A 55,902-nucleotide genomic window follows, 5' to 3' on the forward strand; every position below is an offset into this window, starting at 1 on the left:
GCGGCCGAACCGGCCGCCACGCCGCCGCCCGGAGTGGACCGCCTGGTGCCCAAGCCCGTCGCCGCGCGGGCCACCGGGGGCACTCCGTTCACCCTCGGCGCCGCGAGCCGGATCGTGGCACCCGGCGCGGCCCGGCCGGTCGGCGACTACCTGGCCGGGCTGCTGCGCCGCTCGACCGGCTACCGGCTCCCGGTGACCTCCGGCACCCCGCAGAGCGGTGACATCGTGCTGGAGGTGGCAGCGGGCGGCGCACCGGCCGGGCACGCCGACGAGGGGTACACCCTTGTCACCGGTGGCGAGACCGCGACGGTGCGTGCCGACCGCCCGGCCGGCCTCTTCCACGGCGTCCAGACGCTGCGTCAGCTGCTGCCCGCCTGGGTGGAGAGCCGGAGACCGGTGGACGGGCCGTGGACCGCGCAGGCGGCGGTGGTCTCCGACTACCCGCGCTTCGGCTACCGAGGGGTGATGCTCGATGTGGCCCGCAGCTTTCTGACGGTCGACGAGGTCAAGCACTATCTGGACGGGATCGCCCAGTTCAAGGTCAACACCCTGCATCTGCACCTCACCGACGACCAGGCGTGGCGCCTCGCCGTGGACACCCCGGCGGAGAACCCCTCCGGCCTCGACTACACCGCACTGACCTCGGTCGGGTCCAAGGGTGGGGCCGACGTCCGGAGCACCGACGGCAAGCCGCTGGGCACCGAGCCGGGCCGCCGGGGCTTCTACACCCAGGACGACTACCGGGACATCGTCTCCTACGCCGGATCGCGCTTCATCACGGTCGTCCCGGAGATCGACGGGCCCAGCCACACCAACGCCGCCCTGGCGTCGATCCCGCAGCTCAACCCCGACGGCGTCGCCAAGCCGATGAACGACACCGGCGAGGTCGGCTACTCCACCCTGGACACCCGCTCGCCGACCACCTATGAGTTCCTGCGGACGGTCCTCACCCAGCTCGCCGCCCTCACCCCCGGCCGCTATCTGCACATCGGCGGCGACGAGGCCCATGTCACCAGCCATGACGACTACCTCGACTACCTCCGCCGGACCCTGCCGATCGTGGGCGGCCTGGGCAAGACCGCCATCGGCTGGAACGAGTACGCCGCAGCGGACCTCCCGGCCGGCTCCCTCATCCAGTACTGGAAGGGCCCGATGGCACCGGTGCTCACCCAGGTGGCCCGGGGCGCCAAGGTCATCATGTCCCCGGCGGCCATCACCTACCTGGACCAGAAGTACACCGCCGACACCCCCATCGGGCTCTCCTGGGCATGCAGCGGCGGCTGCGACTACGACCACTCCTACGACTGGAACCCGGTCCGGGACGGCCTCCGGGAGGCGGATGTGGCCGGCGTGGAGGCGGCGCTCTGGTCCGAGACGGTGCGCGGCATCGACCAGGCCGACTGGCTCGGTTATCCGCGTCTGGTGTCGGTCGCCGAGGTCGGCTGGACCCCGCAGGACCGGCGGGACGTCCGGGACTTCACGGCTCGGCTGGCACCGCTCGGTACCCGGCTGACCCTGCAAGGCGTCGACTTCCGGCCCTCCCCCGGGGTGCGGTGGACCACCGACGTCAGGGCCGGGGACTCGGCGCTCCCCGGGCCGGGCGCCCTCTCCGGCGGGATCGCCTGGTTCACCGCCCCGGGCGCCGCCCAGGACCGGGTCGCGGCCTTGATCGACTTCGGTGACGGCTCCGCCCCCGTGGCCGGAGCCGTCACCCAGGAATGGCCGGCCGGCGCCCTGTCGGCCGGCGGCGTCTTCACCGTCACCGCCCCCGGCCACCGGTACACCCGCCCGGGGACGTTCAGCGGCAGGGTGACCGTCACCACCCCGCTCGGCCGGCGGTCGGCCCCGTTCACCGTCACCGTCGGCCCGCCGCGCTGACGGAGGCGCGGGCACAGCGAACGGGGAGGGCCCGGGGGACCGGGCCCTCCCCTTGGTCGGTGCGACCGGGAAGCGCTGACGGATCAGCGACAGACCCGGGTCGCAGCGCGCCAGCTTCTGGTCCAGTGGGCGGCGTGGCGGTGGCCCTTGCTGTCGCGGTACGCCTTGTGCCAGGTCCTCGACCAGTGGCCGGGGCGTGCCACACACGTGCGGTGGTGTGGCGAGGTACGGGTGCTCACGGTGGGGGACGCCGGTGCCGCCGACGCCGCAGTCGCCGAGGTGAACGCGATCCCGCCCGCCAGCACGCTGGAGGCGGCACCGACGGCGAGAAGCCGGACAAGCCTGTTGGTGCGCATCATGTGACCTTCTTTCCTGCTCGTGGGACGAGCACGAACCCCGGCTTATCACCCCATATGTCCGCCCGGTCACCCGACTGTGGCGACCGAGTGAACGCCACGCCCGGCACTACGGCGAACGGGTGGTGCCGCACCCCGCCGGGCAGCGGCCGCCCCCGCTGCGGCCCGCCCAGGGCCCCCGAGTTGCCGATTCATCCCGCTCTGTGACGATGGCGGAGGTGTGCGTCACCGTGCCCGCCCCGCACCGTCGTGGACAGGAGACCCCCATGGCCGAGCCGCCGCCGCCTCCGCAGGGCCCCGTCCTGGAGCCCGCCGCCAGGGAGTTGGCGGATGCCACCGCCCCGCACCCGCGCAGCTACGAGGTGGAGCCCGAGCAGGGCCGCGACCTCCTCGCCGACCTCCAGCGGGGCGCCGACGTGGCCAAGCCCCAGGCCGACGAGCAGTGGGTGACCGTCCAGGGCGGGCCCACCGGCTCGGTACGCACCCGGATCGTCCGGCCCCCGGGCACCTCCGGGCAGCTGCCGGTGGTGCTCTACCTCCATGGCGCGGGCTGGGTCTTCGGCGACGAGACCACCCATGACCGGCTGGTGCGCGAACTGGCCGTCGGCGCCGAGGCGGCGGTCGTCTTCCCGCTCTACGACCGCGCGCCGGAGGCCAGATACCCCACCCAGATCGAGCAGAACTGGGCGGTGGGGCAGTGGATCGTCGCCGAGGGGGCCGGGCACGGTCTCGACGCCTCCCGCCTCGCGGTGTGCGGTGACTCGGTCGGCGGCAATATGTCCGCCGTCTTCGCGCTGATGGCCAAGGAGCGCGGCGGCGTCCCGCTGCGGGCGCAGGTGCTGCTGTACCCGGTCACCGACGCCGACTTCGGGACCTCCTCGTACCGGCAGTTCGCCGACGGCTACGTCCTCACCCGGGACGGGATGATGTGGTTCTGGAACCAGTACACGGACGACCCGGCGCAGCGTGCCGAGGTCTATGCCTCACCGCTGCGGGCCTCCCTTGACCAGCTGAGCGGACTGCCCCCGGCGCTGGTGATCACCGGCGAGGCCGATGTGCTCCGGGACGAGGGCGAGGCGTACGCCGCCAGGCTCCGCGAGGCCGGGGTCGAGGTCACCGCCGTCCGGGTGCTGGGCATGGTGCACGACTTCCTGATGCTCGACAGTCTGCGCGACTCCCGGGCGGCCGGCGTCGCCCGGCGACTCACCGTGGACGCCCTGCGGCGGGCCCTGCACGGCTGACGGCCCTGCGCGGCTGACGGCGCTGCATAGCTGACGGCGCAGCACTGCTGACGGCGCAGCACCGCGTGCACCCGCCGGGCGTCCCCGGCGGGTGCACGCGGTACCGGTCCTACGGCGCCGCCCTCGCCGCGTCACTGCGCGGCGGCGGCCGTCCCCGAGGGCACCGCCCGGGTCGCGGCCCGGGACGCCTTGGGCTCCAGTGCCCGCTGGGCGAGTTCGCCGAAGAGCAGGCCGAACGCGGTCCACAGGGTGAGCTGGATGGCGAGCGCCGCGATGCGGAACTGCCACAGCAGGGTGGCCGAGAAGTCCGCCGGCACCTCGTTGACGGCCGGCAGCAGGGCGTACGCCAGGCCGACGACCACCGCGAACGCGGCGCCGGCCGCGACGGTGGCGTACCAGTTGCCCCACCGGGGCGCCAGGTAGCGGCCGAGGAGCACGGCGGCGACCGCCAGCAGCACGCTGAGCAGCATCATCAGGAAGTACAGCGCGGTCCGCTTGCCGATGGTGTCGGGTTCGCCGACGGACGGCGGGTTGGCCGGGTACTTCAGGAACGGCACCAGGTAGACGGCGACCAGCGCCGCGAACGACAGCAGCGCCGCAGTCGCCCGGGGGCTGAAGCGGCCGACCCTGCCCAGGGCGAAGCAGAAGGCCAGGGCGGCGATGCCGCCCATGGCGACGCCGAAGATCAGGACGCCGGTGGCCAGCCCGGCGGTCGACTGGAGCGTGCGGCTGACGAGTTCGACCTCATGCTCGTGCTCGTGCGCGTGGGACTCCTCGAAGGCGATGGCGGCGTCGACCCGGGACTCCCCGAGCAGGTACGCCGCGACAAAGGCGAGCACGCCGGCCGCGAGGCCGGCCAGCATGCCGCGGATGAGCAGGGTTCTGGCGAGGGCGGAGTTCATGTGCTCGGCTCCGGTCAGTGGCAGGGGAAGCCGAGGAGATGGCGGCCGTCGTGCACCCACTCGTGCACGGTCTCGCCGGAGATCAGGGAGGTGGCGCCCTGCTCGGCGCCGACGAAGTAGAGCAGCACCAGCATCAGGACGCCGAAGAACACGGCCCACGGCAGGATCGCTCGCACCGGAATCGGGGCGATGCCGGGCTGGGCGGGGGAAACGGCAGGGGGAACAACGGACTCTGCCATGGCAGCCTCCTCTGGGAACACGCGTCCCACTCGTTGGAGCACGACGACGGTGCCGGGTCTGACTCACCGGAGGCCGCCGCCCTCCCCGGGGTGGAGGAGAGCGGTGCCTGCTCGGCATACAGTGGCGCGACCGTGCCGGCCTCTCACCGGACTTCCGTCACACCGTCGTCACATCGACGCGACGGTACCGCGAACCGGCAGACCGGCCAAGAGCGCGCGGACGGGCGCCCGCACCTCGCCCCGTCCCGGACCGCATGGCCGAATCGGCCTGGCGGCAGGCGAGTTGGAGGGTTTGGTGCACCTGTGGGCGAGTGGGAGGGCAGTCCGATGACCGTCAGGGTGATCTTCATCTCAGCGGCGGGCAGCGCCGCGCTGCGGGAGGCGCGGTTCGACGACGGCGGCCCGCTGGACGCGGCCGGGCTGCGCCGGGCGCGGACGGCGGCCGGCACCCTGCCCCCGGCCCGCCGGAGCTACGCCTCCCCGACGGCGCGCTGCCGGGAGACCGCCGAGGCCCTGGGGTTGGCGGCCGAACCCGTGCCCGCGCTGGGCGGCTGCGCGATGGGCCGCTGGCGGGGGCGCCGCCTGGACGAGGTGATGGCCGCCGAGCCGGAGGCGGTCGCCGGGTGGCTCTCGGACCCCTCCTGCGCACCGCACGGCGGCGAGTCCCTGCTGGAGCTGCACACCAGGGTCGCCGGCTGGCTGGACGCGCTGCCCGGCTCAGGGCTGGCGGGCTCTGGGCAGGCGGACTCCGGGCAGGCGGGCTCCGGGCGGGTGGTGGTCGTCGCCGAGCCCGATGTGGTGCGCGCCGCGCTGGTCCATGCCCTCGGGGCGCCGCCGCAGGTCTTCTGGCGGCTGGACGTACCCCCGCTCACCGCCACCGAACTCAGCGGGCGCGACGGCCGGTGGAACCTGCGCTGCGGCACCCCGCTCGGCAGCTGAACCAGCCCCCTCCGCCGACGGACATCTGCACGGCTGTGCAGCCTTGCAGGCGCTCCGTCGCGGCCCATAGGGTGGGCCCGCCGTGGTGCTCGGGAAGCCGGTGCGATACCGGAGCGGCCCTCGCCACTGTGATCGGGAAGTCCGTACTCCACCGTCCCCCGCCCGCCGGGGGAGGAGGCCACGGGAGGCCGTGAGGCGTCCGGGAAGGCCGGTGCACGGACGTCGGACCCGTCAGCCAGGAGACCGGCCACGGCACCGTACGACGTCCATCCACGAGGTGCTGGAGAGACCGCCGCAGATGAGCCTGCCTGCCTGTGCCGCCCGTCCCGCCTGTGCCGCCCCTGCCGCAGGGCCCGCGCCCGAGCGCGCGTCGAACGGAGCCGAGCGGTGAGCAGGCGCCCCGAACCGCCCCGGATCACCTTCGGCGGGAAGCCGGCCGTGGTCCTCAGCCCCGAGGACTACCAGTCCCTGGCCGCCGCACGACGGCAGGTGGGCGGCCAGGCCACCCGGATCAAGGTCCTCAGGCGCGAGCTGGCCGACGCCGTCGCCCTGCTGGCCGAGGCCGAGGCGCAGTTGGCGGACCACCACCGCCACCCGGCCGACGCACCGGCCGACGGACCGGCCGATGCGGCGGCCCCGTGCGCCGGCTGCGGGCTGCTGGAGTCGGTCCGGGAGTGGATGCGGGCGCCGCAGCGCAGCGGCGCCCCCGGCCACTCGGCCGCCGAGCCCGGCGCCGGCTGAACGGGTCAGGCGGCGTACTGCTTGAGCCGGGACTCGAAGTCGCGCAGGGCGCGCTGCGCCCAGCGGTAGCTGCACACGTCGTTCCAGCTGATCGGGTAGGCGTGCCCGGCCCGTACGGTGGGGAGCGCGGTCAGGGCCAGCCCGCCGGCGCCGGCCAGCAGCCCGCGCCGGGTGAGCTGGTTCACGATCTCGGCGAAGCGGGCCTCCAACTCGGGGCCGGCGGGGATGCGGGGGGCGGTGGTGTGCACGGGGGTGGTGCCTTTCTCGGCGGCTTGGGGGCTCGGCGGCTCGGGTTGGGGCGGGGTCAGGCGGTCTGCGCGGCTTCCTGCCGGATGTGGTGGCGGCCGATCGGCAGCACCAGCGGGGTCCGGGAGACCTCGTCGGTGACGATCCGGCAGTCCATGCCGAAGATCTCGCGGACGGTGGCCTCGGTGACCACCTCGGACGGGGTGCCCTCTGCGGCGACCCTGCCGTCCTTCATGGCGATGAGGTGGTCTCCGTAGCGGCAGGCCAGGTTGAGGTCGTGCAGGACCGCGACCACGGTGGTGCCGCGCTGCCGGTTGAGGTCGGTCAGCAGGTCCAGCACCTCCACCTGGTGCGGCAGGTCCAGATAGGTGGTGGGTTCGTCCAGCAGCAGCAGGTCGGTGTGCTGGGCGAGGGCGACGGCGATCCAGACCCGCTGCCGCTGGCCGCCGGAGAGTTCGTCCACCGAGCGCTCGGCCAGTTCCAGGGTGTCGGTGGCGGCCAGTGCCCCCGCGACGGCGTCGTCATCCTGCTCGGTCCAGCGGCGGAACCAGCCCTGGTGCGGGTAGCGGCCGCGCCCGACCAGGTCGGCGACGCGGATGCCGTCGGGGGCCACCGGGGTCTGCGGGAGGATGCCGAGCTTGGCCGCGACCTCCTTGGTGGGGACGGTGTGGATATTGCGGCCGTCCAGCAGCACCTCGCCGGAGCTGGGTGCGAGCAGCCTGGCGAGGCCGCGCAGCAGGGTGGACTTCCCGCAGGCGTTGGGGCCGACGATCATGGTGACCCGGCCGGGCGGGATGTCGGCGGTGATGCCGCTGACCACCTCCTGCCGGTCGTAGCCCAGGTGCAGCCGTTGGGCGCTCAGAGTGTGCCGGGCCGAACCCGGTCGGGCCGAACCCGGTCGGGCCGGGGCGTGCTCGGCCGTGCCGGGCTGGGCCGGGGCGTGCTGTGCCGTCGTCATCGGCTTTTCCTCATCCTCCACGGCCGACCCGGTTGGACCGGGCCAGGAGCCAGAGCAGACAGGGGGCTCCCAGAGCCCCGGTGATCACCCCGACCGGGAACTCGGTCGGGCCCAGCAGATGCTGTCCGGCGAAGTCGCAGCCCAGCATGGTCAGCGCCCCGACCTGCGCGGACAGGGCCAGCGCCGGACCCCGGCCGTGGATCAGCCGGCGGGCGATCGGCCCGGACAGGAAGGCGACAAAGGCCACCGGGCCGGTGGCGGCGGTGGCCACCGCCGCCAGGCAGACGCCCACCAGCACCAGGCCGAGCCGCCCCCGTTCGACCCGTACGCCGAGTCCCCGGGCGGTGTCGTCGCCGAGCGAGAGGGCGGGCAGCGAGCGGGCGGCGATGACGGCGGCGGGCAGCAGCGGGACCAGGCAGAGCAGCAGGGTGCGGGCGCGCTGCCAGTCGCTTGCGCCCAGGCTGCCGGTGAGCCAGACCATGGCCTGCTGGGCGGTGTAGACCTCGGCCCGGGTCATCAGGAAGGAGACCATGCCGGAGAGCGCGGCGGAGACGCCGATGCCGACCAGGACCAGCCGGTAGCCGGTGACTCCGCGCCGCCAGGCCAGCAGGTAGATCGCCACGGCGGTGGCCAGCGCCCCGACCAGGGCGCTCAGCGAGACGGCCGCTCCGCCCAGCCCGAAGAGGACGATCGCGACCACGGCGGCGGCGCTGGCGCCCGAGGTGATGCCGATGACATCGGGGCTGGCCAGCGGGTTGCGTACCAGGTTCTGGAAGATCGCCCCGGAGAGGCCGAAGGCGGCGCCGGAGGCGACGGCGGTCAGCGCCCGGGGCAGCCGGACGTCGAGGACGATGAAGTCGGTGCCCGGGGTGCCGTGGCCGAGCAGCGACCGGAGGACGTCCGGCAGCGGGATGGGGAAGCTGCCGACGGTGAGGGAGTAGCAGAACACGGCGAAGGTGACCGCGCCGAGGACCGAGGCGGCGGTCAGGGTGCCGAGCCGGCCCCGGCGGCGGGCGGCGACCAGGGCGCGGCGGGCGGCGGCGGGTACGGGGCGCGGCGCGGCGGGTGCGGCGGGCGCGGTGGCCAGGTGCTGGGTCGTCATCTACAGGCCCGCCAGCTTCTGCCGGCGGACCAGGGCGACGAAGACCGGGGCGCCGAGGACGGCGGTCACAATGCCCACCTGGATCTCCCCGGGTCGGGCGACGACCCGGCCCACGACGTCCGAGACCAGCAGCAGGGTCGGGGCCAGCAGCATCGCGCAGGGCAGGATCCAGCGGTGGTCGGGGCCGGTGAAGAGCCGCACCGCATGCGGCACGGTGAGGCCGACGAAGCCGATCGGTCCGGCGATGGCCGTGGCGGTGCCGCAGAGCAGGACGGCGGTCACGGCGCAGAAGGCGCGGGCGGCGGTGACGTTCTGGCCCAGCCCCCGGGCGGTGTCGTCGCCGAGGCTCAGGGTGTTGAGCAGCCGTCCGGAGCAGAGCGCGAGCAGCGAGCCGACCACGACAAACGGTCCGGCCTGCCAGGCGACGGACAGGTCCCGCCCGGCCAGTGCGCCGACCTCCCAGAACCGGAACTGGTCGAAGGTACGGGTGTCGGTGAGCAGCAGGGCGCTGGTGAACGAGGTGAGCGCGGCGCTGACCGCCGCCCCGGCCAGGGCCAGCTTGACCGGGGTGGCGCCCTCCCGGCCGAGTGAGCCGACCGTGTACACGACCAGCGCGGCGCAGGCGGCGCCGAGGAAGGCGAACCACACATAGCCGGTGAAGGAGGTGATGCCGAAGACGCTGATCGCGGTCACCACTGAGAGCGCGGCGCCGGAGTTCACCCCCAGCAGCCCGGGGTCGGCCAGCGGGTTGCGGGCCAGTCCCTGCATCACCGTGCCGGCCAGGCCGAGGGCTGCGCCGGCCAGCAGGCCGATCACGGTGCGCGGCAGGCGGAGCGAGGTGACGATCAGTTGGTCGCCGTCGTCGGGGTCGTGGTGCAGCACGGTGTCCAGGACGGTGGAGAGCGGTACGGACTTGGCTCCCACGGCGAGGCTGGCGCCGACCGCCAGGACCAGGGCCACCGCGAGTACCGTCAGGCCCAGTGCCGGTGTCGCCCGGCGGCGCGCTGGCAATGGGCCGGGCGCGGGCAACTGGCCGGGTGCGGGCGCGGGCCTCGCGGGCGCGCGCCGGAGCGCGGGCGAGGGCCACGCGGGCTCGGGGTGGGACGGATCAAGCCTGCCCTGGCGGGGCACGGCGGCGTCCGTGCGGGGGTGTGTGACGTCCACGTGTTCTCCTCGGCGGACCCCTGGTCGGGGATAAGGGAAGGCTAACCTCACCGGCCGTTGGGTTCTGCGCGCGGGCCGGTCTTCGGGGCCTTCGGGGGCCCGGTACGCGGAGTCCGGCAGGACGAGTCATATCGCCGGACGGACAGCCCGGCGGCGGTCTCGGCCCGGTCCGGCGAGCGTCGGATTCCGCGTCCGGAGGCGCAGCATCCCTGCGGAGAGCGGCAGTTGGCGACCCCGGTCGGGGGTGGCGGGCGGCGGTGGGTGGCCGGGTGGCGCGGCGGGATCGCGCTATGCGGTGTCCGGGCGGGGAAATCTGCCTCGAAAGTGCCGCTTAGGGTTGCCAAAGTTAGGTGAACCTAAGTCGCCTCGTCGGCGCTGCTGCCGCCGACCTGAGGCCGCGCCTGGACTCCACCGTGCCCACCCTGGAGGAACCCCCGTGTCCGTGCACCACCAGCCCTCACCGCTCCGCCCCGACGGGATGCCGACCCGGCGCCGCCTGCTCGGCTCGGCTGCGGGCGCCGCCGCCCTGCTGGGCCTTGCCGCCTGCGGCTCGGGCGGCTCCGGCTCCAAGGGTGCCGCTGGGGCGTCCGTCGGGGCGTCCGCCGGGGCGTCGGCCGCCTCGACCCGGGTGGTCGACACCGCCAAGGGGAAGGTCACGGTACCGGCCCGGCCCCAGCGGGTGGTGATCCTCAATGACTTCCCGATGGCCGCGATGTTCGACCTCGGGCAGCTGCCGGTGGGCCTCTTCAACGCCGGCGAGGAGTATGTCGCGCAGCCGTACCTGGAGCGGTGGCGCTCCATCCCCAAGGTCTCCAACGGCGTCGGCGGCACCGTGGAGGTCGAGAAGGTGGCCGCCCTCCAGCCGGACCTGATCATCGGCATCGACGCCCAACCCAACCTGCCGTATGAGCAGCTCAGCCGACTGGCGCCGACCGTACTGCTGCCCTTCAGCAAGTCCAAGACCCCCTGGCGGGACATGGCGGAGCAGACCGCCGTGGTCCTCGGCCTGCCGGACGCCCTCGCCAAGCTCAAGCAGCGCTACGCCGACCGGGCGGCGCAGATCAGGAAGGAGCGCGCGGCGGTGCTGGCGCGCTACCGCTGGGCCCTGCTCCAGGGCGGCTTCGACGAGGGTCAGTGGTGGCTCTACGGACCCGAATCCAACATCGGCGGCATCCTCGCCGCCGCCGGGGCCCGCTTCTCCAGCGGCTCCGTGCGGGTGAAGGAGCAGGCGTCGGTCTCCTATGAGCTGGTGACCTCCCGGCTCTCCGACGCGGACGCGATCTTCTACTACACGACCAACGACGGGAAGCCGGCCAACCTCGGCCCCAAGCTCTTCGCCCAGCAGTCCTTCCAGAAGCTGCCCGCCGTGCGGGCCGGCCACCTCTACGGCAGCATCGCCTTCCTGCCCGCCGGCTACACCGAGGCGCTGATGGCGCTGGACGACTTCGACAGCGCGCTGCGGAAGCTGTGACGCCCGTACGCCCCGCCCCGTCAGCCCCGGGCGGAGCGGGGCGGATCGGCGAAGTAGGCGCCGGGGGTGCGCCCGGTCTCCAGCCGGAACGCGGCCACGAACGCGCTGGGCGTGGAGTAGCCGACCCGGCGGGCCACCGACGCCAGCGGCCGGTTGGCCGCCAGGTGCCCGAGGGCGGCCCGCAGCCGCACCCGGGTCCGCCAGCGGCCGAACGGCATGCCGGTCTCGGCGGCGAAGAGCCGCGCCAGCGTACGGCCGCTGGCGCCCACCTCGCGGCCCCAGCCGTCCAGCGTCCGCTCGTCCGAGGGATGGGCGATCAGCGCCTCGGCGACCCGGCGGGCCCGGGTGTCCAGCGGCATGGGCACATCGATGGTGGTCACGCCCACCGGCCGCAGCAGGTCGAAGAGGACGGCCTCGGCCCGGGACCGCGCGCCCGGACCGAGGTCCGGGGCGGCCAGATGGGTGATCAGCTCGCGCAGCAGCGGGCCCACCCCGACCACCGTCGGGTCGTGCCACCCGGCCGGGCAGTGCGCGGGCGGCAGATAGACGCTCCGCATCAGCGCGGGACGGGTGGCCCCGGTCGCATGGGGGACCCCGGCCGGTATCCAGAGCGCCATGGTCGGCGGCAGCACCCAGGAGCGGTCGCCGATGTCCACGGTCAGTACACCGCTCGGGCTCCAGGCCAGTTGGTGGGTCTCATGGTCGTGCAGGTCGAAGCGCTGGCCCGGCTGCATGTCGAAGGTCCGCACGCAGATCGCGGCCGGGTCCGGCGCCTCCGCGCGGGGTTGTCCGTTCGGCGACATGGAACGGCACCCTATCTCCTGTACGACAATCCGTCCGGCTGCCTAGGGTCGACCAGGGCACCACACGACGACCCCGCCCCCGGCCGGGACGAGCCGGACCGGCCCCGCAGACCAGACCGGCCCCGCAGACCAGACCAGCCCCGCAGAGAGGATCCACCGCACATGTCCGTCGCCTCCGGCACCGCCGAGGACCAGGGCACGGACGGCGGACCCGCTGGCGCCGCCGCCCCGCAGCGCGGCCCGGACGCGCTGCTGGCCGCCACCGCGCGCGGACAGGCCGCCCAGCTCACCACGGCAACGCTGCTCATCGTCGGCCACCAGAGCTGCGAGGCCCTGGTCCCGGTGCTGGTGGGCGTGGTCGTGGACCGCGCGGTGGACGGCGGCACCGGCCGCTCGCTGCTGCTCTGGCTCACCCTGCTGGGCTTGGACTTCATCGCCCTCTCGCTCTGCTTCCGCTTCGGCTCCCGGGCCTCCACCCGCGCCACCGAGGGCGCCGCCCACACCCTGCGGGTCGCGCTCGCCGGACGGCTGCTGGCCCCCCACGGCGGCGCCGACCGCGACCGGCTGCCGGGCGACCTGCTGACCGTCGTCACCTCCGACGCCCAGCAGGTCGGCCGGTTCAACTCCACCCTCACCACCGCCGCCGGAGCGGTCGCCGCCCTCACCCTGGGCGCCGTCCTGCTGCTGCGGATGTCCGTCCTGCTCGGCCTGGTCGTCCTGCTCGGCACCCCGCTGGTCCTCGCCGTGATGCACCGGCTGGGGCAGCCCCTGGAACGGCGCAGCGCCGCCGAGCAGGCCGCCGCCGCCCGCGCCGCCGGGACCGCCGTGGACCTGGTCGGCGGCCTACGGGTGCTCAAGGGCCTGCGGGCCGAGCGCCCGGCCTTCGACCGGTACCGGGAGACCAGCCGGACCAGCCTGCGCGCCACCGTCGCGGCGGCCCGCGCCGAAGCCCTGCTGGACGGGGGCGCGGTGCTGCTCGCCGGAATCCTGGTCACCGCCGTCGCCCTGGTCGCCGGGCGCCTCGCGGTGCAGGGCCGGATCGGCCTCGGCGACCTGATCGCCTGCGCCGGACTCTGCCAGTTCCTCATCGGCCCCACCCAGTCCCTGATGTCCGTCGGACCCGCCCTGGCCCGCGCCCGGGCCTCCGCCCGCCGGGCGGTGGCCCTGCTCGACGCCCCACCCGCCGTCTCCGGCGGGACGCACACCCCGGCCGCACCGGTGACCGGCGCCCTGAGCGTCCACGGCCTGACCCACGGACGGCTGCACGGCCTGACCCTGGACATCGCCCCGGGAGAACACCTCGGCCTGGTCGCCCCCGACCCCGCCGAGGCGGCCGACCTGCTGGGCTGCCTCTCCGGCGACACGACCCCCACCACCGGCTCCATCCACCTCGACGGGACACCACTGGCCGACCTCACCCTCGAAGCAGCCCGCGCCGCAATCCTGGTGGCACCTCACCAGCCATACCTCTTCGACGGCACCCTCCTGGCCAACCTCCACGACGGCCACCCCCACCCCCACCCCTTGCCCCAACCCTGCCGACCCCCGCCCCGACCCCACCGACCCCTGCCCCAACCCCACCGACCCGTGCTTCAACCGCGCCGACCCCTGCCCCGAGCCCGTCGGCCTCCGCCCCAACCCGGCCGACCCGTGCTTCAACCGCGCCGACCCCTGCCCCGAGCCCGTCGTTCTCCGCCTCAACCCCGCCGACCCCTGCCTCGATCTCGTCGGCCTCCGCCTCAACCCCGCAGGCCCCTGCCCCGACCCCACCGACCTCCGCCTCAACCGCGCCGACCTCCGCCTCAACCGCGCCGACCTCTGCCCCGACCCCACCGACCTCCGCCCCGACCCCACCGACCTCCGCCTCAACCGCGCCGACCTCCGCCTCAACCGCGCCGACCTCCGCCCCAACCCCACCGACCCCTGCCCCAACCCCGCCGCCCTCCGCCTCAACCCCGCCGACCTCCACGCCACCCGGAGCCGTTCCGGCCGACCTGGTCGGGGTCGCCGACCGGCGGGCGCTGGCCGCCGCCGCAGCCGACGAACTGGCCCAGAGCCTTCCCGACGGCCTGCACACCCGGCTCGGGGAGCAGGGCGCCTTCCTCTCCGGCGGTCAGCGCCAGCGGGTCGCCCTGGCCCGAGCCCTGCGGGCGGAGCCCCCGGTGCTGGTCCTCCATGAACCCACCAGCGCCATCGACACCGTGACGGAGGCCCGGATCGCCGACGGCATACGGGCGCTGCGCGCCGGCCGCACCACCGTCGTGGTGACCTCCTCGCCGACGCTGCTGGCCGCCTGCGACCGCGTGGTGCTCCTCGACGGCGGGGCCGTGGCCGCCGCCGGCCCGCACCACCGGCTCGCCGCCCAGGACTCGCGGTACCAGGCGGCGGTGCTCCGGTGACCGGCGACGAGTACGTCCTGCTCCCCACGGCCACGCCGTCCCGCACCCGGCGGCTGGCCGCCGAACTGGTCCGCCCGCAGCGCCGACTCGCCCTGCTGGCCGCCCTGGTCTTCGCGGCCGAGGCCGCCGCCGGTCTGGTCGGGCCGCTGGCGCTGGGGTGGATCGTCGACACCGTGCAGCGGCGCGGCGGTACGGGAGAGGTGGCCATGGCCGCCGCCGTACTGCTGACCGCCGCAGCGGTGCAGGCGGCGCTGGCCGCCGCCGGACGCGCCCTGGTGGCCCAGGTCGGCGAGACCGCCCTCGCCCGGCTGCGCGAACGCGTGGTCGCCCGCGTCCTGGCGCTGCCCGCCCGCCGCATCGAGGAGGCCGGTACCGGAGATCTGGCGGCGCGGGTCGGCGACGACGCCTCGCTGGTCGCCGCCGCCGTCCGCAGCGTGCTCCCGGACCTGGCGGGCTCGGCGCTGACCATCGGCTTCACGGTGCTCGGACTCGCCGCCCTGGACTGGCGGTTCGCGCTGGCCGGGCTGTGTGCGCTGCCCGTCCAGGCCGCCGCGCTGCGCTGGTATCTGCGCCACTCCGGTCCGCTGTACGCGGCCGAGCGGGTCGCCGGGGGAGAGCGGACCCGGCAGATCCTGGAGTCGGTGGGCGGGGTCGAGACGGTCCGGGCGTTCCGGCTGGGCGGCGACCACACCCGCCGGGTCGCCGAGCGGTCCGGCACCGCCCTGGGCTTCGCGGTACGGGCGACCGCGATGCGGTCGAAGTTCTTCGGCCGGCTCAATGTCGCCGAGTTCATCGGGCTGGGACTGATCCTGGTGGCCGGGTTCCACCTGGTCCGCTCCGGCCAGGCCCGGGTGGGCGAGGCGACTGCGGCGGCGCTGCTCTTCACCCGCCTCTTCGACCCGGTGAACCTGCTGCTGGCCCTGGTCGCCCGGGCCCAGGAGGCGGGCGCCGGACTGGCCCGCCTGGTGGGCGTGGCCGACCTCGTCCCGGCCGACGACCTCACCGTCCCGGACCCCTCGGGCACCCCGGCCGTCCGCCGCTCCCAGGACCCGCCCCCGGTACGGGTGTCCGGGGTGCACCACGCGTACCGGCCCGGCCATCCGGTACTGCACGGCATCGACCTGCGGCTGGCACCCGGGGAACTGGTCACGCTCGTCGGTACCAGCGGGGCGGGCAAGAGCACCCTGGCCCGGATCGTCGCCGGGGTACACCCGCCCACCGCCGGGGAGGTCGTCATCGGCTCCGACCGGCCCTCGGTGCTGCTGCTGGACCAGGACACCCATGTGTTCGCCGGGACCCTCGCCGACAACCTGCTGCCCGCCCGCCCGGACGCCGCCGAGCCGGACCTGCTCGCGGCACTCGACCAGGCCGGAGCCCTGCCGTGGGTGCAGGCCCTGCCGCAGGGACTGCGGACCGTGGTCGGCGCGGGCGGCACCCGGCTGACGCCCGTCCAGGCCCAGCAACTCGCCCTGGCCAGGCTGGCGTTGGCCGACCCGCCGGTCGCCGTCCTGGACGAGGCGGCGGCTGAAGCCGGCAGCGACGGCGCCCGTACGCTGGAGGCCGCCGCCCGCGAGATCCTGCGCGGCCGCACCGCCCTGGTGGTCGCCCACCGCCTCGCCCAGGCGGTCACCGCCGACCGCGTGGTCGTCCTCGACGCGGGACGCATCGTCGAGCAGGGCCCCCACCACCAACTGGCCGCCGCCGGCGGCCGCTACGCCGCCCTCTGGGCCGCCTGGCCCGGCCACACCGCCGACGAACCGACCCCCCTCACCCCATAGCCCCGCCGCTCCCGCCACGGCCGACGCCCTGCGCTGGGGGTCAAGCGGCGCCGACAGGCTGATGCTGTCGGCGGATCCAGGCATACGTCCCATGCGAGGATCCGTGGGACGCTCACGGCAAGTACGTGAAGTGACCTGTGGACGGTGCTCTCTGGGTTAGACCGTCTGCTCGATCTGTTCGAAGATGTCGGCGTCCGTCTCCTGCTGCCACTTCGGCAGTTCGTCCCAGTCTGCGACGTAGCCGGGCTTGGGGTCCTCGATGTGCTTGTGGATCTGTGCGGTCCAGCACAGGGCGACGAATCGGCCCTTCTGCTCGCGTGAGAGCTTCGCGGTGTTGCCGGCGGACACCTGGACGAAGTCGCGGACCTGCCCGTAGACGGCGGCGGCGCACGCGCGCTCCCAGTCGGGCGTCTCCTCCCACGGCGCGATGTAGCCGGGCTTGGGCTCGCCGGGGTAGTGCCTGGTCACGCCCGCGATCCATGCCTCGCGGAAGTAGCGGCCGTCGTTGGTCATGCTGTTACTCCTGCTGTCAGGCGGCGCTGCCCAGCGCCGAGATCCGGTGGTGCAGTTCCGAGACTCGCCCATCGCTCATGAGCGGGGCAAGACGGTCCTGCAGTGCTTTCGGGACCGGAGGTGCGGCCAGCCGTCCGTACTGGCGGGTGGCTGGGCTGCCGACCCCTGTCACTCGGTGCCCCGCCGCCCGATGCGGATGAGGAACTCGTTGTCCTCCGGGAACGCGTCCTCGGTGCTGTGCTGGGCGAGGGCGCTCTCCACCGCCGCCCCGAACTCGCCGAGGCGGCCTACGAAGAGGTGCGGTGCGGCGAAACTGGTGGAGTAGAGGTAGCCGAGGATGCTGTCGGTGCTCCATGTCCGGTGGACCGGCACCCGGATCTCCTCGACCCGGTTGAAGGGTGACTCCTCCATGATTTCGCTGTAGGGCCGGTCGTGGTGCTTGAAGGTGCTGTCGCCAGCGCGCCGTTCCTCGCCGAGGAAGCTCTGGACGACCGCGCGCACGGACTGCTTCCAGGGGCTGTCGGCGGCCCAGAAGCTGTTGTCGCCGAGGATGGCGACGGCACCGCCGGGGGCGACCTGGTCGTCGAGGCGGGCGAGCACGGTGGCCTGGTCGAGCCAGTGGAAGGCCCGGCAGATCGTCACGAGGTCGGCGCGCCAGCCGACCGGGGGCCTGAAGTTCTCGGCCGTCGACTCGATGAGCGACAGACTGGCCCCGTCGGGGAGTTGGGGCCGGAGAGCCGCCTCGGCGCCCTTGAGCATGTCGGGGTCGTTGTCGATGGCGATGATGTCGTCGAACCGGCCGAGCAGGGCTTCGGCGACCAGTCCGGTGCCGGTGCCGATGTCCAGCAGCCGGCGGGGCTCGGTGGGTGCGACGGCCTGGTCGAGGACGGATGCGACCTCCTCGGGGATGCCCGGGCGGTACTGGCGGTAGTAGTCGGCGGTGCCGCTGAACAGGCTCATGGGTTCCTCGGATCGAGTAGCCGGGGGGACGTGCCGGACTGCGTCGGTGAGTTCGTGGGCGACGAGCAGGCTGTGTTCAACGAGGACGTGTTCGTCGGGGACCGTACGGCCATGGGACGTGCGGCTGCCCGACGCCGCAGCAGGCCGACGGATCACCGCGCCCGTTGCCGGCGCCCTGCACACCCGCCTGGACGCCCTGCGCCGCCTGGACGACCAACTCGGCTCCGGACAGCTCCGGCCCCTTGCCGAGGCCGAGCTGCAACTGATCACCGATCTTCTGACCGCCGGCTCCTACAGCCAGGCCACCATGAACAGCCTCTTCTCCGCCGCCTCCGAGGCATCCCGGATCTGCGGCTGGCTCGCCTACGACACCGGACACCACACCACGGCACGCAGGCACTACCTCACCGCCCTGCGCACAGCCGCCGGCGCCGGCGACGACATTGCCGGCGCCCATGCCCTGAGCTACGCGGCCATCCAGGCGTACTCCACCGACCGCCCCCGCGATGCCGTGAAGATGCTCGACGCCGCACACTCCCGTACCCGTGCCGTCGCCACACCGCGGATGCAGGCCATGCTCCACGCCCGTCAGGCCCGCGCCTTCTCCAAGACCGGTGGAGACCGCGCGGCGTGCATCCGTGCCATCAACGCTGCCTTCGACGCATACGCCCAAGGCCCGCACGACGATGACCCGGCCTTCACCTACTGGGTCAGCGAGGCCGAGCTGCTGAGCATCGCAGGCTCCTCGGCTCTGTCGCAGGGCGACCACCGTCAGGCGATCAGCTACTTCCGCCGCGCCACGGACGCCGCCGCGTACGACGCGACGGATACCCGCGGGCGGCGGCCATCTACTACGTCCGAGCGGCGGAGGCGCACCTGGGTCTGGGTGAGATGGAGGACGCCTGTTCTGCCGCGTCACGTGCCGTGCGCTGCCTGGGTCGGGTGAACTCGTCCCGGGGGAGCGGCACGCTGGCGGACCTGCGGACGCACCTCGGCCGTTTCGACTCCGTTCCGATTGTCCGGGACGTTCTCGACGAGATTGCCTGACTGCGGGCCGGCCCGCAGCGGACAGGCCCGACAGGGCGGAGCGCCGATGCCCGGATCGGTCGGCGGCCAGGGCGGTGGTATCGCCGGTGCGCCGGTGGGCAGTTGGCGCGGGAACGGTGGGTCCGCTGCCCGACGACATCACCGTCCACCCGGACGCCGGCTACGACTCCGACCAGACCCGCACCCTGCTCAACGAACGCGGCCTTCACGGCCGTATCGCGCACAGAGGCGAGAAGGCGCCCATCCAGGCCAGTCAGCGCCGGCACGTCGAACGCACCCACGCCTGGCAGAACGCCTTCCACCCGCTCGCCCGCTGCTACGAGCGCCCGAACCGCCGACCATGACCGCACCCCTGTCCGCGCCGGCTTTAGGAGGTGTACAGCGACTGCAACCTGGTCACCCGGCCCTTCCCGTCGAAGCTGAGGTCGTACCCCAGCCCCGAGCGGGAGGAGCTCGGCTCGGACATCAGCCGGTTGACGAACTCGGCCTGGGAGTAGGGGGAGGGGGCGGAGTTGTCGCCCAGCGGGACCGACAGCAGCACCCGGGCGTCTGTGGCCATGAGCACCGTGGTGTAGGGCCCTTCGCCGGGGATGATCAACCACGCCTCGTGCGGGCCCGTGGCGGCCACCTTCCGGGCCGTCCGCACTGACAGGTAGGTCCGTCCGCCGCTGATCCAGCCCTCGCGTATCTGCATGAACTGCTTGGTACCGGCCCAGCGCGTCGTGCCGGCCGGGGCGGTGCCCTCGCCGGGCGCGGCGGGCGCGGTCGTCGCGGTGGGCGGGGTCGGCACGGCGGCCTGGCCGGACGCCGACGCTGAAGCCGTCACCGGTGTTGCCGAGGCAACGGCGTCCGCCTGCCCTTCGCCGCCCTTGCCGGTGCATGCGGTCAGGGCAAGAGCGGTCAGGGCAAGAGCGGTCAAGGCGAGAGCGGTCAGAGGAAGGGCGCCGGTTCGGCGGCGAGAAGTGAGCACGGCAAGGTCCCATCGGATCGGATGCGGTCGGGATACATGAGCTCTACGCCCTGGCCCGCCGCTGGGTTGCACCTCGATGCCGTGAATGCGGCGGCGGCCTCAGTCGGTCTCCCGCAAGGACTCCACCCGGCCCTCGCTGTCATAGTCGATCGCGAACATCCACCGCGGCCCGGCAGCCAGCCGGCTCACCAACTGGTCCAGCCGCATATCCGCAGGGGACGCGCCGGAGAGCCGCCGTGCTTCCACCAGCGTCCACCGCGGCAGGGTCAGCGTGTGCACCACACCCGTGGGCACCGCGGTCCCCCGGACGGTACGGAGCTGCTCGACGGTGACCCGCACCAGGTCGCCCTGCGCCACCGCGCCGTACACGTAGCCCAGTTCACTGGCGTACTGCTCGCCCGGTGCAGGCGACGGCGGTACGAAGCCTGAAACGGTCGGCGCTGGCACGATCGCGGCCGGCTCCGGCACCCGGGCGGCTCGGAACAGCGACAGACCGCCCACCAGCACAGCGACCGCCAGCAGCGCGCCGCCGAACGCCACAGCCGCCCGTCGGCGGCGCATGCGCTGCTCACCACGGGCCCGCACCCGGTGCGCGGCAAGCGGCATCACCTGCTGCCGGCCCGACTCGGCGAGCCCGGCCAGGTTCCGCTCCAGACGCCGCTCCAGTTCTGTCCTGTCAGCCATGCCGCACCTCCGGCAGCCGGGTCGTCCGCAGATCGAGCTCCGTATCGGCCAGCAGGCGTGCCAGCGCCGCCCGTCCGCGGCTCAGGTGCGCCTTGACCGTGCCGACGGGGCAACCGGTCTCGGCAGCCACCTGCTCCACCGGCAGATCACACAGATGATGCAGCACCACGGCCCGCCGCTGCGCCTCGGGGATCCGCCGCAGTGCCTGGACCAGCAGCACGTGGTGCGGTTCCGGCGGCGGTACGGCGGCGGGCGGACCCTGCCGCCGGGCGAAGGCCAGCGCGGTGCGCGCCCGCCGCCACCGACTGACCGCCAGCCGCCAGGCCACCGTGCGCACCCACGCTTCGGGGGCACCGTTCAGGTCCAACTCGGCCCAGCGTTCCCAGGCCCGGGCGAACGCCTCCTGCACCACGTCCTGAGACTCAGCCAGGTCACCTGTCATCGCGTACAACTGGCCGACGAGCCGGCCGACGCTCGCGGTGTAGAAGGCGTCAAAATCACGCTCGTCCACACCGCGGCCCGGCGGATTCTGTGGTGGTGGTCGCATACCCCTTCTCACGCTGAAAGGTGGCTGCGCGGCTCCAGTGGAGCTCCCCGCCCCCTGTCTGAGGCACTTCCAAGAGAGCCAAGAGGCGACAGAGCCTCTTCTCTCCCGAAGGACCGCCCGTGCTCATGCACCCCCTGCCCCACGCTCACAACCTTCTGCAGACCGCCGCCGTCGCCGTCGCCGTCGCCGTCGCCGTGACCGCCGGGCAGATCCTCTCCGCAGTAACGGCCGGCCTCAGCATGAGCCTGCACACCGTCCGGTTCCTGCGCCCAGGTAGAGGCCGCCACCGCCGCCGGTAGCGCCAGGACTGCCGAGGGCCGGAAGCACCTCGCTCCGGCCCTCACTGCTGCCCACCGGCCGGATAGTCGGGTGACCGCTGCCGCAAATCACCGCAGCATCGCCCACAGCCGCACCACCCAGTGCACCAGCGACGCACCCACCACACCGGACAGCACGTGCGCCATACACCGCCGGCCGCCCGTCACCACCAGATGGACTCCGCCGGCACGCATCTCCAAAACCGGCTGCTCGGTCCTCGCCCTGCGCGGTCCTGCCGTGCCGGTCGCTCGCTTCCCTCGCTGCTGTGCGTCGGCCGGGACGTTGGCGGCCTCGAAGTCCTCAAGGGAGTCGTACGCCCACTGGCCGGTCGGATGCCGCCCCTCCTCCCGCTCTCCCGCGTCGCTCCCGCCCGGCGGATCCGCCGAGCCCCCACACCCTGGCGACCAGGCGATTCAAGGTTTACGCAATGTCTGCCCAAGCCTGGTTCGGCAGCGTGCTCTCCGTCCCACCCATCCACCTGAAACGGAGTGACCACAATGAAGCGCACTCTCGCCAGCGCATTCGCCACCGCCGCCCTGGCCGTCGGCGGCCTCACCGTGGTGGCCGCGCCCCCCGCCAGCGCCGCCACCTGCACGACGTGGCAGGACGAGAACACCTTCGGCGTGTCCTGCAACAGCGCCAACCCCTACTACGCCAAGGTCCGGTGCTCCAACGGCCAGGACGCACGGGGCGTCACCACGAACAGCGGACGCTGGTCCTACGCCTACTGCACCGCCTTCGGCACCAACGTCCGCATCGCCGGCGGCGCGCAGGGCGGCGTCATCTGGGCCTAGGACCACCACGGTCGTCTGACCAACCACCGAGGGCCAGAGCGGGGGAGCTCTGGCCCTCACCTACCTCCGCTGAAACGTCATGAACATGGGGGCAGCCCGACGGCCGGTCGCAGCCCGCCTCGCGCGCGGGTAGCTGCCTGCCGCCGGCACCGGGTGCTGATACTGGTGGGCTCGCGTATGCAACCGTCGCGAGTTGACCCACCTGACTCCGGCACTGCTACTGAGCGTGACAGCCTTGGGGAAGAGTCTGGGTGTCAGGGGCATCCGGTTGGATGAGCACGTGACTGTCTACGACGTAGCTCGCCGGTTCCCTTCCAACGCCGACCTGTGGAACCTGTGCCGCTGGCGATGCTCGACGCGATCCTGAGCCCGGACTGGGAAGGTCGGTACTACTCCTTCAATGCCGGCTGGGCCGACGGTGAGGAGCTGGCGTCGATGCGCAACGGGTCAGGGGACGAGTACTCCATCGTGTTCTCGGCGACCGGTGCCTATGTCCGCGGCTTCGACCACGAAGCACCGATGAGCCCGTACGGCAACGATGGCGAGCCCTGGCCGGGAGTGATCGACGAGGTTCCGGAGGTCTTCAGGCCCTTCGTCGAAGAGCCGGCGTTCACCGACGAGGACGACGTTCCCCGCCGCTCTCTCCGAGGAGGCGGCTGGTGGTCTTGTCGTGGTAGCCGAGGGCGTCCGCGACGACGGGGGCGGGAAGTCCGAGGAGTTGTTGCCGGATGGCGGCGCCGCGGGCGGCAGCGACAGGGATCGTCTGGCCCGGCTGGGCCGGCTAGTGCGGCAGGGCGGGGGGTCGCCGGGCGTACACGCGGGAGCCGCGGGTCGGGTCGAGGGCGCGTGCCCACTCCTGCGGTGCCCGCTCGGCCGGTACTTCCCGGAAGCCGCAGCGCAGAAAGAGTTCCGCGCCGCCGGTGGTGGCCGTGAAGACCTCGGCCGCCGACCGGGCGGCGGCCTCCAGCAGTGCGGCCGTCAGCAGCCGGGAGCCGACACCGGTCCCCTGGCAGTCCGCCAGCACGCAGAAGTTGTAGAGCACCGCATCGGTGCGCCGCACCCCCTCCCGGTATGTCCGCAGCGCGACACACCCCACCGGCGCCCCGCCCTCCGGGCCGTCCACCACCAGGAACTCGCCCGCCCGGGCCGCATACAGCTCCGGCGGACGGCGCCGCAGCGCACCGGATCGCACGAACCGCTCGGAGAGCCGGTGCAGCGCCGCCGCGTCCGAGGCAGCCGCCCGCCGTACCCCCTCGGGACCGCCGGGCACCCCGGGGCCCGGTCCGGCGGGCAGCCGCAGCGGACCGAGCGTCACACCGTCCCCCGGGCCCGCCGGCGGGCCGCCGGGATCACCAGCGGGGTGCCGCTCTCCGGGTCCTCGATGATCCGGCAGGGCAGGTCGAAGACCTCCTCCACCAGCTCCGCCGTCACGATGTCGCCCGGGGCGCCCTGCGCCACCACCCGCCCGTCGCGCATCGCGATCAGATGGGTGGCATAGCGGGCGGCCTGGTTGAGGTCGTGCAGTACGGCCACCAGGGTCCGCTCCTGCTCCTCGTGCAGCCGGGCGCAGAGGTCCAGTACCTCGACCTGATGGGCGATGTCCAGATAGGTCGTCGGCTCGTCCAGCAGCAGCAGCGGGGTCTCCTGGGCCAGCGCCATCGCCAGCCAGACCCGCTGCCGCTGGCCGCCGGAGAGCTCGTCCACGCTGCGCTCGGCCAGCTCGGCGACGCCGGTGGCGGCCATGGACTCGGCCACCACCCGCTCGTCCTGCGGAGACCACTGCCGTAGCAGCCCCTGGTGCGGGTAGCGGCCCCGGGCCACCAGGTCCTCCACGGTGATGCCCTCGGGCGCGGTGGAGGACTGCGGAAGCAGCCCGATGCGCCGGGCCAGCTGCTTGGTGGGCAGCGCGGTGATGGCCCGGCCGTCCAGCATGACCGCTCCGGCGGTCGGCTTGAGCAGCCGCGCGAAGGCCCGCAGGAGGGTGGACTTGCCGCAGGCGTTGGGGCCGATGACGACGGTGAAGGAGCGGTCGGGGACCCGTACCGAGAGCCCTTCGGCGATCACGCGGTGGTCGTACCGCAGCGTGACGTCCTCGGCCGCCAGCGGTGCTGACGCCCGCTCGGGGTCCCGGGAGTCGACGGGGTCGCGAGTCGCCGTGGTCACGTTGGTCCTCTCTCTGCTACGGCGCCGGCGCACCGCCGAGACCAGTATAGGGAAGGCTAACCTAAGTTAAGACGATAGTGCTGGGGTCCGAGGTCCCGACGCCCCTGACCCCGAGCAACCGATCGGACGTGTCCATGGCGTTTATGCGTCAACAGGGCGGCGCAGTATCACTCTTGAGCGGTACGGTGCGGCGACCGAGTTGACTGACCTGGGCTGTCCTGGGGGACCCGATGACCGCCGTTGTGCCCGCGCTCCGCCGCCTGCTGCCGTCCAGGAGCCGACCGGCGGTGCCGGACGGGGACGACACCGCGCGCCAAGGCCCGGCCCGCTGGGCGTGGTGGCCGCATGCGGCCCTCGGCGCCGGGTTCATGGCCGTCTTCTGCGTGATAGCCCTCGCCCGCTACCAGCGGTTCGACGACCAGTCCTGGGACCTGGGCATCTTTGTGCAGGTCGCCCGGGGTTGGGCGGCCCGGCAGATCCCCGTGGTGACCATCAAGGGCGACGGGTACGCCATCCTCGGCGACCACTGGTCCCCGATCCTCGCCGTCCTCGGACCGCTGTGGCGGGTGTGGCCCTCCCCGGTGATGCTGCTGGTGCTCCAGGCAGGGCTGTTCTCCTGGTCCATCGGGATCGTCTCGGAGACCGCCGCCCGGCTCCTCGGCCTCACCCGGGGTCTGCTCGTCGGTGGCGCCTTCGGCCTCTCCTGGGGCCTGCAGAGGGCGGTGGACTTCCAGTTCCACGAGATCGCCTTCGGCGTCCCGCTGATCGCGGTGGTCGCCCGGCAGCTGCTGCTCCGCAACTGGGAGGAGGCCGCCTGGTGGTGCCTGCCGCTGCTGCTGGTCAAGGAGGACATGGGGCTGACCGTGGCGGCGGTCGGCGCGGTGCTGCTGATCAACCGCCGATGGCGGCTGGGGCCGCTGCTGGTCGTCCTGGGCCTGGCCTGGTCCGCGTGCGCCCTGTGGTGGTGGATCCCCCACTTCAACACGGCGGGCAGCTTCGACTACTGGACCAAGCTCCCCGGCACCGGCGGCCAGTCCCTCGACTGGTGGGACCTCGCCCGCTCCATGGTGACCCGGCACACCGTGTGGACGACGGTCGGCTGGCTCGTCGGCGCGACGGCCTTCCTCTGCCTGCGCTCCCCGCTCACCATCCTGGTGCTGCCCACCCTGGCCTGGCGGTTCGCCTCCGACAACGCCACCTACTGGGGCCGGGACTGGCACTACTCCGCCGTGCTGATGCCGGTGCTCTTCCTCGCCGCCGTGGACGGCCTCAACCGCTGCGACCTCTCCCCCCGCCGCTGGATGCGCTCTTGGGCCCGCAACGGGGTGACCGCCATGGTGGCGATAGCCGCGACCTGTACCGTCGCCGCACCGCTGCCCCTCTCGGACCTCGTGGAACCCGCCACCTACCAGGGCGGTGAGCAGGCCGCGGAGCTGCGCGCCGCCGTACGGGTCATCCCCGACGGGGCCACCGTGGAGGCCGCCAACCGCCCGCTGGCCCATCTGGCCGCCCGCTGCCGGGTCTACTGGCCCGGCGGGTCCGTCGCGGTGCCACCGCAGTACATCCTCATCGAATCCGACGACCTCGCCCTCGACGGGCCCGCCTATGGACGGGCGTACCACCCGCAGGCCACCTACCAGACCGTCTTCCACCAGGGCCGGGTCACCGTCGTCCAGCGCATCGGCTAACAGGCACCCGACCCGACCCGACCCGACCCGGCCCGACCCGGCCCGGACCCGATCCGACCCCGCCCGGTCAGCGGGCGAGGCGGCCCAGCAGGGCGGAGGCGGAGGTGATGCCGACGGCGGCGGCGAGGACCAGGACACCGAAGTCGAGGGCCAGATGGGCGTGGATGCCGAGGAGCAGCCCGCGCAGGGCGTCCACCTGGTAGCTCAGCGGGTTGGCCTTGCTGACGGCCTGGAGCCAGCCGGGCATCAGGGCCACCGGGTAGAGGGCGTTGGAGCCGAAGAAGAGCGGCATGGTGATGGCCTGGCCGATGCCCATCAGGCGGTCGCGGGTGAGGACGATCCCGGCGATGGTCATGGAGAGGCAGGAGAAGAAGGCGGAGCCGAGCAGCACCACGGCGACCACGCCGAGCAGCCGCACCGGGTTCCAGGTCAGCGCGACGCCCAGCAGCGCGGCGATGGCGATCACCACCACCGCCTGGACGATCGACTTGACCCCGGCAGCGAACGCCTTGCCGGCCACCAGCGCCGCCCGGGGTGTCGGGGTGACCAGCAGCTTGGTGAGGACGCCGGAGTCCCGCTCCCAAATGATCATGATGCCGTAGAAGATGGCGATGAACATCGCCGACTGGGCGATGATCCCCGGCGCCAGGTAGTCCAGATAGGGGATGCCGCCGGTCGGGATGGCCCTGATCCTGGTGAAGGTCTCGCCGAAGATCAGCAGCCAGAGGGCCGGCTGCACCGCGCGGGTGTACAGCTCGGTCCGGTCGTGGCGCAGCTTCTGCAACTCCACCACGCACATGGCGCCGACCCGGGCCAGGACCAGCCGCCAGGCGGGGCGGGCCCGTGGCGGGACGAAGAGCAGCCGGGGTGCGGCCGAGGTGGACTCAGCCGACGCGCGAGGCGGTGCGGCGGGTGCGTCGGACATCGCGGAAGTCCTCTCCTCCGAGGTTGTCGAGGCCGCTGTCGGCGAAGTGGCGGAAGACGTCCTCCAGGGTGGGCTGCCGGTCGCTGCCCTCGGCCCGGCCCAGCTCCGCCTTGAGCTGCTCCGGGGTGCCCAGGGCCCGTATCCGGCCCAGGTGCATCAGCGCGACCCGGTCGCAGTACTGGTCGGCCTCGTCCATGTAGTGGGTGGTGACCAGTACGGTCATCCCGGTGGCGGCGCGGACCTCGGTGATCCGCTCCCAGACGCTGGTCCGGGCGATCGGGTCCAGGCCGATCGTGGGCTCGTCGAGGATCAGCAGCCGGGGCGCGCTGACCAGCGCCTGGGCCAGTTCGAGGCGGCGGACCATGCCGCCGGAGTAGGTGGCCGCCATCCGGTCGGCGACCTCGGTCAGCCCGACCGCCTCCAGCGCCTCGGCGACGCGCTCGGCCCGCTCGCGGCGGGGTATGTCGAAGACCCGGGCGAAGAGCGAGACATTCTCCCGCCCGGTCAGCGCGGAGTCGGCGGAGAGCTGCTGCGGTACGTAGCCGAGCAGCCGCCGCACCGCCATCTTCTGCCGGGCGGCGTCGCGGCCGAAGACCCTGACCATCCCGGCGGGGACCGGCAGCAGGGTGGTGATGACGCGGATAGCGGTGGTCTTGCCCGCGCCGTTGGGGCCGAGCAGGCCGAAGACCTCTCCCTCGGTGACCGACAGGTCCACCCCGTCGACGGCTCTGGTACCGCCGAAGGAGTATTCCAGACCGGTGCAGCTGACCGCGTCCGTCCCGGCGGGCGGGTCGGCGGTGGATCCGGACGGTGTGCTCATGGCGCCTCCACCTCTTCGTGGAGCCCCGCGGCGAGCCGCCGCAGGGCCGGCAGTGCGGCAGTCAGCGCGGCCCGGTCCTGCTCGGGCAGCCGGGCCACCTGCCTGCTGATCAGGGCGGTCCGCCGGTCCTCCCAGGCACGCAGCCTGGCGACGGCCTCCGGGGCCGGCCGCAGCAGGGCCGCCCTGCGGTCCGCCGGGTCGGTCTCGCGTACCAGCAGCCCGGCCGCCACCAGCTGGTTGACCAGGGTGGAGACCGAGTTGTCCGCCAATCGGAGCTCCCTGGCCGCAGCGGACACCCGCAGTCCGGGGTTGGCCTCCACCAGGCGCAGCAGCTCCACCTGGGCACCCCGCAGCGGCGGTCCGGTCAGCCCGTGCCGCAGTCGGCGCCGCAGCAGCCGCTGGATACCGGAGAGGAGACCCGACAGCTCGGTGGGAAGGTCCACGGAGGCCACTCCGCCATTTTAGCTCTCAATGAGAGGCAATCGGGAGGGCCGGGCGCGTTCGATGATGCGAAGAGCGGCGGTCCGGGTTTCGATGGGTCCATGCCGTACACGCACCCCGGGCCGCCCGCACCGGCCGGCCGCCTGCCCTGCTCCGGGGGTGCCCGGACCGGCGGGGGAGCGGCCGTCGGATGAGTCTGACCGGGGGTGCCTTCTTCGCCACGCTGATCGTCCTCTGCATCCTGGCGGTGGCGGCCACGGCCGTGGTCGCTCCGCGCATCCCGGGGCCGCGCGCGGTGGCCGTGCTCGGCCGGCTGCTGATGGTGGCGCTCTGCCAGCTGATCGCGGTCGCCGTGGTGGCGGTGTGGATCAACAACAGCTTCGGTCTCTACACCTCCTGGTCGGATCTGTTCGGCACCAACAGCGGGGCCTCGCTCACCACCGGTCCGATGGCCGGTCCGCCGATCCGCTCGGCCACCTTCACCCGGGGCCCGCGCGGGGTGCTGCACACCTATGTGCACGGCTCCGCCTCCAAGCTCGCCGGGCAGGTCCTGGTGTGGACGCCGCCCCAGTACGACCAGCCCGCGTACCGGAACACCCGGTTCCCGGTGGTGACGCTGCTGCACGGCATCCCCGGCTCCCCGGAGTCCTGGATCGACGCCGGAGGCATGCCCCGGGCGGTGCAGAACCTGCTGGCCGAGGGCCGCGTCCGCCCGTTCATCCTGGCGATCCCGACCATCGACCCGGGCCGGGTCAACACGGACTGCAGCGACGTGGGCGCGATCAGGACCGCGACCTGGCTGGCGAAGGACGTCCCGGCCCTGATGGACCAGCGCTTCCGCACCCTGCCGACCGCCCGTGGCCGGGCGCTGCTGGGCCTCTCCACCGGAGGCTTCTGCGCCGTCAAACTCCCCTTGCAATACCCGCACATCTTCGCCACCGGGGCTGCGATGTCCCCGGATCCCCTGGACGGAGACCCCGATGCGCTGCCCGACCCCGCGCTGCGCGCCCTCAACAGCCCCCAGCAGATCATCCGCCACAGCCACCCCGCCGTGTCGCTCTTCCTGGCCACCACCCTCCAGGACCACTACAGCAAGCCCGCCGACATCGAGCGGTTCCATCGGTCGGCCCGCCTTCCGACCAAGGTCAGCACGCTGCTGCTGGCCAGCGGCGGCCACAACTTCGGTACCTGGCAGCGAATGTACGCCACCGTGCTGCCCTGGATCAGCGCCCGCCTGGCCGCAGCCTCGCCGCCGCCGAGGTGAACGACGCCACCGCACCCGGCGGACGGCCTCCGGGGGAGCCGCGCGGACGGAACCACCCTCGAAGGTCTGTACGCTGAAGATCGCCGCGGCACCCCGCCGCGCCCTGGTGGCCGTCTTCGGGGTCAACAGGCCCGCGGCTGTCGAGCCGGCGGAAGTGGAGTCAGGAGGCATCCGGGTGCTGGTGGCAGATCGGTACCGGCTGGACGTGGCCATCGGCCGCGGCGGGATGGGCGAGGTCTGGCGGGCGCACGACGAGGTCCTGGGCCGCCCGGTGGCCGTCAAGCTGATGCTTGCCGGCGACTCCGACGAGGAGGCCGCGGCCCGTTTCCGCCTGGAGGCGCAGACGGCCGCCCGGCTGCACCACCCGCAGGTGGTGACGGTGTTCGACTTCGGTGCCTGGCACGACCGCTTCTACCTGGTGATGGAGCTGGTCGAGGGCATCAGCCTGGCCCAGGAGCTGGAGGCGCACGGCCCGCTCGCGCTGGACCGGGTCGCCGATGTCGCCGCGCAGGGGGCCGCCGGGCTGGCCGCCGCCCACCGCCAGGGGGTGATCCACCGCGACATCAAGCCCGGCAACCTGATGCGGAGCACTGACGGGACCGTCAAGATCGCCGACTTCGGCATCGCCCGGTTCGCCGACGACGCCTCGGCGGCGCTCACCGGCGTCGGCCAGATCGTGGGCACCAGCCTGTACCTGGCCCCCGAGCGGGCGCTCGGGCGGCCCGCCGGGCCCGGCTCCGATGTGTATGCGCTCGGCTGCGTCCTCTATCAACTGCTGGTCGGCGAGCCCCCGTTCCAGGCGGACACCGCCGCCGGGGTGCTCCATCTCCATGTGGGCACCGAGCCGGCGCCGCCGTCCTGGCGGTGCCCGCAACTGCCCGGCGCCTTCGAGGGCTATCTGCTGCGGATGCTGGCCAAGCAGCCCGAGCAGCGGCCCGCCGCCCAGGAGGTGGCCGACTGGTTCTCCACCCCGGCCTGGCGCGGCGGTGCGCAGCAGGCGGCGGCGCCCGCCGGAGCCGGGGCGGCGACGGTGTACGCACTGCCGAGGAGCGGTCGCCAGGCCCCGGCCGCCCGCCAGGCGCCGGCCTCCGGCACCCGCCGGGCCGCCCCGCGCGGGCGGCGGAGCAGCCCCGCGCGGCGGCAGCAGTCGGCGGAGTCGCTGCATCTGCGGTTGCGGGCGCAGATGCGGCGGCACAAGGCGCTGACCATCGGGATCGCGGGAGCCGTGGCCATGGCGGTCTCGGCGCTGCTCAGCATGGCCTGGTTCACCCCCTGACCTGACGCGCGGCGGAAGGCCGCACCCCGGGAGACCGGGGTGCGGCCTTCGGCATGTCCGGCTGCGATCGGTCGGCCGCAAGCGGAAGTGACCGGAAGTGGCCGGAAGTGACCGGGAACACATGGGAACGCTTCCCTCCTGATCGTTGCCTCGGGCAACCACTGGTATGGTTGCCTCAGGCAACCAAAGTGGGAGTTGTTCGATGACGAGGAAGCGAGTCCTGGCCGAGCTCTCGGAGGAGCTCAAGGCCATCACCCTGCTCCGCCGCCAACTGGACCGCCCGGTCTCGCCGGGTACCAAAGCCGGCGTGGCCATGCTCGGCGTACTGAACCGACACGGGGAGATGCGCGTGGTCGAACTCGCCGAACACCTCTGCCTCGACATGTCGGTGGTCAGCCGTCAGCTGGCCCACATCGAGCAGCTGGGCCTGGCCGTCCGCCGACCCAACCCCACCGACGGGCGCTCCTGCCTGGTCAGCCCGACCGACGCCGGACGCGAGGTCGTCGCGGAGGTCAGCCGGACCCATGTCCGGCAGCTGGCCGACGCCACGGCGACCTGGGACCGGGCCGACCTGGACGCGCTGGCCGCTCTGCTCGGCCGGCTGCGCCAGGAGCTGGCGCACGCCCCGCTCCGCCCGACGGCGGCCCTGCGCGGGGAGGTCGAGGGCGCAGACGCGCTCCCGCAGACCGCGCCCCGCTGACCGCACCGCCCGCCCCGGCCCACCCCGGCCGCACCGCCCCGACCGACCATCACCGCACACCCGCCGACCCCGGCGGGACGAAGGGAATCCCAACGTGGCCCAGCAACCCGCCACAGCACCGTCGGAGACGGAGGCCCCCGACTCGGCGGCGCCCATGACACACCGGCAGATCATGGAGGCCCTCTCCGGTCTCCTGCTCGGCCTGTTCGTGGCGATCCTGTCGAGCACCGTGGTCTCCAACGCGCTGCCGCGCATCGTGACCGACCTGCACGGCAGCCAGTCCGCCTACACCTGGGTGGTCACCGCCACCCTGCTGGCCACCACCGTCTCCACCCCCATCTGGGGCAAGCTCGCCGACCTGACCAGCAAGAAGCTGCTGATCCAGCTCTCCCTGGCGGTCTTCATCGCGGGCTCCGCGCTGGCCGGACTCTCCCACAACACCGGCATGCTGATCAGCTGCCGGGTGGTGCAGGGCCTGGGCGCCGGTGGACTGACCGCGCTGGCCCAGGTCATCCTGGCGACGATGATCCCGCCCCGCGAGCGCGGCAAGTACAACGGCTACCTCGGCGCGGTCATGGCCATCGGCACCATCGGCGGCCCGCTGCTCGGCGGCGTCATCGTGGACACCTCCTGGCTCGGCTGGCGCTGGTGCTTCTACGTCGGCGTGCCGTTCGCCGTCGCCGCCCTGATCGTGCTCCAGCGCACCCTCAAGCTCCCGGTGGTCCGGCGCGAGGTCACGGTCGACTACCTCGGCTCGGTGCTGGTCAGCGCGGCGGTCAGCCTGCTGCTGATCTGGGTCTCGCTGGCCGGCAGCAGCTTCGCCTGGGGCTCCTGGCAGACCGCCGCCATGGTCGGCGGCGCGGTGCTGCTGGCGGTGCTCTTCGTCCTGGTGGAACTGCGCGCCGCCGAGCCGATCATCCCGATGCACCTCTTCCGCGAGCGCACTGTCACCCTGTCGGTGGTGGCCAGCCTCGCGGTCGGTACGGCGATGTTCGGCGCCACCGTCTTCCTCAGCCAGTACTACCAGATCAGCCGGGGCAAGTCGCCGACGATCTCCGGTGTGATGACGCTGCCGATGATCGCCGGACTCTTCCTCTCCTCGACCGTCGTCGGCCGCCTGATCACCGCCACCGGGCGCTGGAAGCGCTATCTGCTGATCGGCGGCGCGCTGCTCACCGTGGGCTTCGCCCTGATGGGCACCGTCCGGGCGGACACCTCGCTGGTCCTGCTGGGCGTCTATATGTTCCTGGTCGGCACCGGCGTCGGCATGACGATGCAGAACCTGGTGCTCGCCGTGCAGAACACCGTGCCCATGCACGAACTGGGCGCCGCCAGCTCCGTGGTCGCCTTCTTCCGCACCATGGGCGGCGCCATCGGGGTCTCGGCACTCGGCGCGGTCCTCGGTGCCCACGTCAAGACCTACACCGCCGACGGCCTGACCGCCCTGGGCGTCACGACCGGCGGCGGCAGCGGCTCGCTGCCCGATGTGCACACCCTGCCCGCCCCCATCGCCCGTGTGGTCGAGTCCGCGTACGGGCACGCCTCCGGTGACATCTTCCTGATCGCCGCGCCCATCGCGCTGCTCTCCCTGGTCGCCATGGCGTTCATCAAGGAGGTCCCGCTGCGTACGGCCCAGAGCCCGGAGCAGCCCACCGAGGAGAAGGCCGCCGCCGCCTCCACGGCCGCCCAGGGCTGACCAAGCCCCCGCCCGACTCGGCGGCCCAGCGGCCAGGGGACAGGCCGGGCCGCCGACGGCGCACCCAGGGCATCGGTGCGCCGTCCCCGGGGCCGGGCCGGACGGTGTCGACACCGTCCGGCCCGGCCCCCTCCGGATGCCGCGCTAGCGAGGGAGGGGGTGCCCAGCAGGACGATCGCCGCCCCGATCAGCGGAGACGGGCGAGGGCCCCGCGACCCAGCGCACGATCGTGACCACGGCGAAGAGCAGCACAAACGCCAGCAGGAACTCCAGCGCGCTGTTCCGGACGATCACCGCCGGATCAGCGGGCGGTCTGGTCGAACATCGCGTGGGCGTAGACCACTCCCAGCCCATAGGCCCCGGCATGGGCCTCGACGACCTCCATGACGGCGTCATAGGTCTCGGTGCGGCCCCAGTCGCGCTGCCACTCCAGCAGGGTGGTCAGCCAGGTCACCGGCACGATGCCGTGCTGCACCATCCGCTTGACCGCGTTCTGGTGCGCCTCGACCGACACCCCGCCGCAGGCGTCGGTGGAGACGTACACCGCATAGCCCTGATCCACGGCGGAGAGCGAGGCGAGCGCGACGCACACCTCGGTCCACAGTCCGGCCAGCACGATCCTGGAGCGGCCGGTCGCCTTGACGGCCTCCACCACCCTGGGGTCCTCCCAGCAGTTCATGGTGGTGCGGTCGATGGGCTGGGTGTCGGGGAAGAGCTCCGCCAGCGGCGGGAGCAGCGGACCGGAGAAGGTCTTGGAGGCCACCGTGGTCAGCACGACCGGTACGCCGAAGACCCGGGCCGCCTTGGCGAGGCCCACGGTGGCGTTGATGATGTCGGCCCGGTCGGCGCTGGTGGTGCCGAAGAACATCTGGGGCTGGTGGTCGACCAGCAGCACCACACTGTCGTCGGGACTGAGCAGCGTCTTGGCGGGGTCGGCCCGCACGCTTGCGATGTTCACCATGAGGTCTCGCCTTCCGTTCGGTCGGGGTGGTGGGAGAGATGCGGCGCGGGGGTCACAGGACGAAGCAGGAGTCGAAGAGTTCGGCGGCGGGGGAGCCGTCCCCGGCGAAGCCCCGTGCCACCCGCCACTGGCGGTGCTCCTCGGATTCGGCCGCGGCCTCGACCACGGCCCGCGCCTGGCGGACTCCGGAGGCCGTGCTGGGTGGCAGCGTCCGGTGGTACCCGCCGAAGTGGGCGACCGGACTCCAGGACGGCTCCAGCGCGGGCAGGGGTGCGGCCAGGCCCTCGAACTCACCGGCGGCGTGGACGATCCGGCCGCCGACGACGGTCAGCAGCGACTCGATATGGGAGATGTCCTCCTCCGGCACCGAGAAGTAGTCGTCCGAGAGCACCGCCAGGTCGCCGTAGTGGCCCTCCCTGAGGACGCCCTTGACGTCACCCTCGCCGCTGAGTTCGGCGCCGGCGGCGGTGTACATCCGCAGTGCCGTCGCCCGGTCGACCCGGTTCTCCGGCGACGCCAGCGGACGGCCGCCCACGGTGCGGCCGCGTACCAGCCACTCCAGGGAGAGCCAGGGGTTGTAGCTGGAGACCCGGGTGGCGTCGGTGCCCGCCGCCACCAGCAGGCCGCGGTCCAGCATCTGCCGGATCGGCGGTGCGCCGCCCGCGCGGGCCGCGCCATAGCGGTCGGCGAAGGCGCTGCCCTGGAACATCATCCGGTTCTGGATGGAGAGGGCGCCGCCCATCGCGGCGATGCGGTCCAGGCTCTCCTGCGACACCGTCTCGGCGTGGTCGAAGAACCAGGGCACCCCGCGCGGGAACCCGCCGTCCGCAGCCACCTTGTCGAAGACCCCGAGGTCGGCCCGGATGGTCTCCTCATAGGTGGCGTGCAGACGGAAGCCCCAACCGTTGTCCAGCAGCAGCCGCACCGCAGCTTCGAGTTCGCTGTCGGCCTGCCCGGGGCGCAGCGGCCGGGGCTCGGTGAAGTTCTCGTAGTCCGCAGGCGACCAGGCGAGGTTCTCCCCGGCGCCGTTCAGCCGCAGCCAGGCGTCGCCGTCGCCCGGCCGTACCGTGCCGATCCAGCGCCGCAGGTCGTCCAGCTCCTGACCGGCGGTCTGCGGGAAGAGGTGGTAGGCGATCCGCAGGGTGAGCAGGCCCTGCTCGGCGAGGGCCATCACCGCCGCGTAGTTCTCGGGGAAGTTCTGGAAGCCGCCCCCGGCGTCGATCGCGCTGGTGAGGCCGAACCGGTTGAGCTCCCGCAGGAAGTGGCGGGTGGAGTCGATCTGCTCCCGGTCCGACAGCCGGGGGCCCTTGGCGAGCGAGGAGTACAGCAGTCCGGCGGCGGGCGAGGCCAGCAGCACACCGGTGGGCTCCCCGGAGTGGTCCCGGACGATCTCGCCCCCGGGGGGAGGCACGCTCTCCTTGGTGAGGCCGATGGCGCGTACGGCGGCCCGGTTGAGGATCGCCGACTGGTACAGGTGCAGGACGAAGACCGGGGTGTCCGGGGCAGCCGCGTTCAGCTCGGAGACCGTGGGCAGGCGGCGTTCGGCGAACTGCTCGCCGGTCCAGCCGCCCACCACCCGCACCCACTGGCCGCTGGGCGTGCGCCCGGCCTGCTCGCGCAGCATCCACAGGGCGGTGCGCAGCGAGGGGACACCGTCCCACCGCAGTTCCAGGAGGTAGTTGACGCCCCCGCGGATCACATGCAGATGCGAGTCGTTGAGACCGGGGATGACGCGCCGGTTGAGCGCGTCGACCACCCGGGTCCCGGGCCCCACGCAGCAGGCGATGTCCTGGTCGTCGCCCACCCGGACGATCCGGCCGTCGCGGACGGCGACCGCTGCGGCGGACGGCCGGGCCGGATCGCCGGTGTGCACGCGGCCGTTGCGGAGGACCAGGTCGGCCGGTTCCCGGGCGCTCGGGTCGGGGACGATTCCGCCCACCGGCATGGTGTTGATCACGGGTCCACTCCAGGGCGGGGAGGCCGGGGCAGCCGCCGCCGCCCCGGTGGGGGTCAGGTGCGGCAGCCGCCGGCCGTCGGGCCGGTCGTGCCGAAGGGTGCGGCGCTGCGGCGGCCCACCGTCGCGCTGGCCGTCTTCACCGCCGGGCCCACCGCGGCGACCACGCCGGAGTAGTAGGCGGCACCGGCCTCGTAGTACCAGTGCTTGAGGGCGAAGCAGGGCGCCAGGCCCTGCCGCTGCAAGCGGGCCTCGGTGTCATAGGCGAGGATCGCGCCCCCCATCACCGCCGCCGCCACCTGGTCGGTGCCCAGCCGGGAGAAGTTCTGGTCGCGGAGCGTGGGTGCGAAGGACACCGTGGCGGCCCGCATCCGTACCGCCTCGCGGGCGACCACCGCGCCCACATCGGCCAGCAGCCTCAGCGACGCCCGCCTGGCGTCGCCCAGGCCGACGATGAGCAGCCGCCGGGCGGCGAGGGCCCCCGGCGGCGGGGTCAGCACCAGCGTCTCCAGGGCGGCGGCCCGGAACTGCCCCCGGCCGCGCACCGAGCCGAGCGTGCCGCCCAGGCGCTTGTCGAGTTCCGTCATCGACCCGGTGAACGCCTGGTGCGAGGCCGCGTTGAAGAGGGTGACGACCTGGAGGTCGGCGGGCTGTGCGTCAGGAGCGATCTCCTTCACGGTGATCGGCAGCCCATGCGGCGAGGCGAAGGTCGTCTGCGGTACCGGGGCGGAGGGCCGGGCCACCGGGCGGTGCTGCGCGGTGGGCCGGTGCTGTGCCGTGGGCCGGTGCTGCGCGGTGGGCTGCGCTTCGAGGGCCGTCGCCGAGGCGGCGCAGCCGGTGGCCAGTACGGACAGGGCTACGACAAGCGCCGCCGTTGACCGGCGCGGCTCGTGCGGTCGAGGCATCGATGCTCCGAAGGTCTAGGTGGCCGGGTCTTCGGGACGTGCCGCATCCGGCCTCATACGACCAGGGGCATATCGGGGCGAATCCCTGTTCGGAGACTAGCCGCGCCCCGGGGGTCGGGCATCCGGGCTGCCCGTCGCCTGGCCGGGGCGGTACGGCTGGGCATGGTCGGCGGCCTTGCCCATGCGGTCACCCATGGTCGAACATCTGTGGGTATCGGCTCCGCCGGGCGGGTGAACCGGCCCGCCGCTGCCCGTGCGTGGACGCGGAGTGCGCCCGGCGGAACGGGTTGCCCGCCCGGTCGTTGAAGGGGAGTGCCCGCTGCCGTCGCCGACCCGGGAGGACCCGCTGCCATGACCGATCCGCCCGGGAGCGGCCCCGACTACGACGTGGTCGTCATCGGCTCCGGCTTCGGCGGGGCGGTCTCCGCCCTGCGCCTCACCGAGAAGGGCTACCGGGTCGCCGTCCTCGAAGCGGGCCGCCGCTTCACCCGCGACACCCTGCCCACCAGCTCCTGGGACCTGCGCAACTACCTCTGGGCCCCGCGCCTGGGCCTCTACGGCATCCAGCGCATCCACCTGCTGCGCAAGGTCATGGTGCTGGCCGGGGCCGGAGTGGGCGGCGGCTCGCTCAACTACGGCAACACCCTCTATATGCCGCCGCCCGCCTTCTTCCGGGACCGCCAGTGGGCCCACATCACCGACTGGCAGCGGGAGTTGGCCCCCTTCTACGACCAGGCCCGGCGGATGCTCGGCGTCCGGCCCAACCCCACCACCACCCCCGCCGATGTGCACCTCAGGGCCGCCGCCGAGCGGATGGGCGTGGGCGACACCTTCCACCACACGCCGGTCGGCGTCTTCTTCGGCGACGGCCGGGACGCCGACGGCGCGGCCCGGGCCGAGCCCGGCGCCGAGGTGGACGACCCGTACTTCGGCGGCGCCGGGCCCCGGCGGCGGGCCTGCACCGAGTGCGGCGAGTGCCTGACCGGCTGCCGGAGCGGAGCCAAGAACACCCTCACCGAGAACTACCTCCACCTCGCCGAGCGGGCCGGGGCCGAGATCCACCCGCTCACCACCGCCACCGCCGTAGAGGAGGACGGCCGGGGCGGCTTCGAGGTCACCACCGTGCCCACCGACCGCCGCCGCAGCGGACCGCGCCGGGTCCTGCGCTGCCACCGGGTCGTGCTCGCCGCAGGCACCTACGGCACCCAGACCCTGCTGCACCGGATGCGCGACGAGGGCCGGCTGCCGCACCTCTCCGCACGGCTCGGCGAACTCACCCGTACCAACTCCGAAGCGCTCGTCGGAGCGCTCACCTGGCCCCGCCGCTACCGGCGCACCCCCGGCCGGGCCGCCGCCGACCCCGATTTCACGCGGGGCGTCGCCATCACCTCCTCCATCCACCCCAACGGCACCACCCATATCGAGTCCGTCCGCTACGGCCGGGGCTCCAATCTGATGGCCCTGCTCTGCGTGCCCCAGTACCCGTCCGACAGCCGCCTGCCCAGGCTGCTCGCCGCCGCCCTCCAATTCCTGCGCCACCCCGTCCTGGTGGCCCGCACCGCCACCACCCGCCGGTGGTCCGAACGCACCCTCATCGGCCTGGTCATGCAGACCCACGACAACTCCCTCACCACCCGCCGCAGAACCCGCCGCCCCGGCCGGGGCCTGCTCACCGCCGAACAGGGCCACGGCGCCCCCAACCCCGTTCACATCCCGGAAGGCGCCCAGGCGGCCCGGCTGCTCGCCGACGAGATCAACGGCTTCCCCGGTACCAACCTCGGCGAAGTCCTCGGCACCCCGCTGACCGCCCACTTCCTGGGCGGCTGCCCGATCGGCGACTCCCCGGACCACGGGGTCATCGACCCGTACCACCGGCTGCACGGCCATCCCGGCATCTCCGTGGTCGACGGCTCAGCCGTCTCGGCCAACCCCGGCGTCAACCCGTCCCTCACCATCACCGCCCAGGCCGAGCGAGCGATGTCACTCTGGCCCAACAACGGCGACCCGGACCCCCGCCCCGCCCCCGGCCACCCCTACCTCCCGGTCCGCCCTGTCCCCCGCGAACCCCCGCCGTCCCGGCCCACGCCCATGGGGCCCTGCGGCTCTCCCCGTGACCCCGCCCGACGCCCCGGCCACCCCTACCTCCCGGTCCGCCCCCTCCCCCCACGCACCCCCGCCGTCCCCGCCCACGCCCCCTTCCGACTCACCGGCATCGGCCGGACACAGCTCAGAGCACCTGGGAATCGACCAGGAGCGCTGCCTCGGCGACATCGGGATCGGCATGCGTTCGCCACCGCTCCAGCTCGGTCCGCCACGGCCTGGTCCACTCGGCGGCGCGTCCGGCGGAGTCAAGGACCTCCACCTCGCCCGGGGACGCGCCGTGCGGGTCAGTCGGAGACGACCCCGTCGAGGTAGACCCAGGCGCCGTCGTGGCGGACGAAGCGGCTCTGCTCGTGGAGTTCGCCGGTGCGGCCGCGCTCGGCCCAGTGGGCGCGGAACTCCACGGTGCCCTCGGTGTGGAAGGGGCCGCCGCCGGTGGAGCCGAGGATGTCCAGGCGGACCCAGCGCAGGGCGGGGTCGGCGCCGATGGCGGGCGGGCGGGTGGTGGGGTGCCAGCTGCGGAGCAGATAGGCGTCGTCGTGGACGGCGAAGGCGCTGAACCGGGACCGCATCAGCTGCTCCGGGGTGGCCGCCGTGGCCTCGCCCCGGTGCAGCCGCCCGCAGCAGGCGTCATAGGCGGCGGGCAGCCCGCAGGGGCAGTCGCGCGGAGCGCCATCGGGTGCGTTGCGGGAGGCGGTGCGGGAGGCGGACTGGTGGGGGCGCCGGGTGCGTCGGGACATGGGTGCCATTGTGGCGGAGCGCCCGGCAGGCGCGTCGGGCGGTCAGGCCGGGGCGGCCTGGCGGCGGAGGACCGCCCGGGTCTCGGCGGCCACCTGCCGGGTCTCGCCGGTGGGCACCACCACGACCGGCACGGCGGCCCCGGCGGCGGAGACCGCCACGGCGGCGGTGCGCAGCAGGGTGTCGGGGGACGGTACGGCGAGGCCGCCGCGCAGGCCCAGCAGGGGGAGGCCGGCGCAGACCTCCTCGCGTACCTCGGGCTGGTCCTCGCCGATCTCGCCGGTGAAGACCAGCGCGTCCAGGCGGTCCAGCGAGGCGGCCACGGCGGCGATGCCCCGCCGGCAGTGGTGGGTGAAGACGTCCAGGGCCAGGGCGGCGCGCGGGTCGCCGGCGGTGCGGGCGCGTACCAGGTCGCGGGTGTCGTCGGAGGTGCCGGAGAGGGCGAGCAGCCCGGAGCGGTGGTTGAGGGCGTCGTCGAGTTCGGCGGCGGTCAGGTCGTGGCGGGTCTGGAGCCAGGTCAGCGCGCCGGGGTCGACGGTGCCGCTGCGGTGGCTCATCACCAGGCCCTCCAGCGGGGTGAAGCCCATGGTGGTGTCCACGCTGCGGCCGTCCCGTACGGCGGTGGCCGAGCAGCCCCCGCCGAGGTGGGCCATGACCAGCCGGAGCCGCGCGGCGGGGCGGCCCAGCAGCTCGGCGGTGCGGGCCAGGGCCCAGCTGTACGACAGGCCGTGGAAGCCGTAGCGCCGCACCCCGTACCGTGCGCGCCAGGTCTCCGGGACGGCGTACTCGCGGGCGGCGGGCGGCAGTCCGGTGTGGAAGACGGTGTCGAAGCAGGCGACATGGGGGATGTCGGGCAGCAGGCGGCGGGCGGTGTCCAGCACGGCCAGGGCGGGTGGCAGATGCAGCGGGGCCAGGTCGGCGGCCTCCGCCAGTTCGGCCCGTACCCGGTCGTCGACCCGGGTGTGCGCATGCAGCTGCGGGCCGCCGTGGACGATGCGGTGCCCGGCGGCGGTGACGGCCGGTGACCGGGCGAGCAGAGCGCGCAGCTCGTCGGCGGTCTCCGGGCCGGGCGGCCGGTCGGTGTCGTGGCGGGCGGCCACCGTGCCGTCGGGGCGGTACACGGTCAGGTGCAGGCTGGAGGAGCCGGCGTCCAGCACCAGGACGGCGCCGTCCGCCGGGCGGCGGGTCGGTTCCATGGGCAGCTCCGGTGGAGGGCGGGTCCGGGGGCGGGTGCCCCGGGGACCGGCGGTGAAACCGTCCCCCGGGGCAGGGAATACCGGGGCGGGGTGGGATGCTGGGCAGGTTGTTGAACGGTCAATCAAGGAGCGAGGGTGAGCGGGATGCAGTTCGGGATCTTCACGGTGGGTGACGTCACCCCCGATCCCACGACGGGCCGGACCCCCACCGAGCATGAGCGGATCAAGGCCATGACGGCCATCGCGCTCAAGGCGGAGGAAGTCGGCCTGGACGTCTTCGCCACCGGCGAGCACCACAATCCGCCGTTTGTGCCGTCCTCGCCGACGACCATGCTCGGCTGGATCGCGGCCCGCACCGAGCGGATCATCCTCTCCACCTCCACCACGCTGATCACCACCAACGACCCGGTGAAGATCGCCGAGGACTTCGCCATGCTCCAGCACCTCGCGGACGGGCGGGTCGACCTGATGCTGGGGCGTGGCAACACCGGCCCCGTCTACCCGTGGTTCGGACAGGACATCCGGCAGGGCATCCCGCTGGCGATCGACAACTACGCCCTGCTGCACCGACTCTGGCGCGAGGACGTGGTGGACTGGCAGGGCCGCTTCCGCACCCCCCTCCAGGGCTTCACCTCCACGCCGAGGCCGCTGGACGGGGTACCGCCGTTCGTCTGGCACGGCTCCATCCGCTCCCCGGAGATCGCCGAGCAGGCCGCCTACTACGGCGACGGCTTCTTCGCCAACAACATCTTCTGGCCCAAGGAGCACTTCAAGCGGCTGATCGGCCTCTACCGGGAGCGCTACGCCCACTACGGCCACGGCAGCCCGGAGCAGGCGGTCGTGGGGCTGGGCGGCCAGGTCTTCATGCGCCGCAACGCGCAGGACGCGGTCCGCGAGTTCCGTCCGTACTTCGACAACGCGCCCGTGTACGGTCACGGCCCGTCCCTGGAGGAGTTCACCGAGCAGACCCCGCTCACCGTGGGCAGCCCGCAGCAGGTCATCGACAAGACCCTGACCTTCCGCGACTCCTTCGGCGACTACCAGCGCCAGCTCTTCCTGATGGACCACGCCGGACTGCCGCTGAAGACCGTGCTGGAGCAGCTCGACCTGCTGGGCGAGGAGGTCGTCCCGGTACTGCGCAAGGAGTTCGCCGCCGGTCGGTCCGCGCAGACCGCCGACGCGCCCACCCACGCGGCCCTGCTGGCCCGGCAGTCCCCGCAGGTGCCCGAGTGACCGCCTGCCTCCGAGGACCGGGGAGCCGGTGACGGCAGTACCCCGAGGGGCTGCCCGCCCGGATCGACCGGGCGGGCAGCGGACCGGCCGCGCCGTAAGGAGAGCGGACCGCCACCTGGCCGACAATGGGCAGGCCAGGTCATCGGACTCCGGGAGCGTGGTCGCGGGCATGGGACGGGTACGGCAGGCCACGGCAGGGATGTGGGACCGCTTCACGGCCTCCGACCCGGGGCTGATCAGGCTGCTCTCCGCGTCCGACACGGTCGGCGGGATCGTCGTGACGCTGGCGGTGCTGGCGGCCCTGCACGCGCCGGTCACCCTGCTGGTGGTCGGCGCCGTCGCCGCCATGGCGTCCTCCTTCGCCATCACCGAACCCCGGCTGCGGGACCAGGCGGTGACCCATGCGCTGGGACTGCCCGCCGCGCTGCTGTCGGTGGTCCTCGCCGCGCTCCTGGTCTCCCACCGGGTGATCGCCGACCTGGTCTTCATCGTGCTGATCTTCGGGGCTGTGTACATCCGCCGGTTCGGGAAGCGCGGCACAGCCCTGGGGATGATCGCCTTCCAGCTCTTCTTCGTCTCCCAGTTCGTCCAGGCGGGCCCGGGGATGCTGCCGCAGCTCTGCGGGGCGGTGGCGGTCGCCTTCGCCGGTGGGGCGCTGGTCCGGTTCGGCATCCTGCGGACCGACCCCGAGCGGACCCTGGAACGCCTGCAACGTGCCTTCCGGGTACGCCTGGGGAGGGTCCTGGACGTCCTGGCGGAGGTGGCAGCGCCGGGACTCTCGGCGCCGCTCCCCGACCGGGCCGTTGCCGACCTGCACCGCAGCACCGCCCGGCTGCACGAGTGCGCGCTGATGATCCAGAGCCGACTGGAGGCGGGCACCCCCGACGCCCGTACCGCCGCACTCGTCCAGCGCCGGGTGGCCGAGGCCGAGATCGCCACCGAACGCCTGGGCATCCTGCTGCTGCGGGCCCTTGAACCGGCCGGACAGGACGCCGACTACACCCTCACCCTGCACCTCCCCGGCCACCTCCCCGCCCCGGGCACGTCCCCCGGCACGTCCCCCGGCCCGGAGGCCACCGGGCCCGACGTGGCCGCCCTGCGCACCCTGGAACGGGAACTGCGCGCGCTGCGCCTGCTGATCGACCTCACCGCGGAGCAGCGGCGCGGCACCGGCTACGCCGTCGTCCGCAACCGGCTGCTGGGGTACCGGGGCGACGGCCGGCTGCCGGACGCCTCGCCCGCCGTCCAGGACGCCTTCCGGGGCGTCGGCGAACTCGCCCGCGCCATGCTGGGCCTGCACCTGGCCCTCGACCAGGACCGCGACTCGGCCGACGACAGCCCCGAGACCGCACGCTCCCGCGAGGAACTGGAGGCCGAGGACGTCAGCCTCGCCGCGGAGGAGGAGGACGAGGACCGCGCCACGCCCACCGGCATCAGCCCCGCCACCCGGGCCGCCTTCCAGGTGGCCACCGGGTCGGGGCTGGCCATCCTGGGCGGCGAACTGCTCTCGCCGCAGCGCTGGTACTGGGCGGTGCTCACCTGCTGGGTGGTCTTCATCAACACCGCCTCCACCGGCGAGATCCTGATCAAGGGCTACCGGCGGCTGATCGGCACCATCGTCGGCGTGGTCGCCGGACTGGCCCTGGCCGTCGTGGTCGGCGGCGACCCCTGGCTGGCCTTCGCGCTGGTGATCGTCTGCATCTTCGGCATGTCCTTCACCGCGCCGCTGTCGTACACGCTGATGTCCTTCTTCGTGACCATGATGCTCGGCCTGCTCTACACCCTGCTGCACACCTTCAGCACGGCCGTGCTGGTGCTGCGGATCGAGGAGACGGCGCTGGGAGCCGCCTGCGGCCTGATCGCCGCCGTGCTGGTGCTGCCCGTCGACACGGGCCGACGGACCGACGAGCAACTGCGCCAGGTGCTGCAACGCCTGGACGACGTGGTCTCCGCCGCCGTGGCGCGGCTCAGCGGCGCCCCCGCCGCCGACCTTTCCGACAGCGGCCTGCTCACCAGGGCGCGCGACCTGGACACCGCCCTCGACGGCCTGCGCCGCGCGGTCAAGCCGCTCACCCACCCGATCAGCCCGCTGCGAGCCCGCCGACGCAACGCCCGCCATGTGATGGGCCTGCTGGAGACCTGCGCCTACCACGCCCGCAGCCTGGCCGCCACCGCCGAGCAGATCCCCGACTCCCAGCCCATGCCCGGCGACCCGCGCCTCGCCGAGGCGGCCGGCCGGATCGACCGCAACCTGCGGACCCTGATCCGCTGGATCGCCAAGCCCGAGCGGGGCACCACGCTGGAGACCGGCCCGGATGTGGCCGCGCTGCTCGGGGAGCCCGTCCAGGGCACGGTGGCGCTGCGGGTACTGCGCCACCTCCAGCGGATGGACGAGGGCATCCTCGGGTTGGCCAGGCCGCTCGGCCTCGGCACCGCCCTGGCCGACCGCGACGGTCCCGCCCGCAGCAGCATGCCGGCGCGGGACAGCTCGGCCTGACCCGGGCGGCGGGGGGCGGTCCTAGGCTTCGGCGTATGTCCGGAGGCGGGTGTGCTGCCGATGGGTGGGGTGCGGGTGGGGGCCTGCGGCGGCTGCCGGGGGAGGGTTGCGGGTCGCGGCATGGGATTCGGTGCATGTCCGGAGGTGAGTGCGCGGCCGATGGGTGGGACGCGGGTGGGGGCCGGGGGTGGTGACGGTGGAGGGGGCCTGGCCTGCGGCGGCTGCCGGGGGAGGGTTGCCGGGTACGGCCTAGGCTTCGGCGCATGTCCGGAGGCGAGCGTGTGACAGATGGGTGGGGCCGGGGGTGGTGACGGTGGAGGAGGCCCGGCCTGTGGCGGCTGCCGGGGGCGGGTTGCGGGTGGAGCGGCTGGCGCGGGTGGAGGACGGGGCCTGTCGGCATCTGCTGGTCTGGCGGGCCGGTCCGGGGTGGCGGATGATCAGCAGCGCGGTGCTGGGCGGCGGCCTCGGGCCGCGCGGCTGGGTGGTCAACGCCCAGGTGCGGCCCGGCTATGACCGGATGGACCCGCAGCGCCACCTGGCCGACCTCGCCCGGTCCGCCGGCCTGGCCGGTCCCGGGGTGGGGCTGATGACCGCCGCGCCGGTCGACGCCTGCACCCGCGCCCATGACCAGGGGGTGTCGGCGCTGGTGACCACCGGGATCGGGGTGGCGTGCTGGGCCGCCTCCGAGGCGCCGGGCGCCCCCGGGGCGCTACCGCCCGGCACCATCAACATCGTCGCCGCCGTCCCGGCCCCGCTCTCCGACGCCGCCCTGGTCAATGCGCTGGCGACGGCCACCGAGGCCAAGGTGCAGGCGCTGCTCGACGCTGGGTACGACTGCTCGGGCACCCCCTCGGATGCCGTCTGCATCGCCGCCCGGGCCCCTGCGGCGGGGGAGCAGCCGGTGCCGTTCGGCGGCCCCCGCTCGCTCTGGGGCGCCCGGCTGGCCCGCGCCGTGCACGCGGCGGTGCGGCACGGCGCGGAGCAGGACGCCGCCCGCCGCGCCGCCGCCCTGGAGGAGGCGGTCCACCCGGCCACCGGCCCGGAGTGCATCACCGTCCTGGCGGACGCGACGGACGTGGCGGACGCGACGGACGCGCCGGATGCGGCGGGCTGCCGGATCGGGTGAGCGGCGGGGCGTGGGGGTCAGGCGGAGGCCAGGTCCAGGATCTCGGCCAGCCGCCGCCACCCGGCCCGGGGCAGCGCGGTGTGTCCTCCGCCGTCGACCACCTGGAGGGCGACATGGTCCGCCCCGGCGGCGTGGAACTCGTCCACCCGCCTCCGTATGGCGTCGGCGTCGCCCCAGGCGAAGACCGCGTCGACCAGGCGGTCGCTGCCGCCGTCGCGGAAGTCGTCCTCGGTGAAGCCCAGCCGCTCCAGGTTGGCCGTGTAGTTGGGCAGCGCCAGGTAGCGGGCGAGGAAGCCGCGGGCGATGCCCAGGGCCCGGTCCCGGTCGCTCTCCAGTACCACCTTGAGGTCCGGCGCGAGCAGCGGTTCCGGCCCCAGCTCCTGCCGGGCCTGGGCGGTGTACTCGGCGGTGACCAGGTACGGGTGGGCCCCGGCCGCGCGCTCGCCGGAGAGCGCGAGCATCCGGGGGCCCAGCGCGGCCAGTACCCGCCGCTCGGCCGGGACGGGGGTGGGCGCCGCGTCCAGCGCATCGAGGTAGTCGCGCATCGCCGAGTACGGGCGGTGGTACGCCTCGGCGAGCTTGGCGTGGCTGGCGCCCAGGCCCAGCACGAACCGGCCGGGGCGCTCCTGGTCGAGCTCCGCGAACTGGCGGGCGACCGTGGGGGCGTCGTGCTGCCAGATGGAGAGGATGCCATTGGCGACGGTGATCCGGGAGGTGGCCCTGACCAGCCGGGCCGCGTGCTCCACGCTGCTGCTGCCGCCCACCCACAGGGCGCCGTAGCCCAGCTCCTCCAGTTCGGCCGCCGCCTCGCCGATCTCGCCCCCGAGCGCCGGGTCGTCGGAGCGCAGCTCCGCGCTCCAGAGCCCGAACCGGCCGATGTCCTGCCTGAGTGCCATCGCTGCTCCCCTGCTGCGTGAGGCGCCGTCAGTACCTACGGGGCAACAGCGCCCGGCCCGGAGGTGTTCCCCAACGGGAACACCTCCGGGCCGGGCAGGTCAGGCGGGCAGGTCAGGCGGGCCGGGCGCAGGCGGCGACAAAGCCCGCGAAGAGGCGCCGCCGGTGGGCGTCGGCGCCGTCCGGGTCCTCCGGGTGCCACTGCACGCCGACCACCCATCGCTCCGGGTGCTCGACCGCCTCCACCACGCCGTCGTCCGCGCGGGCCGCCACCACCAGGCCGCCGCCCACCCGGTCCACGGCCTGGTGGTGCCCGGACCGCACCGTGAGCCGCAGCTCCCCGGCGAGGTCCGCGACCCGGGTCCCCGGGGTGACGGTGACCTTCTCGTCCAGGAACATCGGCTGCCCCGGGCCGCCCCGGTGCAGCCGGTGGTCCTCCAGGTCGGGGATCAGGGTGCCTCCGTGGGCGACATTGACCAGCTGGTGGCCCCGGCAGATGCCCAGCACCGGCCGACCCGCCGCAACGGCCGCCCGGATCGCGGCCAGGGTGTGGTCGTCGGCCCGCCGGTCGACGCCGTAGGAGTGCGGCACCGGCCCGGTCACGCCGTACAGCGCCCCGTCCACATCGCCGCCGCCGAGCACCAGCAGCCCGTCCAGGTCGGCCGCCTCGGCGGGGTCGCCCAGGGCGTCCGCCGAGGTGTCGACCAGCCGGTGGTCGGCGCCCAGCTCGCGCAGGGTGGCCAGGGCGGTACCGGTGAAGCGCCGCACCAGGTCGGCCACGGGCTCGGTGAGGTCGGGGAAGTTCAGCGAGACCAGCACCGCGATGCGCGGGCCGCCGACCGGGGCGGGGCCGGGCGGCTCCACCTCGTGCCGGTGCACCGTCGGGCGGGGGCTCACAGCTTGATCCAGGTGGTCTTGAGCTGGGTGTACTTCTCCAGCGCATGCAGCGACTTGTCGCGGCCGAAGCCGGACTGGGCATAGCCGCCGAACGGCACCGTGATGTCGCTCTCGTCGAAGCAGTTGACCCAGACGGTTCCGGCCCGGATCGCCCGGGACATCCGGTGGGCGGTGGAGAGGTCCCGGGTCCAGACGGCGGCGGCCAGGCCGTAGTCGGTGCCGTTGGCGATCCGTACCGCCTCCTCGGCGTCCTCGAAGCCGATCACCGAGAGCACCGGCCCGAAGACCTCCTGCCGGGCGATCCGCATCCCCGGGTCGACCTGGTCGAAGACGGTCGGCTCCAGATAGCAGCCGCCGGTCTCGGCCAGCACCTGGTTGCCGCCCAGCACCGTCCGGGCGCCGTCCTCGACCGCGCCGCGCACATGGCCGAGAACCCGTTCCAGGTGCTTCTCCTCCACCAGCGCGCCCACCTGGGTACGCGGGTCCAGCGGGTCGCCGACCACGGTCTGGCGGGCCGCCTCCACCACCAGCTCCAGCAGCTCGTCCCTGACGGACCGGTGGACCAGCAGCCGGGACCCGGCCGAGCAGACCTCGCCCTGGTTGAAGAAGATTCCGCCGGCGACGGCCCGCGCCACCACCGCGAGGTCCGGCGCATCCTCCAGGACCACCTGCGGCGACTTGCCGCCCAGCTCCAGGGAGACCTGCTTGAGGTTGGACTCGGCGGAGTAGCCCATGAAGAGCCTGCCGACCTCGCCGGAGCCGGTGAAGGTGAGGGCGTCCACATCCGGGTGGCGGCCCAGGGCGGCGCCGGCGGTCGGGCCGAAGCCGGGCACCACATTGAGGATGCCGTCGGGTACGCCCGCCTCGGTGGCCAGCGCGGCGAACCGGAGCGCGGTCAGCGGCGACTGCTCGGCCGGCTTGAGGACCACCGCATTGCCTGCGGCGAGCGCCGGCGCGACCTTCCAGACCGCCATCATCAGCGGGAAGTTCCATGGCACCACCGCGCCGACGACGCCCAGTGGCTCACGGGTGATGGTGGCCAGGGTGTCGGGGCCGGTGGGTGCCACCTCGTCGTACCGCTTGTCCGCCGCCTCGGCGTAGAAGTCCAGGGCCTGCACGGTCACCCGCAGGTCCACGGCGAGCGCGTCGGTGTACGGCTTGCCCATGTCGACGCTCTCCAGCAGCGCCAGCTCCTCGGCGTGCTCCTCCACCAGCCGGGCCAGCCGTTGCAGTACGGCACGCCGCCGCCGGGGGTGGAGCCCCGACCAGCGTCCGCTGTCGAAGGCCCGCCGGGCGCTCGCCACGGCCCGGTCGACATCCTCGGCGCCGCCGGCGGCGACCCGGGCGACCACCCGGCCGTCGCGCGGCGAGACCCGGTCGAAGACGGCGCCGTCGGCGGCGTCCAGCTGCTGCCCGCCGATATGCAGCCGGGTGGCCGGGGTGAGGGCGGCGAAGCGCTTCTCCAGCTCCTCGCGCCGGGCCAGGGCGGTGACGGGGTCCGGGGTCGCGGTCATATGGCGACCTCCTTTCGGGTCTGGGACTCTCGGGCCTGGGCCTTGCGACCGTGGGCTTCTCGGGCCTGGGCGCGGTCGACCAGGTCGCCGAAGAGCGCGGCGTCCTGCCGGGAGCTGCCGGCCAGGTCCTCCGGGTGCCACTGCACGGCGAGCAGGTCCGCCGCGGTGTGCTCCACGGCCTCCACGCAGCCGTCGGCGGACCGGGCCGACACCACCAGGCCGTCGCCCAGCCGGTCGACCGCCTGGTGGTGGTAGGAGGAGACCGGGAAGGACGCCGCGCCGAGCAGCGTGTGCAGCCGGCTGCCGGGCACCGCCGTGACCGGGTGCAGCGTGCCCAGGTGCTCCACCGGGCCGGGCGGCAGATGCTGGACCAGGGTGCCGCCGCAGACCGCGTTGACCACCTGGAGGCCCCGGCAGATCGCCAGCGTCGGCAGTGCGAGGGCCAGGACGGCGCGGGCCACCGCGAGGTCCAGCGCGTCCTGCTCCGGGTGGTCCGGCTCGGTCTCCGGGCCCCGGGCCTGCCCGTAGTGGTCGGGGTCCAGGTCGGAGCCGCCCGGCAGCACCACCCCGGCGAAGCCGGCCAGCCGCCGGGGCAGCTCCGGCAGGGCGCTGCGGTCGGCGCCGTGCAGCACCAGCGGTTCGCCGCCCGCCGCGAACACCGCCTCGCAGACCGCCTCGGCGGCGACCGTGGCGCTGAACCGCAGCCCGGAGACGGAGGCCGCGCGGCGGCCCACCACCAGGATCGTCGGACGCACCCTCACACCCCCGCCCCGCCGCCGAAGGGGCCGCTGGAGGAGCCGCCGAAGGGGCCGCCGAACGGATACTCCAGCGCGGGCAGCCAGCGCGCCCACGCCTCGGCCAGCCGCCCGTCGGCGGTGATCCGGCCGAGCGCGCCGTCCAGCTCGGCCAGCCGCCCGGGGTGCTCCTTGGCCACCCCCAGCGCCCAGCGGTTGCCGGTACGGACCGTGAAGGCGAGCGCGAAGTCGGGATGGTCGTCCAGCGGCACGAAGACCACGTCGTCATCGACCACCGCGTCCACCTCCCCGGCCCGCAGCGCCGCCAGCATCTCGCCGAAGACATCGTCGGAGCCGCCGCCGAACGGCACGGTCACCGCGCCGTCGAAGGTCTCGGCCAGCGCCAGGTTGGTGGACCCGGCGATGGCCGCCACCCGCCGCCCGCGCAGCTCCTCCGGGCCGCGTACCGGATCGCCGCGCCGCACCAGCACCGACTCATGGAAGACGGCGTACGGGCGGGTGAAGTCCACCAGCGCGGACCGGGCCGGGGTGACGCCCTGCCCGCAGAGCACGGCGTCCGCCTCCCCGCGCCGCACCGCCGGGATCATCTCCGCCCAGGGCAGGCAGACCCACTCCAGCGGGCGGCCCAGTTCGGCGGCGAGCAGCTCGGCGACGGCCGGTTCATAGCCCCGCCGGACGCCGTCCGGGTCGGCGAGGTGGAAGAGCGGCGGGGCCTCGGAGTCGATGCAGGCCAGGCGGAGCGGCGCGGTCACGGGGCCTCCTCCGCGTACATCAGGTGCTCCCAGTCGGTGACGGTGCCGCAGAAGCGGGCCCACTCGTCCCGCTTGAAGGCGCCGTACAGCTCGACCAGCTCCGCGCCCAGGGCCTCCTTGACCACCGGGTCGGCCTCGAAGGCGTCCAGCGCCTCGCCCAGGGTCAGCGGCAGCCGGTCGAAGAGGGCCTCACCGTCGTAGCTGGAGCCGCGCTGCGCCGGGCCGGGGTCGATGCCGTGGGTCAGGCCGTCCTCGATGGCGGCGAGCAGCACGGCGTGCGAGAGATACGGGTTGACCATGGCGTCGGGCAGCTTGAACTCCAGCCGGCCGTTGGCGGAGAGCCGCACGGTGCAGGTCTTGTTGTCCATGCCCCAGTTGATCCGCGAGGGGGCGAACTGGCCGGAGTCCCAGTACCGCTTGTAGGAGTTGACGGTGGAGCCCATCACCGCCATGGAGCCGGCGGCGTGGCTGAGGATGCCGCCGAGGGCGTGCCGACCGGTCTCGGTGAGGTGCAGCTCGGTGACGCCGGGGTCGGCGAGGACGTTCGCACCGCCGCGCCAGAGCGAGAGGTTGTGGTGGCAGCCGTTGCCCATCATGCCGGTGGCGGGCTTGGGCATGAAGCTTGCGGTGACGCCGAGTTCACGGGCGACCTGACGGCAGATCTGCCGGTAGACGATCAGCCGGTCGGCGGTGAGGTCGGCATGGTCGTACATCCAGTTGAGTTCCAGCTGACCGGGGTCCTCGTAGTCGCCCTCGATCATGTCCAGGCCCAGCGCCCGGGCGTAGGAGATCACCTTCTGGTAGATCGGGCGGTATCGCTCCAGGTGGTCCACGTGGTAGGCGGGGCTGGAGCCGGGGCGGAAGCGGGCGTCCAGACCGGGGCCGCTCCAGGTCATCTCGGGCTCGCAGCCGCTGCGCAGCTCCAGGCCGGTGCGGGCGGTGAAGTCGGCGTGCAGCCGCAGCAGGTTGCCGCGCACATCGGTGGCGAGCGGCTGCCCGCCGACCTCCGGGCGGTGGTCGGGCTCGTACAGCCGGCAGAAGAGGCGGCCGGTGGAGCGGTCCCAGGGGAGGACGGCGAAGGTGTCCAGGTCGGGCAGGGCGGTGAACTCGGCCGCCTCGGCGCCGCCGCCGAGCAGGGTGCCCGCCCGGTCGGTCTGGAGGTCGGAGACGGCGGTGCGGTGCAGCTGGATGCCGCGTTCGGCGTTGCGCGCCAGATGGTGGGCGGGGACAACCTTGCCCACCACCCGGCCGGTGATGGTGACCGCCTGGTAGTAGAGGTACTGGACGCCGGCCTCGGCGATCCGGCTGCGGATCGCCTCCAGGGCGGCCTGGTCGGTGTTGCGCTCGCGGTGCCGGTCCAGCGCGGTGGCGCCGGGGATGACGGTGGTCGTCATGGGTTCCTCGCGGGGTGGGGGGTCAGGCGGCGGGGACGAGGGCGGTGAACGCCTCGCGCAGTGCGCGCTGACGGGCTGGAGGGAGGTTGACGGCGACGGTGCCCACGTGCCGGGACTGCCGGTGGTAGGTGGCCAGGAAGCCGGCCCCGAGGTCTTCGGGGTCCCCTTCGAGGAGGCACACCTCGTCGGCGAGGGCGGGGGAGCCGTAGCTCTGGAACCGCAGGTCGAGCTGGTCGCTCCAGAAGGAGGGGACGGGGGTGAAGGGCAGCGGGTCGGGGTCCCGGTCGGCCAGCAGGGCGGTGAGGGTGGCCGCCGCCCGCTTGGCGGTGTCGGCCGGGATCGACCAGTGCTCCACCCGGCGGGGGGTGGTGTCGAAGAGCGGGTTGGGGAAGCGGGCGAGGTCGCCGACGGCGACCAGCCGGTCAGCGCCGACGGCCAGCAGCCGGTTGTCGCAGAGCACGCCGTCGGTGAGGTCGGGGCCGGCTGGCTGTCCGGGGCGGGCCAGCCACTCGGTGTTGGGCAGCGAGCCGACGGCCTCGACCACGACATCGGCGCCGAGCGTGGTCCCGTCGTCCAGGTCGACCCCGGAGACCTGCTCCCGGCCGAGTACCCCGGCCACCGACCGGCCGGTGCGGAAGGCGATCCCGGCGGCCTGGTGGTGGCGCTGCACGGCCTGCGCCAGCACCTCGCCGAGCACCCGGCCCATCGGCGCCCCGGAGGGCTCCACCACGGTGACCCGGCAGCCGAGGCGCAGCGCGGTGGCGGCCACCTCGCAGCCCACGAACCCGGCGCCGACCACCACCACCCGGGCCTCCGGCCGCAGCGCGCCGCGCAGCGCGATGCAGTCGTCCAGGGTGCGCAGCGCATACCGGCCGCGTCGCGGGCCGGGCAGCGGCAGCCGCCGGGGGCGCAGGCCGCTGGCGGCGACCAGCCCGTCGTACCGGACCCCGGTGCCGTCGGCCAGGGTGAGCAGGCCCCGGTCCAGGTCGGCGGAGGCGACCGGCTGCCCGAGCCGGAAGTCGACGTCGCCGACCACGGCGCGGCGGCGGAAGGCCACCGAGGCGTGCAGCCGGGCCGGGTCGCTGTCGCCGGGGTCGGCCAGCAGCTCCTTGGAGAGCGGCGGGCGGTTGTACGGGAGGTGGGGTTCGTCGCCGAGGACGGTGATCGGGCCGGTGTGCCCGGCGATCCGCAGCTGCTCCGCCGTACGCAGGCCGGCCAGCGAGGCCCCGACGACGGCGATGTGGGCGGACAACCTCAGTCCTTGATGAGGATGGCCTGGACGGGGCAGACGTCGGCGGCCTCCTCGGCGTCGAAGCGCTGCGCGTCGTCGGGGTGGGCGTCGTAGACGAGCCTGCCCTCGTCGTCCATCCGGAAGACGACGGGCGCGGCGATGGCGCACTGGCCGTGGTCCTGGCACTTGGCCAGGTCGACGATGACCTGCATGGCAGGGGCTCCCTTCGGGGGGCTGCTCGGATGGCGGGGTGTTCAGGTGGCGGGGTGTTCAGGTGGCGGGGGTGTTCAGGTGGCGGGGGTGAAGGCGAGGGGCAGCCGGACCGGGCCGGTGTTGCCGGAGTCGGGCAGCCAGGTGGCGCCGTCCTCGATCCGGGGGTCGCGCAGTCGGCGGGCGAGCAGCGGCAGCGCCTCGCTCATGTCGCTGCGGGCCACGAAGTGGCCGAGGCAGTGGTGGGCGCCGCCGCCGAAGCCGAAGTGCGGCCTGCGCTCGGCGGTGAGGTCGAAGGTGTCGGTTCCGAAGACCCGGGGGTCGGTCCCGGCGGACTCGCTGAAGAGGTGAACGGTGGTCCCGGCGGCGATGTCCAGGCCCTGGTAGCTGAAGTCCTCGCGGGCCTCGCGGGTGACCCAGGTGACCGTGGGGTTCACCCGCATCACCTCCTCGACCGCCGCGCCGCCCAGCTCGGGCCGTTCGGCGAGCAGCCGCCACTGGTCGGGGTGGCGGGTGAAGGTCTGCATGGCCAGGCCGAGCTGGTTGCGGGTGGTGTCGAAGCCGCCGAAGATCAGCAGCACCAGTCCGTCGCGCAGTTCGGCGTCGCTGAGCGAGTCGGAGTCGCGGTGGGCGCGGACCAGCGCGGAGACGAAGTCGTCGCGCTCGGCGCGGCGGCGGTCGGCGATCAGCTCGTCGGCGTAGGCGTACAGGTTGGCCAGGGCGGCCTCGATCTTCGGCAGGTCCTCCCGGATGGTCACCCCCATGGCCAGGCCGATGGTGGCCGACTCACGGGCGATCACCGGCCACTCGGACTCCGGCATGCCCAGCATCAGGGCGATCACCCGGGCCGCGTACGGCTCGGCGAACTCGGAGACGAACTCGCACCGGTCGGGCTCGCGGAAGGAGTCGATCAGCTCGGTGGCGAGCGCCTGGAAGCGGGGGACCAGGCCGCCGATGAGCTTGGGGGAGAAGGCGGGGTTCATCAGGCGGCGCAGCCGGTGGTGCTCCTCGCCCTCCTTGTTGAGCACCCAGCTGGCCCACCAGTCGGCGAAGGGGCCCTCGGTGACCCCGTGGTGGGCGGGCCAGGCGGCGCTGCCCTGGCGGAGCTTGGGGTGCTTGAGCAGTCGGCTGACCTCCTCGTAGCGGAGTACGGCCAGGCCGTAGTTGGTCCGGGCGTACCAGCTGCGCTCGCGGGCGTCGTGCACGGCGGCGGATTTGATGGAGAAGTCCGGGTCTGCGATGTCGAAGTAGGGCACGGCGTCAAGCGCGGTGACCGTCACGGGGCCTCCCACTGTCTGTCGGGTCTGCCGGGGCGGGGGTCTGCCGGCGGGTGGGTGGCCAAATACTCTAAACCTAGAGTTTGTCTGTCAAGGGGTCGCACCAAAAAGGCCGCCGGAGCCTCGGGGGCTCCGACGGCCTCATGGGCCCGGCGGCGGCTACTCCCGGGCCGCCAGCGCCAGCACCCAGCCGCTGTCCAGCCCCACGTCGCCCGCGGCGAGGAAGACGCCGTCCCCCGGCTGCGGCATCCCCGGCAGCCGCGACCCCACCAGCCAGCGCGGCGAATTGGCCGCCACCACCCGCCGCTCCGGGCCGACCAGCACCGCGTCGTGCCCGGCGCCGCGCAGCAGCCCCAGCAGCCGGGACTCCAGGTCGCCCATCCGCAGGTCGGTACCGGCCACGCCGAGGAAGGCGGTGTCCGCCACCGGGACGGTGAAGGTGCAGATGTAACTGTCGGCGGCCGAGTAGTCCACATACGGGCCGAACACCGCGCGCCGGCCGTGGTCGCGGGCGGCCACGTACCACTCCATCTCGAAGTAGTCGTAGACATCCACCGTGGTCGGGTCCAGGTTGAGCCGCAGCGGCACCAGCCCGGAGCCGCCGCGCTGCCACCACTCGATGTGCCGCTCCCGGTCCGGCAGCAGCCCCGGCGCCGCCAGGAAGCCCAGCCCGTCCGCCGTCGGCTGGGCCGCCAGCTGCTCCGCGATGACCGGCTTGAGCCCGGCCAGGTCGGCCGCCCGGAAGGCGCCGCCCGCCGCCACCACCGCGCGCCGCCGCCGGACCACCTCGGCGGCGACCGCCTCCGGCCCGGCGAAGACCTCGTCCAGCAGGCCGCGCACCCGCGCCAGCAGTCTCTCCAGCACCGCCGTCGCGGAGCCGGCGGCGCCGTGCGGCGCCTGCGCCTCAGGCCCCATCGGCCACCTCCTCGCCCTCTCGCTCGGTGAGATCCCGCTCGGCCAGCCGCAGATGCAGCTCGATCAGCCGCCGCAGATTGCGCTGGACATGCCGCTCTGCCAGGGTCCGCGCCCGCTCGCCGTCCTCCTCGGCGATGGCGGTGGCGATGGCGTGGTGCTCCTCGACCACCTCGTCCACCGGCGTCCCGCCCCCGTACGAGAGCCAGAGCAGCCCCGCCGTGCCGGACTGGAGGTCGACCTCCCGGCGGGTGAGCCGCTCGGACTGCGACGCGATGGCCACCTCGATATGGAACCGGCTGTCGGCCCGGATCCGGGCGCCAAGCCCGTCCG

General features: G+C 73.8%; 53 protein-coding genes, 3 pseudogenes and 1 riboswitch (2 of these 57 cut by a window edge). Of the genes and pseudogenes, 21 read left to right on the top strand and 35 right to left on the bottom strand.

The genetic code is table 11. The features are described from left to right. Positions 1 to 1,878: the 3' portion of a family 20 glycosylhydrolase gene (locus tag C7M71_RS25935; RefSeq protein ID WP_162824383.1), read on the top strand. Its footprint begins 96 nt before the window's first position; the window shows 1,878 of its 1,974 coding nt (coding positions 97-1,974); its start codon lies off the left edge, out of view; the stop codon is at positions 1,876 to 1,878. A gap of 622 nt (positions 1,879 to 2,500) precedes the next feature. Continuing rightward, on the top strand, positions 2,501 to 3,475 hold the full coding sequence (locus C7M71_RS25945; RefSeq protein WP_111490660.1) for an alpha/beta hydrolase: 975 nt from the start codon (positions 2,501 to 2,503) through the stop codon (positions 3,473 to 3,475). A 131-nt stretch (positions 3,476 to 3,606) separates the two neighbouring features. Here the strand turns inward: C7M71_RS25945 and C7M71_RS25950 are convergent, their stop codons facing one another. Further along, positions 3,607 to 4,377, bottom strand: coding sequence for a CbtA family protein (locus C7M71_RS25950; RefSeq protein ID WP_111490661.1), 771 nt, complete (start codon positions 4,375 to 4,377; stop codon positions 3,607 to 3,609). A gap of 14 nt (positions 4,378 to 4,391) precedes the next feature. Then, positions 4,392 to 4,616: a CbtB domain-containing protein gene (locus tag C7M71_RS25955; protein ID WP_111490662.1), complete on the bottom strand. Its 225-nt coding sequence runs from the start codon at positions 4,614 to 4,616 to the stop codon at positions 4,392 to 4,394. 327 nt (positions 4,617 to 4,943) lie between these two features. Between C7M71_RS25955 and C7M71_RS25960 the strand changes: the two genes are divergently transcribed. After that, positions 4,944 to 5,555 (top strand): histidine phosphatase family protein, encoded by a 612-nt coding sequence (locus tag C7M71_RS25960; protein ID WP_114914576.1) that lies wholly within the window; start codon positions 4,944 to 4,946, stop codon positions 5,553 to 5,555. 66 nt (positions 5,556 to 5,621) lie between these two features. Further along, positions 5,622 to 5,821: riboswitch (cobalamin riboswitch) on the top strand. Between the two features lie 121 nt (positions 5,822 to 5,942). Then, positions 5,943 to 6,296 (top strand): hypothetical protein, encoded by a 354-nt coding sequence (locus C7M71_RS25965; protein WP_111495108.1) that lies wholly within the window; start codon positions 5,943 to 5,945, stop codon positions 6,294 to 6,296. Between the two features lie 5 nt (positions 6,297 to 6,301). Here the strand turns inward: C7M71_RS25965 and C7M71_RS25970 are convergent, their stop codons facing one another. The 4 genes from C7M71_RS25970 to C7M71_RS25985 are packed head-to-tail and all read right to left on the bottom strand — an operon-like array spanning position 6,302 to position 9,613. Then, positions 6,302 to 6,544, bottom strand: a complete 243-nt coding sequence (locus C7M71_RS25970; protein ID WP_111495110.1) for a hypothetical protein — start codon at positions 6,542 to 6,544, stop codon at positions 6,302 to 6,304. Positions 6,545 to 6,600: 56 nt separating this feature from the next. After that, a complete protein-coding gene (locus C7M71_RS25975) occupies positions 6,601 to 7,500 on the bottom strand; it encodes an ABC transporter ATP-binding protein (protein ID WP_111495112.1) in 900 nt (299 codons plus the stop codon). A gap of 10 nt (positions 7,501 to 7,510) precedes the next feature. Then, positions 7,511 to 8,602, bottom strand: coding sequence for a FecCD family ABC transporter permease (locus C7M71_RS25980; protein WP_114914577.1), 1,092 nt, complete (start codon positions 8,600 to 8,602; stop codon positions 7,511 to 7,513). Next, entirely contained in the window at positions 8,603 to 9,613 is a 1,011-nt protein-coding gene (locus C7M71_RS25985; protein WP_111495619.1) for a FecCD family ABC transporter permease, read from the bottom strand. It abuts the gene before it with no gap. Between the two features lie 589 nt (positions 9,614 to 10,202). Here C7M71_RS25985 and C7M71_RS25990 point away from each other — a divergent pair. Beyond that, positions 10,203 to 11,237 carry an ABC transporter substrate-binding protein gene (locus C7M71_RS25990; RefSeq protein ID WP_229758914.1) on the top strand — a complete coding sequence of 345 codons (1,035 nt, stop codon included), beginning with the start codon at positions 10,203 to 10,205 and terminating at the stop codon, positions 11,235 to 11,237. A 20-nt stretch (positions 11,238 to 11,257) separates the two neighbouring features. On the opposite strand, the gene C7M71_RS25995 is transcribed toward C7M71_RS25990, so the two are convergent. After that, positions 11,258 to 12,040: an AraC family transcriptional regulator gene (locus C7M71_RS25995; RefSeq protein ID WP_111495018.1), complete on the bottom strand. Its 783-nt coding sequence runs from the start codon at positions 12,038 to 12,040 to the stop codon at positions 11,258 to 11,260. A 162-nt stretch (positions 12,041 to 12,202) separates the two neighbouring features. Here C7M71_RS25995 and C7M71_RS33370 point away from each other — a divergent pair, with 162 nt between their 5' ends. The 3 genes and pseudogenes from C7M71_RS33370 (at position 12,203) to C7M71_RS26015 (ending at position 16,217) form a co-directional block, all read left to right on the top strand. Next, on the top strand, positions 12,203 to 14,245 hold the full coding sequence (locus C7M71_RS33370; protein ID WP_456107175.1) for an ABC transporter transmembrane domain-containing protein: 2,043 nt from the start codon (positions 12,203 to 12,205) through the stop codon (positions 14,243 to 14,245). Beyond that, positions 14,152 to 14,439 (top strand): annotated as a pseudogene (locus C7M71_RS26010) (ABC transporter ATP-binding protein); the annotation flags it as partial. The gene C7M71_RS33370 and the pseudogene C7M71_RS26010, both read left to right, overlap by 94 nt. Continuing rightward, positions 14,436 to 16,217 (top strand): ABC transporter ATP-binding protein, encoded by a 1,782-nt coding sequence (locus tag C7M71_RS26015; protein ID WP_229758915.1) that lies wholly within the window; start codon positions 14,436 to 14,438, stop codon positions 16,215 to 16,217. The pseudogene C7M71_RS26010 and the gene C7M71_RS26015, both read left to right, overlap by 4 nt. A 156-nt stretch (positions 16,218 to 16,373) precedes the next feature. On the opposite strand, the gene C7M71_RS26020 is transcribed toward C7M71_RS26015, so the two are convergent. Both C7M71_RS26020 and C7M71_RS26025 read right to left on the bottom strand, forming a co-directional pair. Next, complete coding sequence (locus C7M71_RS26020; RefSeq protein ID WP_111491875.1) at positions 16,374 to 16,730, bottom strand: hypothetical protein; 357 nt, start codon at positions 16,728 to 16,730, stop codon at positions 16,374 to 16,376. Positions 16,731 to 16,898: 168 nt separating this feature from the next. Continuing rightward, positions 16,899 to 17,690 carry a class I SAM-dependent methyltransferase gene (locus C7M71_RS26025; protein WP_111491874.1) on the bottom strand — a complete coding sequence of 264 codons (792 nt, stop codon included), beginning with the start codon at positions 17,688 to 17,690 and terminating at the stop codon, positions 16,899 to 16,901. A 118-nt stretch (positions 17,691 to 17,808) separates the two neighbouring features. Here C7M71_RS26025 and C7M71_RS26030 point away from each other — a divergent pair, with 118 nt between their 5' ends. Then, a complete protein-coding gene (locus C7M71_RS26030; protein WP_111491873.1) occupies positions 17,809 to 18,636 on the top strand; it encodes a hypothetical protein in 828 nt (275 codons plus the stop codon). A gap of 217 nt (positions 18,637 to 18,853) precedes the next feature. Next, positions 18,854 to 19,160: pseudogene (locus tag C7M71_RS26035) on the top strand (transposase); the annotation flags it as partial. On the opposite strand, the gene C7M71_RS26040 reads toward C7M71_RS26035, so the two are convergent. The 3 genes from C7M71_RS26040 to C7M71_RS26050 form a co-directional block, all read right to left on the bottom strand. After that, a complete protein-coding gene (locus C7M71_RS26040) occupies positions 19,105 to 19,563 on the bottom strand; it encodes a hypothetical protein (protein ID WP_229758916.1) in 459 nt (152 codons plus the stop codon). The pseudogene C7M71_RS26035 and the gene C7M71_RS26040 sit on opposite strands and share 56 nt — an antisense overlap. Positions 19,564 to 19,806: 243 nt before the next feature. Beyond that, positions 19,807 to 20,391 (bottom strand): hypothetical protein, encoded by a 585-nt coding sequence (locus C7M71_RS26045; RefSeq protein WP_111491872.1) that lies wholly within the window; start codon positions 20,389 to 20,391, stop codon positions 19,807 to 19,809. Further along, the gene (locus tag C7M71_RS26050; protein ID WP_111491871.1) at positions 20,384 to 20,938 is read right to left on the bottom strand and encodes a SigE family RNA polymerase sigma factor; all 555 of its coding nucleotides are present in this window, start codon (positions 20,936 to 20,938) and stop codon (positions 20,384 to 20,386) included. The genes C7M71_RS26045 and C7M71_RS26050 overlap by 8 nt, the downstream gene beginning before the upstream one ends. 119 nt (positions 20,939 to 21,057) lie before the next feature. On the opposite strand from C7M71_RS26050, the gene C7M71_RS26055 reads away from it, so the two are divergent. After that, on the top strand, positions 21,058 to 21,237 hold the full coding sequence (locus C7M71_RS26055) for a hypothetical protein (protein WP_111491870.1): 180 nt from the start codon (positions 21,058 to 21,060) through the stop codon (positions 21,235 to 21,237). An 87-nt stretch (positions 21,238 to 21,324) separates the two neighbouring features. On the opposite strand, the gene C7M71_RS32780 is transcribed toward C7M71_RS26055, so the two are convergent. After that, positions 21,325 to 21,450, bottom strand: a complete 126-nt coding sequence (locus C7M71_RS32780; protein ID WP_265737677.1) for a hypothetical protein — start codon at positions 21,448 to 21,450, stop codon at positions 21,325 to 21,327. Positions 21,451 to 21,753: 303 nt separating this feature from the next. Between C7M71_RS32780 and C7M71_RS26060 the strand changes: the two genes are divergently transcribed. Further along, complete coding sequence (locus C7M71_RS26060) at positions 21,754 to 22,050, top strand: hypothetical protein (RefSeq protein ID WP_111491869.1); 297 nt, start codon at positions 21,754 to 21,756, stop codon at positions 22,048 to 22,050. 781 nt (positions 22,051 to 22,831) lie between these two features. Here the strand turns inward: C7M71_RS26060 and C7M71_RS26070 are convergent. After that, a complete protein-coding gene (locus C7M71_RS26070; RefSeq protein WP_265737678.1) occupies positions 22,832 to 23,365 on the bottom strand; it encodes a GNAT family N-acetyltransferase in 534 nt (177 codons plus the stop codon). After that, positions 23,362 to 24,213: an ABC transporter ATP-binding protein gene (locus tag C7M71_RS26075; protein WP_111491868.1), complete on the bottom strand. Its 852-nt coding sequence runs from the start codon at positions 24,211 to 24,213 to the stop codon at positions 23,362 to 23,364. Before C7M71_RS26075 ends, C7M71_RS26070 begins: the two co-directional genes overlap by 4 nt. A 230-nt stretch (positions 24,214 to 24,443) precedes the next feature. Here C7M71_RS26075 and C7M71_RS26080 point away from each other — a divergent pair, with 230 nt between their 5' ends. Next, the gene (locus C7M71_RS26080; protein ID WP_111491867.1) at positions 24,444 to 25,901 is read left to right on the top strand and encodes a DUF2079 domain-containing protein; all 1,458 of its coding nucleotides are present in this window, start codon (positions 24,444 to 24,446) and stop codon (positions 25,899 to 25,901) included. Positions 25,902 to 25,968: 67 nt separating this feature from the next. Here the strand turns inward: C7M71_RS26080 and C7M71_RS26085 are convergent, their stop codons facing one another. The 3 genes from C7M71_RS26085 to C7M71_RS26095 are packed head-to-tail and all read right to left on the bottom strand — an operon-like array spanning position 25,969 to position 28,098. Then, on the bottom strand, positions 25,969 to 26,826 hold the full coding sequence (locus C7M71_RS26085) for an ABC transporter permease (protein WP_111491866.1): 858 nt from the start codon (positions 26,824 to 26,826) through the stop codon (positions 25,969 to 25,971). Further along, on the bottom strand, positions 26,786 to 27,646 hold the full coding sequence (locus tag C7M71_RS26090; RefSeq protein ID WP_111491865.1) for an ABC transporter ATP-binding protein: 861 nt from the start codon (positions 27,644 to 27,646) through the stop codon (positions 26,786 to 26,788). The genes C7M71_RS26085 and C7M71_RS26090 overlap by 41 nt, the downstream gene beginning before the upstream one ends. Next, the gene (locus C7M71_RS26095) at positions 27,643 to 28,098 is read right to left on the bottom strand and encodes a MarR family winged helix-turn-helix transcriptional regulator (protein WP_111491864.1); all 456 of its coding nucleotides are present in this window, start codon (positions 28,096 to 28,098) and stop codon (positions 27,643 to 27,645) included. The genes C7M71_RS26090 and C7M71_RS26095 overlap by 4 nt, the downstream gene beginning before the upstream one ends. Positions 28,099 to 28,277: 179 nt before the next feature. Here C7M71_RS26095 and C7M71_RS26100 point away from each other — a divergent pair, with 179 nt between their 5' ends. From C7M71_RS26100 to C7M71_RS26115, 4 genes are all read left to right on the top strand, one after another. After that, on the top strand, positions 28,278 to 29,351 hold the full coding sequence (locus C7M71_RS26100; protein WP_111491863.1) for an alpha/beta hydrolase: 1,074 nt from the start codon (positions 28,278 to 28,280) through the stop codon (positions 29,349 to 29,351). Positions 29,352 to 29,526: 175 nt separating this feature from the next. Continuing rightward, positions 29,527 to 30,627 (top strand): serine/threonine-protein kinase, encoded by a 1,101-nt coding sequence (locus tag C7M71_RS26105; RefSeq protein ID WP_114914579.1) that lies wholly within the window; start codon positions 29,527 to 29,529, stop codon positions 30,625 to 30,627. A gap of 202 nt (positions 30,628 to 30,829) precedes the next feature. Next, positions 30,830 to 31,327 (top strand): MarR family winged helix-turn-helix transcriptional regulator, encoded by a 498-nt coding sequence (locus tag C7M71_RS26110; RefSeq protein ID WP_162824384.1) that lies wholly within the window; start codon positions 30,830 to 30,832, stop codon positions 31,325 to 31,327. A gap of 154 nt (positions 31,328 to 31,481) precedes the next feature. Then, on the top strand, positions 31,482 to 33,023 hold the full coding sequence (locus tag C7M71_RS26115) for an MDR family MFS transporter (RefSeq protein ID WP_111493825.1): 1,542 nt from the start codon (positions 31,482 to 31,484) through the stop codon (positions 33,021 to 33,023). A 144-nt stretch (positions 33,024 to 33,167) separates the two neighbouring features. On the opposite strand, the gene C7M71_RS30815 is transcribed toward C7M71_RS26115, so the two are convergent. From C7M71_RS30815 to C7M71_RS26130, 4 genes are read right to left on the bottom strand one after another with little or no spacing between them, the layout of a single operon-like run. Beyond that, positions 33,168 to 33,317 carry a hypothetical protein gene (locus C7M71_RS30815; RefSeq protein WP_162824385.1) on the bottom strand — a complete coding sequence of 50 codons (150 nt, stop codon included), beginning with the start codon at positions 33,315 to 33,317 and terminating at the stop codon, positions 33,168 to 33,170. Positions 33,318 to 33,324: 7 nt separating this feature from the next. Next, entirely contained in the window at positions 33,325 to 33,984 is a 660-nt protein-coding gene (locus C7M71_RS26120) for a hydrolase (RefSeq protein WP_111493827.1), read from the bottom strand. Between the two features lie 52 nt (positions 33,985 to 34,036). Further along, positions 34,037 to 35,938: an amidohydrolase gene (locus C7M71_RS26125; RefSeq protein ID WP_111493833.1), complete on the bottom strand. Its 1,902-nt coding sequence runs from the start codon at positions 35,936 to 35,938 to the stop codon at positions 34,037 to 34,039. 56 nt (positions 35,939 to 35,994) lie between these two features. Next, positions 35,995 to 36,843, bottom strand: coding sequence for a M17 family peptidase N-terminal domain-containing protein (locus C7M71_RS26130; RefSeq protein ID WP_111493829.1), 849 nt, complete (start codon positions 36,841 to 36,843; stop codon positions 35,995 to 35,997). A 351-nt stretch (positions 36,844 to 37,194) separates the two neighbouring features. Between C7M71_RS26130 and C7M71_RS26135 the strand changes: the two are divergent. Continuing rightward, a pseudogene (locus C7M71_RS26135) lies at positions 37,195 to 38,957 on the top strand (GMC oxidoreductase). Positions 38,958 to 39,230: 273 nt separating this feature from the next. Here C7M71_RS26135 and C7M71_RS26140 read toward each other — a convergent pair. Both C7M71_RS26140 and C7M71_RS26145 read right to left on the bottom strand, forming a co-directional pair. Next, complete coding sequence (locus C7M71_RS26140; RefSeq protein WP_111494175.1) at positions 39,231 to 39,683, bottom strand: YchJ family protein; 453 nt, start codon at positions 39,681 to 39,683, stop codon at positions 39,231 to 39,233. Positions 39,684 to 39,725: 42 nt separating this feature from the next. Further along, on the bottom strand, positions 39,726 to 40,877 hold the full coding sequence (locus C7M71_RS26145) for an acetate/propionate family kinase (RefSeq protein ID WP_111494173.1): 1,152 nt from the start codon (positions 40,875 to 40,877) through the stop codon (positions 39,726 to 39,728). A 144-nt stretch (positions 40,878 to 41,021) separates the two neighbouring features. Here C7M71_RS26145 and C7M71_RS26150 point away from each other — a divergent pair, with 144 nt between their 5' ends. From C7M71_RS26150 to C7M71_RS26165, 3 genes are all read left to right on the top strand, one after another. Beyond that, a complete protein-coding gene (locus C7M71_RS26150) occupies positions 41,022 to 42,110 on the top strand; it encodes an LLM class flavin-dependent oxidoreductase (RefSeq protein ID WP_111494171.1) in 1,089 nt (362 codons plus the stop codon). Positions 42,111 to 42,279: 169 nt separating this feature from the next. After that, positions 42,280 to 44,607, top strand: a complete 2,328-nt coding sequence (locus C7M71_RS26155; protein WP_111494169.1) for an FUSC family protein — start codon at positions 42,280 to 42,282, stop codon at positions 44,605 to 44,607. Positions 44,608 to 44,920: 313 nt separating this feature from the next. Further along, entirely contained in the window at positions 44,921 to 45,733 is an 813-nt protein-coding gene (locus C7M71_RS26165; protein ID WP_407676002.1) for an adenosylcobinamide amidohydrolase, read from the top strand. A 17-nt stretch (positions 45,734 to 45,750) separates the two neighbouring features. On the opposite strand, the gene C7M71_RS26170 is transcribed toward C7M71_RS26165, so the two are convergent. From C7M71_RS26170 to C7M71_RS26220, 11 genes are all read right to left on the bottom strand, one after another. Then, positions 45,751 to 46,629 carry an LLM class F420-dependent oxidoreductase gene (locus C7M71_RS26170; RefSeq protein ID WP_111493077.1) on the bottom strand — a complete coding sequence of 293 codons (879 nt, stop codon included), beginning with the start codon at positions 46,627 to 46,629 and terminating at the stop codon, positions 45,751 to 45,753. 112 nt (positions 46,630 to 46,741) lie between these two features. Further along, a complete protein-coding gene (locus C7M71_RS26175) occupies positions 46,742 to 47,524 on the bottom strand; it encodes a gamma-glutamyl-gamma-aminobutyrate hydrolase family protein (protein WP_229758918.1) in 783 nt (260 codons plus the stop codon). After that, a complete protein-coding gene (locus tag C7M71_RS26180; protein WP_111493076.1) occupies positions 47,521 to 49,038 on the bottom strand; it encodes an aldehyde dehydrogenase in 1,518 nt (505 codons plus the stop codon). Before C7M71_RS26180 ends, C7M71_RS26175 begins: the two co-directional genes overlap by 4 nt. Further along, complete coding sequence (locus C7M71_RS26185; RefSeq protein ID WP_111493075.1) at positions 49,035 to 49,793, bottom strand: gamma-glutamyl-gamma-aminobutyrate hydrolase family protein; 759 nt, start codon at positions 49,791 to 49,793, stop codon at positions 49,035 to 49,037. The genes C7M71_RS26180 and C7M71_RS26185 overlap by 4 nt, the downstream gene beginning before the upstream one ends. Positions 49,794 to 49,795: 2 nt before the next feature. After that, entirely contained in the window at positions 49,796 to 50,545 is a 750-nt protein-coding gene (locus C7M71_RS26190) for a substrate-binding periplasmic protein (RefSeq protein ID WP_111493074.1), read from the bottom strand. After that, positions 50,542 to 51,939, bottom strand: coding sequence for a glutamine synthetase family protein (locus C7M71_RS26195; protein ID WP_111493073.1), 1,398 nt, complete (start codon positions 51,937 to 51,939; stop codon positions 50,542 to 50,544). The genes C7M71_RS26190 and C7M71_RS26195 overlap by 4 nt, the downstream gene beginning before the upstream one ends. Positions 51,940 to 51,961: 22 nt before the next feature. Continuing rightward, positions 51,962 to 53,191: an NAD(P)/FAD-dependent oxidoreductase gene (locus C7M71_RS26200; RefSeq protein WP_111493072.1), complete on the bottom strand. Its 1,230-nt coding sequence runs from the start codon at positions 53,189 to 53,191 to the stop codon at positions 51,962 to 51,964. A 2-nt stretch (positions 53,192 to 53,193) separates the two neighbouring features. Then, positions 53,194 to 53,382 carry a ferredoxin gene (locus C7M71_RS26205; protein ID WP_111493071.1) on the bottom strand — a complete coding sequence of 63 codons (189 nt, stop codon included), beginning with the start codon at positions 53,380 to 53,382 and terminating at the stop codon, positions 53,194 to 53,196. A 75-nt stretch (positions 53,383 to 53,457) separates the two neighbouring features. Continuing rightward, on the bottom strand, positions 53,458 to 54,660 hold the full coding sequence (locus C7M71_RS26210; protein WP_111493070.1) for a cytochrome P450: 1,203 nt from the start codon (positions 54,658 to 54,660) through the stop codon (positions 53,458 to 53,460). Between the two features lie 156 nt (positions 54,661 to 54,816). Next, a complete protein-coding gene (locus C7M71_RS26215; RefSeq protein WP_114914582.1) occupies positions 54,817 to 55,572 on the bottom strand; it encodes a cache domain-containing protein in 756 nt (251 codons plus the stop codon). Then, positions 55,562 to 55,902: the 3' portion of a FadR/GntR family transcriptional regulator gene (locus C7M71_RS26220; RefSeq protein ID WP_229758919.1), read on the bottom strand. Its footprint extends 448 nt past the window's final position; only the last 341 of its 789 coding nucleotides appear in the window; the start codon falls outside the window, past its right edge — the gene reads right to left on this strand; it ends in the stop codon at positions 55,562 to 55,564. The genes C7M71_RS26215 and C7M71_RS26220 overlap by 11 nt, the downstream gene beginning before the upstream one ends.

The sequence above is a fragment of the Peterkaempfera bronchialis genome, assembly GCF_003258605.2.
GTDB classification, from domain to species: Bacteria; Actinomycetota; Actinomycetes; order Streptomycetales; family Streptomycetaceae; genus Peterkaempfera; species Peterkaempfera bronchialis.

Bases quoted from the DNA above. Each gene is read 5' to 3' on its own strand.
- C7M71_RS25945 (WP_111490660.1), top strand. From the start codon at position 2,501: ATGGCCGAGCCGCCGCCGCCTCCGCAGGGCCCCGTCCTGGAGCCCGCC.
- C7M71_RS25950 (WP_111490661.1), bottom strand. From the start codon at position 4,377: ATGAACTCCGCCCTCGCCAGAACCCTGCTCATCCGCGGCATGCTGGCC.
- C7M71_RS25955 (WP_111490662.1), bottom strand. From the start codon at position 4,616: ATGGCAGAGTCCGTTGTTCCCCCTGCCGTTTCCCCCGCCCAGCCCGGC.
- C7M71_RS25960 (WP_114914576.1), top strand. From the start codon at position 4,944: ATGACCGTCAGGGTGATCTTCATCTCAGCGGCGGGCAGCGCCGCGCTG.
- C7M71_RS25975 (WP_111495112.1), bottom strand. From the start codon at position 7,500: ATGACGACGGCACAGCACGCCCCGGCCCAGCCCGGCACGGCCGAGCAC.
- C7M71_RS25980 (WP_114914577.1), bottom strand. From the start codon at position 8,602: ATGACGACCCAGCACCTGGCCACCGCGCCCGCCGCACCCGCCGCGCCG.
- C7M71_RS25995 (WP_111495018.1), bottom strand. From the start codon at position 12,040: ATGTCGCCGAACGGACAACCCCGCGCGGAGGCGCCGGACCCGGCCGCG.
- C7M71_RS33370 (WP_456107175.1), top strand. From the start codon at position 12,203: ATGTCCGTCGCCTCCGGCACCGCCGAGGACCAGGGCACGGACGGCGGA.
- C7M71_RS26020 (WP_111491875.1), bottom strand. From the start codon at position 16,730: ATGACCAACGACGGCCGCTACTTCCGCGAGGCATGGATCGCGGGCGTG.
- C7M71_RS26025 (WP_111491874.1), bottom strand. From the start codon at position 17,690: ATGAGCCTGTTCAGCGGCACCGCCGACTACTACCGCCAGTACCGCCCG.
- C7M71_RS26045 (WP_111491872.1), bottom strand. From the start codon at position 20,391: ATGGCTGACAGGACAGAACTGGAGCGGCGTCTGGAGCGGAACCTGGCC.
- C7M71_RS26050 (WP_111491871.1), bottom strand. From the start codon at position 20,938: ATGCGACCACCACCACAGAATCCGCCGGGCCGCGGTGTGGACGAGCGT.
- C7M71_RS32780 (WP_265737677.1), bottom strand. From the start codon at position 21,450: ATGCGTGCCGGCGGAGTCCATCTGGTGGTGACGGGCGGCCGGCGGTGT.
- C7M71_RS26060 (WP_111491869.1), top strand. From the start codon at position 21,754: ATGAAGCGCACTCTCGCCAGCGCATTCGCCACCGCCGCCCTGGCCGTC.
- C7M71_RS26080 (WP_111491867.1), top strand. From the start codon at position 24,444: ATGACCGCCGTTGTGCCCGCGCTCCGCCGCCTGCTGCCGTCCAGGAGC.
- C7M71_RS26085 (WP_111491866.1), bottom strand. From the start codon at position 26,826: ATGTCCGACGCACCCGCCGCACCGCCTCGCGCGTCGGCTGAGTCCACC.
- C7M71_RS26090 (WP_111491865.1), bottom strand. From the start codon at position 27,646: ATGAGCACACCGTCCGGATCCACCGCCGACCCGCCCGCCGGGACGGAC.
- C7M71_RS26100 (WP_111491863.1), top strand. From the start codon at position 28,278: ATGAGTCTGACCGGGGGTGCCTTCTTCGCCACGCTGATCGTCCTCTGC.
- C7M71_RS26110 (WP_162824384.1), top strand. From the start codon at position 30,830: ATGACGAGGAAGCGAGTCCTGGCCGAGCTCTCGGAGGAGCTCAAGGCC.
- C7M71_RS26115 (WP_111493825.1), top strand. From the start codon at position 31,482: ATGACACACCGGCAGATCATGGAGGCCCTCTCCGGTCTCCTGCTCGGC.
- C7M71_RS26120 (WP_111493827.1), bottom strand. From the start codon at position 33,984: ATGGTGAACATCGCAAGCGTGCGGGCCGACCCCGCCAAGACGCTGCTC.
- C7M71_RS26130 (WP_111493829.1), bottom strand. From the start codon at position 36,843: ATGCCTCGACCGCACGAGCCGCGCCGGTCAACGGCGGCGCTTGTCGTA.
- C7M71_RS26140 (WP_111494175.1), bottom strand. From the start codon at position 39,683: ATGTCCCGACGCACCCGGCGCCCCCACCAGTCCGCCTCCCGCACCGCC.
- C7M71_RS26145 (WP_111494173.1), bottom strand. From the start codon at position 40,877: ATGGAACCGACCCGCCGCCCGGCGGACGGCGCCGTCCTGGTGCTGGAC.
- C7M71_RS26150 (WP_111494171.1), top strand. From the start codon at position 41,022: ATGCAGTTCGGGATCTTCACGGTGGGTGACGTCACCCCCGATCCCACG.
- C7M71_RS26155 (WP_111494169.1), top strand. From the start codon at position 42,280: ATGGGACGGGTACGGCAGGCCACGGCAGGGATGTGGGACCGCTTCACG.
- C7M71_RS26170 (WP_111493077.1), bottom strand. From the start codon at position 46,629: ATGGCACTCAGGCAGGACATCGGCCGGTTCGGGCTCTGGAGCGCGGAG.
- C7M71_RS26180 (WP_111493076.1), bottom strand. From the start codon at position 49,038: ATGACCGCGACCCCGGACCCCGTCACCGCCCTGGCCCGGCGCGAGGAG.
- C7M71_RS26195 (WP_111493073.1), bottom strand. From the start codon at position 51,939: ATGACGACCACCGTCATCCCCGGCGCCACCGCGCTGGACCGGCACCGC.
- C7M71_RS26205 (WP_111493071.1), bottom strand. From the start codon at position 53,382: ATGCAGGTCATCGTCGACCTGGCCAAGTGCCAGGACCACGGCCAGTGC.
- C7M71_RS26215 (WP_114914582.1), bottom strand. From the start codon at position 55,572: ATGGGGCCTGAGGCGCAGGCGCCGCACGGCGCCGCCGGCTCCGCGACG.